The organism is Streptomyces sp. NPDC056479, from assembly GCF_042795335.1.
Classification (GTDB): domain Bacteria; phylum Actinomycetota; class Actinomycetes; order Streptomycetales; family Streptomycetaceae; genus Streptomyces.
Window position 1 is genome coordinate 112289 of sequence record NZ_JBHTRZ010000014.1, and the last position, 57671, is coordinate 169959.

A 57671-nucleotide genomic window follows, 5' to 3' on the forward strand; every position below is an offset into this window, starting at 1 on the left:
GAAACCCGTCCGTCAGTGTGTTGAAGTCCCTCAGGAACGGCCCCGTGGGCGCCGTCGATTCGGTGCTCGCCGCCTCGTCCGCGCCGGCCGCCTCGTCCTCGTTCTCAGCCATACCTCTCCTCCTCGCGCGTCCTGTCCCGACGCGGCCTTTCCGGGCGCGGCGCGTGCCGGCGCGGCCTCTCCTCCGGCTCGACGGCAAGCCACCACAGGTCGCGCGCCTTCGGTTCGGACAGCGGCTTCTCCGGGTCGTTCATCATTCGGCGCAGCAGCCAGTCCAGCCGCCGCTGGTCGTGCTCCTCGGTCGTCAGCGCGGGCAGCAGGGCGGCCAGTCCCGGCCGGGTCCACTCGGTGCCGTCCTTGCGCTCGGCGGAGCGCAGCAGCTCCTCCAGGGCGTCCATCGCCACGTCCTTCGACCGCGCGGTGTTCAGCGCGGTCCACATCAAGTCCGCCATCGGCCGGACGAGTTCGGGCCGGATCGCGGCGAGCGCGAGCGACACCGGCCAGTCACCGCGGTCGCCCCACGGGGAGCCGCTGTCGTCCAGCAGCGAGTCGGGGTCCATCAGCAGTTCGTCCACCGTCGTCAGGGCGAGCCGGACGGCGGCCGCGAGGCCCAGGTCCTGGTACGGCTCGCGCTTGTGGTGGGTCCACTCGGTCATCCGCGCCAGCACCTCGGGCGCGTCAGGCAGCACCAGCAGCCGTACGACGTTGTGGGAGGCGACCGAGACCAGTTCCCCCTCGTCACGGACCCCGATCCGGGCCAGCGCGTCCAGGGTGTCGTCCATCGTGGCCGCGGCGTTGCCGTAGCCCAGTGCCCACGCCGCGGTCCAGCGCTGCGACGGGGTGCCCCGCTTGCTCCAGTCGCCGACCAGCTTGTGCACCGTCTTCCGGTGCGTGTCGTGACCGGCCGCCTGGTCCAGGGTGGTGGCCGCGAAGATCAGCCGGCGGTTGGTGGTGGCCTCGGCGAGCGGCCGTACCAGCTCGGTGTAGCCGTGGTCGAAGTCCCGTACGCACAGCTCCCCGGCGGCGACCGCGGCGCGCATCCACACCTGGGAGCGCGGATCGTCGGCCAGCAGCCGCAGCCAGCGCACCACCGGCGCCCGCACCGGGAAGTGCCGGTCCCACAGCTCGGTCAGCACCGCGGACGGCAGGGCGGAACCCCGGTAGAAGATCAGCCGCGCGGGGACGTCATGGCCGTCCACCTCGACCTTGCCCTGGGTCAGTTCGGCGCGCGACAGCGCCACGTCGGCTTCCGGGTCGTCGCAGAACAGCGGGCGGGCCGGTGTGCTGTCCGGGTCGGACTGCACCGACAGTTCCCAGGTCAGCAGGTGGGCGGCGGCGGCCACGGCGCTGTGCGAGGCCCCGCCGAGCACGGCCAGCGCGATCCGGAACGCCACCGGGTGGAACAGCGTCGCCGTCCCCGAGCGCCCCGCGCCCCGGTCCGCCCGCTCCGGCTCGGCCGGAAGCGCCGTCAGGGCCCGGTCCACCCCGGCGAACCACTCCTGGGCCTGCTCGGCGGCGATGCTGCGGCAGCCGGACAGCAGATCGTCGTGGGAGACGTCCCCCAGGACGTGCCCGGCCAGCAGCGACGCCAGCAACTCGGCCTCGGCGGGGCGCAGATCGTCCAGCCCGACCGCGTCCGTGATGTCGTCGCCGGCCGCGAGATCCTCCGCGCGGGCCAGCAGCTCGTCCAGGGACGTGTCGTCCTCGCGTGCCTCGGAGGTACGTTCCTCCAACCGCTCGCGCAGCCGGGTGGCGAGCAGTTCCTCGGTGGGCGCGGGCGGGCAGAGCATGCCGTACCGCCCGGAGAGGAGCGGGTTCGCGGCCGATCCGACGGTGACCACGATCACCGCGAAGGCATCGCGGCGGGCCAGGGCCGCGGCGAGCTCGTCGAGGTCCATCTCGTCCGGGGGCAGGGCGTCCGGCCGGGACAGGGACAGGGACAGCAGATGGCCGGTGCCGTGCCAGGCCTGGCCGCCCTCGTCGTCGAGCGTCTCGGCCAACTGCCGGATCCCGCCGTCCGAATCGACCCGGCGGATGCGCGCGGCGGGCTCCGCGTCCGTGCCGTTCGCCGCCGAGGTGGTGACCTCGTCGAGGAGGGAGAGCGCCGTGCTCGTGCGCCCCGTGCCGGGCGCGGCACCGAGCACCAGCAGCCGCCGGGCGCGCAGCGCGTTGCGCAGTCGTACGTACCCCTCCGGCGCCACATGCGCCCGGCGCAGCCTGCGCAGCTCCTCCTCGGGGACGGGGCCGCTGCGCATGCCGGCGCCGGGGCGGGCGCCCAGCAGGAGGTTGATGTTGTCGCCGATGTGCGCGCTCTGCAGCCGGGAGTGGGCGAAGCTGATCAGGTCCCGATGGACGTCGAACAGCTGCCGGGTGGCCCGGCGGGTGCGCGCGGCGGCGGCTAGGTTGGTGGGCCCGTCCTCGCCCTGGTCGTCGGCGAGAGGATCACGGGTGCGCTCCTTGAACCGCCCGGCGGCGCGCTCACGCTCCCTCTCCCGTTCCTTCTCCTCGTCCGCCTCCTCGTCCTCGGCGGACTTCTCGTCGTCGGACCTGCCCTCGTCGTCCCGGTCGCGCTTGCGGTGCTCCCGGGCGTTCTTGTCGTCCTTCTTGTCGTCCCTCTTGTCGTCCTTCTTGCCGTCCCCGCCCTTCTTGCCGTCGTCGGACGACCGTCCCGCGCCGGCCTCCTCGGGGGCGTCGTCGGCCGCGCCGCCCGACTGCTCGTCGTCGCTCACCCGGCTCAGCCCTTCCCCTGCTCGGTGACCTGGTTCGTGGACCCGCCCATCTGCACGTTGCCGTGGTAGACGTTGTGCTCGTTATGGAAGGCGTCGCGCCTGACGTTTTGATGAATGCCGACGCGGCCGGGCAGGTGGCCGGACATGTCGACCGCCTCGAACTCGTCCTCGTCGCCGTCGGACTCGTCGTCGCCGGCGGGCAGAGGGGTGTCGGCAGCCGCCGTCGCCGGCCCGGCCCCGGGGATCTCCGGAGCGGGCCGCCCGGGCAGATGGAACCAGGCGGTGACCTCGCCCTCCTTGAGCTCCAGCCGGGCCGGGGCGTAGTGCGCGGGCTCGATGAACTTGCCGCCCCCGCCGACCACCTCCTCGTACAGGGACTGGGAGGTCACCAGCACCAGATCGGCCTTCTCGGCGTCGAGGAGCTCCCGGGCGACGGAGGAGTCGGCCAAGCGGCAGGCCAGGTCGACGGCGCGTCCGCTGATGCCCCGGTCGTCGTGCCGGACCGGGCCGACGTGCATGCCGATGCGCAGCCCGAGGGGCACGGCCAGATCGCGGTTGACGTCCCGCAGCTTCTCGTGCACCTCGACCAGCCACAGGCCGAGCAGCCGGCTCGCCGCGATCCGGCCCGCGACGGACACCAGCACGCCGTCGCCGCGGTCCTCCAGGTGTACGGCGTCCCGCGCGACCTTGGCGTGGGTGAAAGCCGTCTCCAGCACCCGGTAGATCCGGGCGCGCATGCGCGGCTTGTCGACGTCGTCGTACTGGCCGGAACGTCTGGCGTCGACGCTGATCACCAACTCGTAGTGCGCTTCGGTGAGTTCAAGAGCGTCGTCGTGGTTCACCCGTGCCCCCTGCATGTTTTCCGTCTCGCTTGCCGAAGAGGTGGTTCGTGCTGCCGAAGAGGTGGCTGTCCTGCCCGAGGAGCTGGTCCGCGAAGGTGGCGCCGACAGTGTGCGTGGCACCCCTCGGGAGGGGTCCGCACTCTCAGGGTCGGGCCCCGGACGAGGGGCGTCTGTAGCCGTTTACACACGGCGGGGCGTGGGTTTACTCCTGATGACCGTCCGCGAGAAGGGCGAGCAGCGCGGGGTCGAGGATCTCCACCATCCGGTTGCCGGTGCGCACGATGTTCTGGGTGCGCAGCAGCCGCAGCGCCTTGGCGACGGCCTCTCGGGTGGCCCCTATGGTGGCGGCCAGTTCGTCCTGGGCCAGTTGGACGACGGGTCCGGAGGCGGTGGGGGCGCTCGACGGACCCGTATCGGACGGGGCGTAGGGGCCGGCGGGGTCGACTCCCGACAGTTCGATGAGCCGGCCGGCCAGGCGTCGGAGCACGGTGAGCGAGGCGAGCGCGGAACGCTCCTGGTCGGCGCTGCGCAGCCGGAAGGTGAGCTGGCGTATCACCAGTCCGCTGACCCGGGGGTGCAGGGCGAGGAAGCGCCGAAAGGCGTCCCCGGATATGACCTGGGCCTCTATGGGGCCCAGCGCGCGCACGGTGGCGCTGCGCGGATGCTGGTCCAACGCGGCCATCTCGCCGAGCAGTTCACCCGGGCCGCGCAGGCCGAGTATCAGCCGGGTGGCCCCACGGTCGGTCGCCACGGATACGGTCACCCACCCCCTGAGTATGATCACGACGTGACTGGACCGGTCACCCTCCGTGAGCAGATGGGTGTCGGCCGGATAGCGCTTCCGACTGCCGAGAGCCATGACGCTCTCGCGCTCCTGGGGAGTCAGCGTGTGCGCGAACGCCAGCTCAGTTCCGAGCAGCCCCATGGCCGGCCCCCCGCCGCAGTCCGGACGCCTGGATTTTCGATGGGTGTTGATGGTGGCAGGGCGAAGGTAAGGGCCGAGTGGATTGCGCCATACCGGGGGTACTGGCCGGTAGTTGCGGAATGCCAGGTTGGTCGCCCGGTCGCCATGCGCCCCCACCCCATCGCGACCCCCGGCAACCACCACAAGTGGTCTGGGCCACATCCGCACCCCGACGATCGACCGTGAGGTCAGACCAGGTCCTCGAACAAAATGTCGTATGGACAACGGGATTCGGTCAGCGGATGGAGAGTTGGCGAAAACTCTGGTTTGGGCGGTGATGACCTGGTGGGCGCGAGGTGAGGGGATCGTGCGGCGCACGGGAGTGGTGAGGCGGTAAGGGTCCGGGACCTTCACGGCTGTACCGACTGCTGTGTTCACGGCTGTCCTCCGCCGGTCAGCTTTCCGAGGGGGCCGCGAGGGAATGTCGAAAGAACCTGTACGCGCAGGTCGCCCGCCCTGGACCATGACCGACTGAAGACACGGGCGGTTACGGAAGGGCGGGCCGGTGGAGATCCGGTTGCTGGGACCGGTACAGGCGTGGGCGGACGGCTCGGAGGTCGACCTCGGGCGGCCTCGCCAGCGCGTGCTGGCGGTCCTCCTCATGGAGGCCAATCGCGTCGTACCCATCGAGACACTCATCGACCGGGTGTGGGGCGACGATCCGCCGACTTCGGTGCGCAACGTGGTCTACGGCTGCATAGGCCGCCTGAAGGCCGCGCTCCGCGACTGCGACCCGGCGGCGAGGGACGTACGGCTGAACCGGGCCTCAGGGGGCTATGAGCTACGGGTGCCGGACGAGCGAGTGGACCTGTACCGCTTCCGTGACCTGGTCGCCCGCGCCCGTGACGCCGACGACGACCGGGCCGCCGAACTGCTCGCAGAGGCCGTGGAGTTGTGGCGGGGCGAGCCGCTGTCGGGGGTCACGGGGGTGTGGGCGGACACGGCCCGTGCCGGTCTGGTGGGCGAGCGGGTCGACGCCTCGCTGAGGTATCACGAGGTGCAGTTGCGCAGGGCGCGTCACTCGGAGATCCTCCCCCGGCTGCGGGAGCTGGCCGGCGCCCACCCGCTGGACGAGCGGCTGCTCACCGCCCTGTACCGGTGCGGATTACAGGCCGAGGCCCTCCTCCACTACGACGGCGTCCACAAACGGCCGGCCGAGGACCTGGGCGTGGATCCGGCACCGGAACTGCGGTCGCTGCACCGGCCGGCAACTCGCGCACGTCGACCGATCGATCCGGACACACGGTCAGGCCCTCGCCCTGGCCCGCGAGGCAAAACACCGTCGCACCGAGGCCCACGCTCTGCTGGGCCTGTCCCGGTCCCATCGGCAACTGGGCGGGTACGACGAGTCCCGCGGCCATGCCCGTCAAGCACTGGCCCTGGCCCGCGACCACGCGTTCGGAGTGCTGGAGGGCCAGGCACTGACCGCCCTGTCGGCAACGGCGCAGTCGGCGGGGGCCGACGCCGAGGCCGTCGCACTCGGCGATCAGGCCCTGGCCGTCCACCGCCGCACCGGCCACCGCCTCGGCGAGGCCCGCACCTTGCTGATCTTCGGGATGAGGCAACAAGCCTCGGACATCTTCTCGGAGGCCGGCGTGCCCGCGGAGGAGTAGACGCCCGCGGGCCCCGTCCCGGAAGGAACCGGAACGGGGCCCGCGGCTGACGCGCTTGGCGCGGGTGGCTCAGATGAGGCCGAGGGAGCGAACCGCCTCGCGCTCCTCCGCCAGCTCCTGCACGGAGGCGTCGATACGGGTGCGGGAGAACTCGTTGATCTCCAGGCCCTGGACGATCTCGTACTGGCCGTCCTTGGTGGTGACGGGGAAGGAGGAGATGAGCCCCTCCGGCACGCCGTACGAACCGTCGGACGGGATGCCCATGGAGACCCAGTCGCCATCGGCGGTGCCGTTGACCCAGGTGTGGACGTGGTCGATGGCGGCGTTGGCGGCGGAGGCCGCCGAGGAGGCGCCGCGGGCCTCGATGATCGCCGCGCCGCGCTTGGCGACGGTCGGGATGAAGTCCTCGGCGAGCCACTTCTCGTCGTTCACGACCTCGGCGGCGTTCTTGCCGGCGATGGTGGCGTGGAAGATGTCCGGGTACTGGGTGGCGGAGTGGTTGCCCCAGATCGTCAGGCGCTTGATGTCGGCGACCGTGGAGCCCGTCTTCTTCGCGAGCTGGGTCAGCGCGCGGTTGTGGTCGAGGCGGGTCATCGCGGTGAAGCGCTCGGCCGGTACGTCCGGGGCGGCGGCCTGCGCGATCAGCGCGTTGGTGTTGGCCGGGTTGCCGACGACCAGGACCTTGATGTCGTCCGCGGCGTGGTCGTTGATGGCCTTGCCCTGCGGCTTGAAGATGCCGCCGTTGGCGGAGAGCAGGTCGCCGCGCTCCATGCCCTTGGTGCGGGGGCGGGCGCCGACCAGCAGCGCGACGTTGGCACCGTCGAAGGCGACGTTCGGGTCGTCGGTGATCTCAATGCCCTGGAGCAGCGGGAACGCGCAGTCGTCCAGCTCCATCGCCGTGCCCTCGGCGGCCTTCAGCGCGGGGGTGATCTCCAGGAGACGCAGCTTGACCGGCACGTCCGCGCCGAGCAACTGGCCGGAGGCGATGCGGAAGAGGAGGGCGTAACCGATCTGGCCGGCCGCGCCGGTGACGGTGACGTTCACGGGAGTGCGGGTCATGGCGTTCTCCGTATGACAGCTGGCGATGGGGCGTCTCTGCCCCCGGGGTGCGGGACGTAGAGATGATCGATCTCTTGGCGTCGAGAGATCCACCGGTCAGGCTATCGCGCATCCGGGATCTCGTACGTCCGGGTCCCTGTGGCCCGTCCCACAGACCGGCCGTCGGCCGGACAAAAGCGGCGGCCGCCCGGTCCGGGAGAGGGGGACACGAGCGGCCGCCGGGTGGGGGTACCGATGCCGGACTCCCGTGGGGGTACGGTGCGCGTGCCCACTATCCCGGCGCTCATTCCTGTCCCCCGGCATTCTTTTTCCGCTCACGGAAGTCCAGGGGGCGAGGCCCCCTGGACCGGTGCGCGGAGCTTCTGGAACGGCGCCCCTACTGGGTGCACCCTTCCTGCCCGACGGCGAGCGTCGCACAGGCGATCGCCTCGCCCGCGTCCTTCACCGCCACCATCGGGGTGTACGCGATCGTGTCCCCGGCAACGGTGATCATGCCGGTCTGCTTCGCCTTGCCGACCGTCACCGCCACCTCGTCTCCCTGGGTGGCCTGGGTGATCCGTCCCCACGCCGCCCCGCACGCCTCGCTGTAGCGCACCTCGACCACGGCCGTGCCGACGGTCGCGGTCTTCGCGGTCGTCACGAGGTCACCGCTGCACCCCATGCTCTCCGCGTCCTTGCCGGTGCAGGAGTCACCGCTGCACTTCACCCCGGCCGGCAGATCGGTGTCGGTCGAAGCGCTCGGCGAGGGCGACTTGGAGGCGTCCTCGTTCTTCTTCCCGTTGCCGCCGTCGGTGAGGAAGAACACCGCCGCGATCACGACCAGCACGCCGACGACCCCCGCGAGGAACATCGTCAGCCGACGCTTCCCGCCACCGCCGCCGGCAGCCCCGCCCCCCGGACGGGGACCCTGCGGAGGCGGGCCGTACGGACTCGGCGTCCCCGGTGTCCAGGCCGCACCCGACTCCGCCCCGGAAGGGCCGGACACACCGGAGGCCCCGGACCCGCCGGACGCCGCGGACACACCGGAAGCCCCAGCCGCACGAGCCCCCGTCGGCGACGGCCCCCGATATCCCGCGAGCCCCCACGAGTTGCCGCCGGAGGCCTCGCCATCCCGGACGTCACCACCTGAGGACCCCCGCAGCGGAGCGTCCCGGACCACGGAGTCCCGCACGTCCGGCGCCGTCGGCTGCGCCGGCACCGACGGCGGTACGGTCGGTGCGACCCCGGCCGGACCCGCCACCCCGGGGGTGGGAGCCGCCGTGGCGCTCCCGCTCCGGCGCGCGGACTTGCCCGCCTTCGCGCTCCCCTTGGCGTTCGCCGACGGCGCCCCGAACTCGCTCAGCGCCGCGCGCGCCTGGGAGATCCGGATCGCCTCCATGGTCATGTCGTGACGCATCTCCGAACGGCTCCACGCCCGTTCGGCGAGCTCCCACATGGTCGTCAGGTGGACCGGATTGGTGCCGGTGACCTCGGCGAGCGCGACGATGGCGCCCTTGGGCGCGAGCAGCCGCCCGTTCAGGTACCGCTCCCAGGACGTCTTGCTGTATCCCGTGCGGTCGGCCAGCGCCGCGATGCTCAGACCACTGCGGTCCACGAGCCGCCGCAGCTGGCTCGCGAACTCCCTGACCTGCGGATCGAGTTCATCCGCCAAGGCCCTCCAACGAGGCATTGCGTCCCCCTCTTCCCCCCGGATCGTGCTGGTGTTTCTCGCGTTTCCCCCGCGCGTGGTGCCCTCTGCCGAGTCCCCGTTGTGGCTACCCACAGGGATGCGCCCAGTAAGGATCTCAGTTCCCGGGGTGGGGGCGCACGGGAGCATTGGGACCGTGGGCATGCACCGTTGCACGCCCATCGGAGTGCGTCCAGTGTTCCACCGGCTTCCCCCTGCGGCCGACGCAACCCTGGCAGTAAGCCCTTACAGACGGCAGTAAGCCCTTGCAGACAAGCGGGACGCCCCGGACGTCCCGAGCGACCACGCTAGCCCGCTTACTCGACGACTTCCTTGCAAATCCGCGAACTTGTCAACACATCGACACACAGAAAGCACATAAACGATCACTCGCGTCACATGTGCCGTATTCGGGCAAGTCAGACGCGAGGCTCACACCGGGCTCATCCCAGCGCAAGGGCCCCGAGCACCGCCGCCAGCACCAGGGCCACGGCGAGCATGACGGCGACCATCAGCAGCCGGCGCGAGGGCGGCCCGGTCTTCTTGGGCGGCGCGTCCCACCACGGCAGGGTCGGATCGTCCTCGTACTCGTCGCCCGCGTACCCCTCGCCGCCCGCGACGTCCGCCGTGCCCTCCGGCTTCTCCGGCACCGGGACGGTCTTCGGCCAGGCCCGCACGGCCAGTTCCCACCGCACCCCGAAGCGTTCCGCCTCCTCCTTGCCGATCCCCGCGACCCGGCACAGCGCGGCGACCGCCTGCCGGGGCGGGGGCTGGGTGGCGTTGAGGTACCGCTGCCAGGAGGACTTGCTGTACGCGGTGCGCGCGCCCAGGGCGACCAGGCTCAGGCCCGTACGGTCCTTGAGCTGCCGCAACTGCTCCACGAAATGCCGCACCTCCGACGGCAGATCGTCGGGCAGCGGCTGCCAGGCACCCATCGCTCACCTCCGAACCAGACCCGATCGGGTGACGACACGACACGGCGCATTGGTTCCCGACCTGTCCCGACGTAGCGGAACGGTCACTTCCGTGCCACAGCGCACTGACAGGCGTTGAACAGCCCCTTCGCCGTGCCCGAGGGTGGACGCAGACGACGGTCCGTCCTTCCTCGGGGGAGAGGACGGGCCGCCGTCGCGCGCAGGGCCTAGTTCTCCACCGTGAAGTGCAGCGCGTCCTTGAGGAACGGGAGCCTCAGCAACGGGTCCGGCTGTGCCATCAGCGCCAGCAGCACGATCGTGAGGCCCAGTACGCCGTACGTCACGATGTCGGTGAAGCGCGAGCGCACCGCGAGCATGCCGACGCTCGGCAGCAGCCACCGCATCACCGCGCCGATCAGCAGGGCGCCGCCGATCAGCAGGGCGCCGGCCCGGAACACATCGAGCGCGGTGACCAGCAGACCGACACCGACCAGCCCGAGCACGACGAGTACGGGCCACTGCCGGGCGGGCGCCGGCAGATCACCGGACGCCGCGCGGCCGCCGCCCTCGGGGCGGGCCGTGTCCTTGGTGAACAGCGGGAAGCGGCGGGTGGTGCGACGCGGCACGCCCTCCGCGTCCGGGGCGCTCACCGGATCCCGGACCTCGATCTCCTCCGCCTTGTCGGAGCCCGCCTCAGCCGACACTGCGCTCCGCCGCCTCGACCACGTTGACCAGCAACTGCGCCCGGGTCATCGGGCCCACGCCACCGGGGTTCGGGGAGATGAAGCCGGCCACCTCGGCGACACCGGGGTGGACGTCGCCCACGATCTTGCCCTCGGCGTTGCGCGAGACACCGACGTCGAGGACGGCGGCGCCCGGCTTCACGTCCTCGGGGCGGACCAGGTGGGCGGAGCCGGCGGCCGCGACGATGATGTCCGCGCGGCGCAGATGCGACGCCAGGTCGCGGGTGCCGGTGTGGCACTGGGTGACGGTCGCGTTCTCGCTGCGCCGGGTCAGCAGCAGCGGCATCGGACGCCCGATGGTCACGCCACGGCCGACGACCACGACCTCGGCGCCCTTGATCTCGACGCCGTACCGGCGCAGGAGGGTGAGGACACCGTTGGGGGTGCAGGGCAGCGGGGCCGGCTCGTTGAGGACGAGGCGGCCGAGGTTCATCGGATGCAGGCCGTCGGCGTCCTTGTCCGGGTCCATCAGCTCCAGGATGCGGTTCTCGTCGATGCCCTTGGGCAGCGGGAGCTGGATGATGTAGCCGGTGCAGGCCGGGTCCTCGTTCAGCTCGCGGACGACGGCCTCGATCTCCTCCTGGGTCGCCGTGGCCGGCAGCTCCCGCTGGATGGAGGCGATGCCCACCTGGGCGCAGTCGCGGTGCTTGCCGGCGACGTACTTCTGGCTGCCGGGGTCGTCCCCGACCAGGACCGTGCCGAGTCCGGGCGTGACCCCCTTCTCCTTGAGCGCCGCCACGCGGGCGGTCAGGTCGGACTTGATCGCGGCTGCGGTGGCCTTGCCATCGAGAATCTGGGCGGTCATGACTCCATCCTCCTAGATGACGCCCTCCCCGATCCAATCCGGGTCCGGCCGTGGTCTGCGTCACGCCATCTGCGCCCGTATCCGCCCATGATCAGCGATGTTGCACTTGCACAACACATAGGGAATGCGGCTGGACAAGTAAGAGCCGATTAAAGAACGATGTGACTGCAGTGCCGCGGGCAGTACCGGGGGGACAAACCGCATCAGTAGAACTTCCTCCGAACCGTGCCGCGCGTCCCCGCACTCGGACAACGGAGGAAACACCGCCATGAGTTTCGGCGACCCGAACAACCCCTACGGCCCGCCTCCCCAGGGCCAGCCCGGTTACCCGCAGCAGCCCCCGCAGGGCCAGCCCGGCTACGGCTACCCGCAGGGCGCTCCGCAGCAGCCGCCCGCCTACGGCTACCCGCAGGGTCAGCCGGCCTACCCCGGCTACCCGGGCGGGAACATGATGCCGGTGCAGATGCCGGGCCTGATGAAGACGTCCCGCGTCCTGCTCTTCGTCCTCGCCGGCTTCCAGATCCTGTTCGGCCTCATCACCGGCATCGCCGTCGGTGCCGCCCAGGACCTGTCCAACGGCGTCGGCGCGGGTGACGACACCGACAGCCTGGCGGGTCTCGGCTTCCTTGTCGCGGCGCTTCTGCTGGCCCTGGGCGCGCTGTCCATCTTCCTGGGCGTGAAGTTCAAGAACGGCGGCAGCGGCATCCGCGTCACGACGATCGTGTACGCGTCGCTGATGATCCTCGGCGGCATCGTCAACATCGTGAACGGTGCGAACGGCTCCGCCACCTTCGGCGGTCTGATCTCCCTCACCATCGCCGGCATCATCCTCGCCTCGATGGTCAACGGTGCGGCGTCCGCGTGGTTCAACCGCCCGCGCTACTGAGGCACACCGGACCTGCACCGAAAACGCGGTGGCCAGGGATCGGTTCACGCCAATAACAGCCGAGGGCCGTGTCTCACCTGCTTCAGGGGGACACGGCCCGGCTGCGTCGCCCTACTCTGACGTGGGTAGCCGTCAGGCACGGGGAGACGCACCTTGTACAGCATCATCGTGGTACCTCCGCCGACCACGGAGGACGAGAACCATCCCGCCCAGCACAGGCTGGCGCCCGGCGAACGACTCGGCTTCGGGCGATCCGTTTCCGACAACGACCTCGCGATCCCGCACGACGGGGTGTCCCGCAGAGCCGGTGAGATCACCGCGCAGGGCGCCTTCTGGATACTGAGCAACCTCAGCCGGGAGCAGACGTACGTCGTCGAGAACCCGGAAGGCGCGGGCGAGCACATCAAGGTGGGGCCGGGGCGGTTGGACGCGCCGATCCCGTTCGAGTTCTCACGGATCGTGCTGCCCGCGGCCGGCGATCTGCTGACGATCGAGGTGTGGGCGCCGCGCCACGACTACCTCAGCTCCGAGGGCAGCCCGGACGGGGCGACCACCGCCCCGGCCTTCTCGGTGGACCGTACGAAGCGGTACTTCGCGGTCCTCGCCGCCCTGTGCGAACCCCGCCTGCGCGGTGAACCGCACGCCGCGCTGCCCACCGTCGACCAGGTCGTGGACCGGCTGCGCCCCCATTGGCCGGCGGCCTCGCGCACCTCGGTGCAGTGGAACATCGACTACCTCGCCGTGAAACTGCGCCTCAAGCCCGGCCCGGAGACGGCGGACACCGGCCCGCGCCTCAACGGCAAGAAGGAGTCACTGGTGTCGCTGGCGCTCCGGTTCGACCTGGTACGGGAGGACGACCTCGTCGTGCTCAGAGAGCCGGCGCCCGGCCGGGTGGCGCGGTGACCGAGCCCTACGCCGTGCCGGTGCCCAGGGGGTACCGGGTGGGCGGGTGGGAGGTGCGGGAGCCGATCGCCACGGGGGCGTTCGGGAGCGTGTACGAGGCCAGACGCGCCGGGGACGACGAGGCACAGCCGAGGACGGCGGCCCTGAAGTTCCTGCCCACCGGAACCGGAACCCCCCGCCAGCTCACCCATCTGCGCGAACTCGTCGAGCGCGAGGTCGAGTTGCACCGCCGGCTGAAGCAGCCGCGGCTGATCCGGATGTACGACACCCTCACCGTCGACGACCCGGCGCGCCCCGCCCTCGACGGCGCCACCGTCCTCGTACTGGAGAAGGCGGAGGGCTCCCTGTCCACCCTGCTCGCGGCGGACCCGCGCCCCGAGGCGGGTCCGGCGCTGCTCGCGCAGATCTGCGAGGGTCTTGCGCAGCTGCATCACGCGGGCTGGGTGCACGGCGACCTCAAACCCGCCAATGTGCTGCTGATGGCGGACGGTTCGGCCCGGCTCGCCGACTTCAACATGGCGGCGGAGCTGGAGGGCACGCACGCGTACACGCCCGCGTTCTCGACGCCCGACTACACGCCGCCCGAGCTGCTGTGGTCGGAGATCGGCGAGCGGGGCCGCCGGATCCGCCCCTCGGCGGACGTGTGGGCCTTCGGCGTCCTGGCCCACCTGCTGCTGGCCGGCTCCTTCCCGCTGCCGGGCGCCACCCCGTCGACCCGCCGCGACGCGGCCGCCGCCTATGCGCGCGGCACCGACGACCTGCGGCTGTCGCCCGAACTGCCGGACGTCTGGCGGGAGATCGTCCGGGACTGTCTGACCCGCACGCACGAGGACCGCGTCGGCACCCAGGACCTGCTGCGCCGGGTGGAGGCCGCGGCCGGTACGACCCGCTCACCGCGCCTGCCGCGGGCGCTCCTCCCCCGCCGCCGCTCCCGCCGTACGACGATGCTGGCCGCCGTGAGCGCTGTGGTGGCGGTGTCCGCCCTCGGGTACGGCATCAGCACCTGGGCCGGGGAGGGTACCGACGGCGGCGGGACCCCGGGCGGCCAGAACACGAAGGTCACGACCGCCAACTACGGCGCCGCCGAACTACGTACCGACAAGGGCATCCCGGTGGCCTACCGGCGCGTCATCGTCGACTCGGCCCACGACTGCGTCCAGCCCGAGGTCACGCCCGCGCTGATCGCCGCCCTGTTGAAGGCGGAGAGCAACTTCGACCCGGACCTGTCCGACCCCTCCGTCGGCAAGGAGGGCGAGTACGGCATCGCCCGCTGGACGCCGAGTCTGCTGCGCTGGTGGATCCGCGCGGACGGCGTCCCCGCGGAGGAGACCCCCAAGCCGCCCCTCACACCGGCCGAGTCCATCCCGGCGGTGGGCCGCTACCTCTGCTACATGGAGCCCCTCCTGCGTCCGACCGGCCTGTCCGGCGACCGCCAGGTCCTGCTGGCGGCCGCCTACCGCACCTCGACCAAGGTCGTGAACAACACGGGCGGGGTTCCCCCGAAGTACCGCGACTACGCCACCCGCGTCGCCCACTACCTCAAGGAGTACACGCCGCCCGGCAAGAAGTGACCCTGAGACCTCTGAGGTACCGCTCGCGCGGAGTCGGCGTCACGGTGGCAAGTGTCCGATCTGCGGCTTCCGGTCTCCTCGGGGGAGGGCCGGAAGCCGCAGCTTGGTTATTGCGGTGATCTCCGGCGCGGATAGAGGGAAGATACACACACCGGCGCAAGACGCACGGTTCACAACTCCACAAGGAGGCTTCCCACTTGAGACCGACCCGTATCGCCCTCTCCCTCGTCGTCACCGCCCTGGCCCCGGCACTTCTGCTCGCCACCCCGGCTCTCGCCGCCGCGTCGGCACCGTCGTCCGCCACCGCTGTGGCGACTGACTCCGACATGTCCGACGACGATGTCCGCGTCGCGATCATGCGGATCATCGGCGACCCGAACACCGGCAAGGCCGTCTACGCCGCCGCGCAGAAGGCCATGGACGGCACGATCGAGGATCAGCGGTACTTCCTGGAGACGGGCCGCTGGATAGCCCAGGCCGAGGACGACCGCGTCGCGATCGCCCGCATCCTCGCCACCGCCGACCCGAAGAGCGACAAGGCGGTCATCAGGGAGGCCAACGAAGCCCTCGACGCCAACACTCCGGAGGCTCTGCGGGCCTTCCTGGAGACCGGTTACCGCCTCGCCCGCGCCGAGGACGACCGCGTCCGCATCGCCCGCATCCTGGCCAACCCGACCATCAGCGACGCGCTGCGCGCGGCGGCGGCGGAGGCCATCGACGGGACGCCGGAGGAGCTCCGGTACTTCCTGGAGGTCGGGCAGTACGAGGTCGACTAGAGGGACTTGACGAAGAGGGCCCAGGCGCGGGTGGGGAACACCAGCGCGGGGCCCTCCGGGGTTTTGGAGTCGCGGACGGGGATGATGCCGGGGAGGTTGTCGGCGACCTCGACGCACTCACCGCCGGTCCCGCTGCTGTAGCTGCTCTTGCGCCACTGCACGGACCTAGAGTCGGCGTTGCTGTTGGGCTTCATTCCTGTAGTCCTCCGCTGCTGCCTCGATCATGGCCAGGGACGCCTCTGGCGGCAGAGCGGCGGCCCTGAGCAGATCGTACGACTCGCGGTAATCCATCACGAGGGCCGGATAGTCGATGACTTGGCCACTGTGCAGACCTTCGGTGTACACAAGCGGCGGCGCGTCGAAGAAGGTCATGATCCGCGTCAGTCCCATCATGAACGGGTGAGCCGCAGCGGTTTCCGGGACGATCTGCACAATGGACCGTGTGCCCCTGACCACCTCGGCGATGTGGTCCAGCAGTTCGCCCATCCCCGCAGGCGGCAGCACCCGTCGCCGGATGACCGACTCGTCGAGAACCGCCCAGAGCTTCGGCGGCGACTCCCCCGCGAAGAGCCTCGCTCGGTCCAGACGAGCACTCACGACCGCCTCGACCTCGGCGTCTGACGCTCGCGGCATCGCCGACCGACCAATCGCCGCGGCGTACGCCCCGGTCTGCAACAGCCCAGGCACCAGAATGGGAGCCCAGTCCTCAATGGTCCGCGCCAGCTGCTCCAGTTCGGCGACGTCCGCAAAGTGCTCGGCGATTCCGGCTTTCCGCGCCTTGGCGGCGTCTTCACACCGCCGCTGGAAAAACCCGTCCGTCCCCAGCCGCTCATCCACATGCTTGGCGAGATCGTCCGGCATCCGCCGCTCACCTCGCTCGATCTGACTCAGGAACGAGATCCCCCGGAAACTCCCCTCGGCCAACTGCTCCAGCGTCAGCCCCGCCGCCTCCCTCTTGAAGCGCAACTCGGCCCCGTAGAAGCAGGGAACGCTAACCGAAGCGTCGGGATCCTTGCGTGCGGGCACAACTCACCACCACTGTTTGCCGGTTACCGTGCGCAATCCAAACCCCTTTGACGGTACGCAACTCCCCGTCACTCTGTGAGCGATTCACTACGGAACGCACACGGAGGCCTCCCCCCATGCCCGACCCCCACCTCGAAGAACTCCGCAACGCGCTGGAAGCGAACGGCATCACGCTCCCCTCCCTCGGCGTCGATCTGCCGTCCCTCACCGCGCTGCCCGCACGTCCCCTCATCGCGCTCGGGAACTGCAATCTCGCCACGGTCCAAGCGCTGGCCGCCGCCCTCCGCAGGGCGGCCGAACGATGATCGAACCGCTCGTTCTCGAACTGCTCGCCCTCCCCAAGGCCGTACCGGAGGTACGCCGAGCCGTCCGCGACCACCTCGGCGCGCCCTGCCCCCAAGTCCAGCTCTGTGTAAGCGAGTTACTGAGCAATGTGATCACCCACATCGGCGAGGGCACCCCGGTCACCGTCCGCCTGTTCCTCACCCCGGACGGCCGCACCCGCCTGGAGGTGACCGACCCCCTGCCCTACTCATGGCTCGTCCTGCGCAACCCGGCCCTCGACGAGGAGTCCGGACGCGGTCTGCTGCTCCTCGAAGCCATCGCCCTCCGCTGGGGCGTCGAGCAGAACGCCCACGGCAAGACCGTCTGGTGCGAGCCTCCGGTTCCGGGACCCTAGGTCCAGAAGACGGTTCCCCGCTCGCCGCTCACCGCCAGGACCGAAGAGTCCGGAGAGAACGCCACGGCGAAGACCGGGCCGTTGCATCCCGGGAGCGGCTCGCCAACGGGTGCCAGGGTGTCCCGTTCCCACAACTGGACGAAGCCGTCGTCGCCGCCGGCGACAGCGAGGAGACGACCGTCCGGGGAGAACGCCACGGCGAAGACCGGGCCGGTGCGTGGGAGGGGATCGCCCACCGGCTTGCCGCTGTGTGGATCCCACAGCCGCAAGGCGTCCGGTCCACCGGTGGCGAGCAGACCGCCGTCGGGAGAGAACGCCACCCAGTAGGTTCCGTCCCCATTGCGGGTCAGGAGCTCACTGCTCGCCGGTCGGGTTGCCGCGTCCCACAGCCGCACCGCGCCGGGGCCGCCCATGGCAAGGAGGCGACCGTCCGGCGAGAACGCCACCGAATTGACCGCCTCGTAGTGACTGAGACGTTCGCCGACCGGGGTGTGCGTGGCCTGGTCCGCCAGCCGCACACCGTGTCTGTCGCCGCTGGCCAGCAGGGCGCCGTCCGGCGAGAAGGCCAGGGCGTGGACGGTGCCGTTGTGGGGGATTGGGTCGCCGACCGGCGTGCGGGTGCAGGCGTCCCATAGCTGGACCATGCCGTCGGCGCCGCTTGCCAGGAGCCGACCGTCCGGAGAGAACGCCAACGACGAGACGGTGCCGCTGTGTCCGGTCATCGGGTCTGCGATCGGGCGACGGGTGGCCAGGTCCCACAGCAGCACGCCTTCGGCACCGCCGGTCGCGAACAAGGCACCGTCCGGAGCGAACGCCACGGCTCGCACCAAGAAGTACGTGTCGTCGAGCAACCCGATACTCGCCGCGGATCCACGGTGCATCGCGCCCACCACCATCCGCGCGGCGAGCGAGGAGGGCGCCGCCGCGGGGCGTGCCGGTCGGCTGCCGGTCGCCCGCCGCCAGAGCCGAACCCTGCCGTTCTTGCTGCCGGCGGCGAGTCGACGGCCGTCCGCGGAGAACGTCACCGAGACGACTGCGGAGTCGTCAGCGGAGTAGTCCGCGATGAGAGGGTCGCCGATCGGAGTGTGGGTTCCCGGGTCCCACAGCCGCACGGTGCCGTCGTCGACACCGACCGCGAGGTGTCCGTGTGGAGAGAACGCCACCGAGAAGACCGGGCTCTTGTGCTCCAGGGGCTCGCCGACCGTCTCACCGGTCGCCACGTCCCACAGCCATACGGTGTGGTCACTGCCGCCGACGGCGAGGAGACGTCCGTCCGGGGAGAAGGCGACCGAGGAGACCGTGCCTTCGCGTCCGACGAGGGGTTCTCCGACCATGGCGAAGGTCGATGCGTCCCACAGCCTCACAATGCCATCGTTACCGCCGGTGGCGAGCAGGCGACCGCCCGGGTTGAACTCGATCGAGGACACCGCGTCGTGATGCGCGTCGAAGACTTCACCGACGGATTCTCGGGTGGCCGCGGCCCACTGGCGCATGGTGCCGTCGGCTCCCCCTGTGAGGAGATGGCGCCCGTTGGGCGAGAACGCCATGCAGCGGACCGCGCTCGCATGCGTGAGCGGTTCACCGACCAGGGTGCGAGTGGCCGGGTCCCACTGGTGCACGGAACGCTTGTCGTCACCGACGGCCAACAGGCTTCCGTCCGGCGAGAAGGCCAGCGAGAGGACCGAGGTGTAGGAGCCGGGTGCGGGGAGGGGGTCACCGACGGGGAGGAGCTTGGCCGAATCCCACAGCCGTACGCTCCCGGAAAAGCCACTGTTCCCGCCCACTGCGATCAGGCCGCTGACCGGGGAGAACGCCACGGAACAGACCCGGGCGTGCGTGGCGAAGGGCATGCCCATCGGCACGTACCGAACGTCCCCGATGGGCGCGTCATAGTACGGATCTTCGGCGGTTTCGCGGGGCTGGACGATGAAAAGCCGCTCGGTGTTCACAGGCGGCGGAGCGGATTCGGGCTCGGGCTCGATCTCGGGCTCGATCTCGGGGGCCGGACTGCTCTCGTGATCCAGCTGCGGCGGTTCGACCGGCGGCAACGGTTCCCGGGTCTGCCGGGCCGGTTCGGGTCGGGCGCGTCTGGGCCGTAGCGCGATCAGACGCTTGCCGTTCGAACGCCATGGCGCCAGAGCGTCGAGATTGTGACTTGGCGCGGGACACTCCTGCCCGTACTGGTCCCAGGACATCAGAGTCCGCACGAGCAGCATCAACCGGTCGATGCCGATGTGTCTGCCTCTGAACGCGTCGCTCAGCGTCGCCTTGGGCAGCGATTTGCCGAACAGGTCCAGGGCACGCTCATCGATGAGGCGGTAGGACTTCTCCCCCCGGTCCGCGCGCAGCTCTCGCAGCGCCCGTCCCTGCGCCTCCAATGCCTTGTCGTACGCGTTCTCGTCGTGCTGTCCGCTCTGGCGCTCATCCATGGTGCCGGGCCCCCCTCATACTGTGCTGGGCAGGGTAGAGGGACCGCGGCCGAACGGCACCGAACTTCGGCGAACAGACCTGAACCGGGCCTCGGACGGAGGCGGTTCGGCCGAACGCTGATCTCGAATGACTTCGTTCGACCAGCTCAAGCCATGGCACCGTGCGGGTCCACAGTCGATGCATGACGAACGCCCAGAACCAGCAGTCCGCCAACGGACCCGCATCCGAACCGCCGTTCCTGTCCCTTCACACCGCCGTCGTCCTGCTCGCCGCGCTGGCGATCGGTCTCGCCATCGGCGTCCTGACAGCGTTCACCGGCGTGCCCGGTGCGGCCGCAGTCATCGCCGGACTGACCACGACCGGCGCGAGCATCCCCGTCCTGCGCTCCCTCATCCGTTGACCGTCATAACGGCGGGGTGCCACCGCCCGTACGTGAGTGCACCACGTACGGGCGGACGTCGTGAGCGGTAGCCTTTCGTCAACTTGCGTGACGCGAGAGCACGTTGCGAGAAGGCAGCACATCGGGGGAACCCATGTCAGACGAACGGCCGACGCCGCCGCGCCCTCCGGCGTCCGAGGGCGCCGCATTGCAGCAGGCCGGGGCGCGCCCGCTGCGGTCCGCGGACCCGACGCGCATCGGCCCCTACCTTCCCCTCGGCCTCCTCGGCAGCGGCGGCATGGGCCACGTCTACGTCGCCCGCCCCGCCGACAACGCCCCCGGCCTCGTCGCCGTCAAGGTGATCCGTCCCGAGTACGCCGAAGACCCCCGGTTCCGGCGGCGCTTCGAGCGGGAGGCCGCCGTGCACGCCCGGGTGCACACGCCCCGGACGCCGGACCTGCTCGGCACCGGGTTCGACGACTCGCTGCTGTGGATGGCGACGCAGTACCTCCCCGGTCTGAACCTCGCCGAGGCGGTGCGCGAGTGCGGCAGGCTGGAGCGTGCCGGGGTGTGGCGGCTGGTCGCGGAGATGGGGCAGGCGCTGTCGGCGCTCGCCGCCGCCGACGTCGTACACCGGGATCTCAAGCCGTCCAATGTGATCCTGTCCCAGCAGGGCACGCATGTCATCGACTTCGGCATCGCCCAGGCCGCCGACGGCAGCGCGATCACCTCGAGCGGCAGCCGGGTCGGCACGCCCGCCTTCATGGCGCCCGAGTATCTGCGCGAGGGCCGCTGCGACACCGCGTCCGACGTCTTCTCGCTCGCCGGGAGCCTGATCTACGCCGCCACCGGACACGCCCCGTTCGGGGACGGTACGGGCGTCGATGTGATGCACCGGGTCGCCTTCGAGGAGCCCAAGCAGGAGATCATGGCCGAACTCTCGGCCGTGGACCCCGCGTTGGCCGCCCTGATGTCCGCCTGCCTCGCCAAGGATCCCGCCGGCCGCCCCCTCCCGCGGCAACTCATCGAGGCCGCCATGGCCGCCGGATACGCCCACGGCCACCCGGCCTCCTGGCACGAGCCGCTGGCCGCCCGGCTGCTCGCCCGGCGGCAGGCCTGCGAGGAGCTGGAGCGGGGCTCCGTCCACGAGACCGTCCAATTGCGTACGCCGGTGCAGCCGCCGGCCTTCCCGGGCCCCGGCCCCGTGTCCGGATCGCCTACGCCGCCCTGGCAGCACGCCACCCCTACACAGACGCCGGCCCCCGAGAACGGCGCCAGGCGGAGCAGACGCAGGGTCTACCTCGCCGTCGCCGCGGGTCTCGCCGTGTGCGCGGTCGCAGCGGGGGCGTTCGCCCTCACCCGCGCGCCCCTCGACGAGACGGCGTCGGCCAGACCGGGGGCGGCCGAAAGCGCCCTCCCCGGCCCCGCACGGAACTCCTCCCCCCTCCCCACCTCCTCCGCCTCGCCCTCCGGCAAGAAGAAGGAGTCGGAGAAGGCGGAGCCTGGGGAATCGGACGTCACGGCGTCCGAGAGCTCCAACGCGACCTCCGACGGCGGCACGGGCGGAACCCGGCCCACCCCCGCCGACGACGCCTCCACCCCGTCCGACGGCGGGACCACCCCGACCGCCACCCCCACCCCGACGGCACCCGAAACGCCCGCCACCCCGCCCTGGATCTCCCAGTGCACGTACTACTCCGGCACCGAGCTCACCGTGCAGGGCAACAAGGGCCAGCGCGTGGTCCAGGTGCAATGCATGCTCACCAAGCGCGGCTACAGCGTCGGCTCGTCGGGCGTGGACGGTGAGTTCGGCACCGCCACGCTGGCCGCCGTGAAGCAGTTCCAGGGGGCCAAGGGCCTTGAGGTGGACGGCGAGGTGGGGCCCAACACCTGGGCGGCGCTGCGCAGTTCGACATGACACAGGGCCCGCCGTCCGAGGCACGGCGGGCCCTGCGACCTGTACGGCTCAGTGGAAGAAGTGCCGCGTCCCGGTGAAGTACATCGTGACGCCCGCCTTCTTCGCGGCCTCGACCACCTGCTCGTCGCGGACCGAACCGCCCGGCTGGACCACGGCCTTGACGCCGGCCTCGGTGAGGATCTCCAGGCCGTCGGGGAAGGGGAAGAAGGCGTCGGAGGCGGCGTAGGAACCCTGCGCGCGCTCGGCGCCGGCCCGCTCCACGGCCAGCTTCGCGGAGTCGACGCGGTTGACCTGGCCCATGCCGACGCCGACCGAGGCGCCGTCCTTGGCGAGGAGGATCGCGTTGGACTTCACGGCCCGGCAGGCCTTCCACGCGAAGGCGAGCTCGGCCAGCTCCGTGGCGGAGAGCGCCTCGCCCGTCGCCAGGGTCCAGTTCGCCGGGTCGTCGCCGTCGGCCTGGAGGCGGTCGGTGACCTGGAGGAGGGCGCCGCCGTCGATGGGCTTGACCTCGACGGGGTTGCCGGGGCCCTCGGGGCAGCGCAGCACGCGGATGTTCTTCTTCTTGGCGAGGGCTTCGAGGGCGCCGTCCTCGTAGTCGGGCGCGACGATGACCTCGGTGAAGATCTCGGCGACCTGCTCCGCCATCTCCTTGCTGACCGGACGGTTGACCGCGATCACGCCGCCGAACGCCGACAGCGGGTCACAGGCGTGCGCCTTGCGGTGCGCCTCGGCGACGTCCGTGCCGACCGCGATGCCGCACGGGTTGGCGTGCTTGATGATCGCGACGCAGGGCTCGGTGTGGTCGTACGCGGCACGGCGGGCGGCGTCCGTGTCCGTGTAGTTGTTGTACGACATCTCCTTGCCGTGCAGCTGCTCGGCCTTGGCGAGACCGCCGCCGTTGCCGTCCACGTACAGGGCGGCCGGCTGGTGCGGGTTCTCGCCGTAGCGGAGGGTGTTCTCGCGCTCCCAGGTGGCGCCGAGGAAGTCGGGGAACTGAGAGTCGTCGACGGGGGCGTAGGAGGAGGCGAACCAGCTCGCGACGGCCACGTCGTACGCCGCCGTGTGCTGGAAGGCCTCGGCCGCGAGCCGCTTGCGGGTGGTGATGTCGAAGCCGCCGTCGCGGACGGCCGCGAGGACGTCGGCGTAACGGTCCGGGCTGGTGACGACCGCCACGGACGGGTGGTTCTTGGCGGCGGCGCGCACCATCGACGGACCGCCGATGTCGATCTGCTCGACGCACTCGTCGGGCGTGGCACCGGAGGCGACGGTCTCGCGGAACGGGTAGAGGTTGACGACGACCAGGTCGAACGGCTCGACGCCCAGCTCGGCGAGCTGCTCGCGGTGGCTGTCCAGGCGCAGGTCGGCGAGGATGCCGGCATGCACGCGCGGGTGCAGGGTCTTGACGCGGCCGTCCAGGCACTCGGGGAAGCCGGTGAGCTCCTCGACCTTGGTGACCGGGACGCCGGCCGCGGCGATCTTCGCGGCCGTGGAGCCGGTGGAGACGAGTTCGACGCCCCCCTCGTGCAGGCCGCGCGCGAGGTCTTCCAGACCGGTCTTGTCGTAGACGCTGACGAGCGCCCGTCGAATGGCCCGCTTGTTGCTCTCGGCGGTCACTGGATAACTACCTTTCGTCCCTCAATGCGATAGCCGTTGCGGGCGATCCGCCCCACGACCTCGACGAGCAGCCTTCGCTCGACTTCCTTGATGCGCTCGTGCAGAGCACTCTCGTCGTCCTCGTCCCGGACCTCGACCACGCCCTGCGCGATGATCGGCCCGGTGTCGACGCCGTCGTCGACGAAGTGGACGGTGCAGCCGGTGACCCTGGCGCCGTACGCGAGCGCGTCGCGGACGCCGTGGGCGCCGGGAAAACTGGGGAGCAGGGCCGGGTGGGTGTTCACGAACCGGCCGCCGAAGCGCGCGAGGAACTCCTTGCCCACGATCTTCATGAACCCGGCGGAGATCACGATGTCGGGCTCATGGGCGGAGACGGCCTCGGCGAGGGCGGCGTCCCACTCCTCACGGCCGGCGTGGTCCTTGACCCTGCACACGAAGGTCGGCAGCCCGGCGCGCTCGGCCCGCGCCAGCCCCTCGATGTTCTCGCGGTCGGCCCCTACGGCCACGATCTCGGCGCCGTACGCCTCGGGACCGACGGCGGCGATCTCGTCGAGGAGCGCCTGCAGGTTGGTGCCGGATCCGGAGACCAGCACGACGAGGCGCTTGGCCACGGGCTTGGCGGCCACGGTGGGGCCCTTTCTCGGGGGTGCGTTCTTCGTGCGGACGACGCTTTGTATATTCATACGAATGCATCACGCCCCGGAATACGGGGAAGTCTACGAAGCGGCCGACCGTCAGCAACGATACCGGCACTCCCGAGAGCCCCCACGGGACGGGGGCGTGGCCGGAAGGTAGCGTCTGGGGGGAGCTGGCCCGGGAACGCGCTTGTGGTGCTGCGCGTTCAGCAAATGACAGCTCATGTCGGATCAGTCGTTCACCAAGGGGAAGACGCTCACTTGATGCCGGACCGCAGCTTGCGACTCCTCACGCTCCCCCCGCAGTCCTTGCAGGGAGGGGAGCACAGCGGCGTGCTGCTGCGGGAGCGCCCCACCTCGCCGCCGGACGCCCCTTCGGGCGGGCAGCAGGGCGACCAGCAGGGCAGCGGCGGCCAGGGGCAGGACGACAACCCCTTCGCGCCGCCGCCGGAGGGCACCCCGGACCGCCCGTGGCAGCCCCGGCGCCCGTCGGGCGAGGACGACTCACAGGACTCCGACGAGGGCGGTGACCGCTCACCCTGGGGCAACCAGTGGAGCGACCGCCAGCCGGGCCGTTCCAACGGCGGCTTCGGCGACAACCGCCCCCGTGGCGGCCAGGACGGCTCCGGATCCGGCGGCCCCGGCACAGGCATGCGCTGGGATCCGACCGACCCCACCCAGCGCCGCGCTCGCTACGCCCTGCTGTCCGGTATGTGGGCCTTCTTCTTCGCACTGTTCAGCTGGCCGTACCTGGCCCTGCTGCTCGGCGCGCTGTCCCTCTACTGGGGCATCAGCGCCCTGCGCGCCAAGCCCCGCACCCCCGACCCGGACAACCCGGCCCCCCAGACCTCCGGCCGCCCCCAGACGACGGCGGCGGTGAGCGGTCTGGTCACGGCGTCCCTCGCCATCGCGGTGGTCGCGGCCGGGTTCGCGGCGCAGGTGGTGTACAGCGAGTACTACACCTGCCGAAGCGACGCACTGACCAACGAGGCGAAGCAGGCGTGCAGTGACCATCTGCCGAAGGAGCTGCGGGGGATTCTGGGCGCGGGGAGCTGAGGCGGGCGGGTTCGACGGGCGGGTCTGACGGGGCCTCCTCAGGGCGCCTTCGGCGAGTCCGGTGCCTGCGCTGGGTCCGGGGGCGTCTGGGTGGTCGGGGTCTCGGGTACGGGGGCCGGCGACTCGGGCCCGGCTGACGGCTCCTGGGTGTTGCGGGGCCCGTGCTCGGCTGACGACTGCTGCGGGGTGTCCGGTGATTCGAGCTCGGTCGGCGGCTGCTGCGCGTCCCGTGGATTCGGTACGTCAGGTTCCTCCTGTGTGTCCGGCGGCTCCGGCACCTCCTGCCAGGACGTCGGCGGGGGCTCCGGTGGCGGGTCGCCGGGCGAGAAGCCGTCCGGCTCGAAGGTCGTGTCGTGGTCGTACGTCCCGTACGGGAAGTCCTGTTCGTCGGCCTGGCTCGGATCGGCCTGATTCCGTGTCGACGCCTTGACCGGCATGTCCTTGCCGTGGGCCGGAAGCCGCGTCTTCGAGTCCGTCGGCTTTCCTTCGCCCTCCCCCGGCTCCTCGGACCCCACCGGCTCCGCCACCCGAGGCTTGCCGATCACCCTCCCCTGCGACGCGCTCACCGACTCCGCGCGGCCCGGCCCCACCCGGCGACCCCGCGTCTCGCTCCCCGAGCCCGCCCGGTGCCGCTGCCCCACCCAGCACCGACAGCCCCGCACCACCACCGCCACCGGCACCGCCACCACCGCGACCCACACCAGCGTCGCCGCGCCCGTCTGCCACCACACCGGCCCGAACCGCGCGAGCACCCCGACCCCCAGCGGCCCACCCGACAGCATGGACAGCACGGCGACGACGACCCCGCAGAACCCGGCGGCCAGCGCGGCGGTCCCGGCCGTCAGCCCGGGCGACCAGGCCACTTCGGGCGCAGGCCCGCTCCCGGAGGAGGCAGCCGCCGCCCCCTGGCCGCTTCCGTACCGCGCCTCGTCCCCCTCCCCCCATCTCGCCACGAACCACCCGACCACCACCCCGGCCAGCACCGGCACCACTCCGATCCCCCACCACAACGGCCCGTCAACCCCCGCCTCCGGCACTGCCTCCAGCAGGGGGAACGGTGGCAGCGACGGCGCCGATGCAGAGGTGAGCGGCCCCACCACATGCCCCGTCCCGAGCACGAACCCCGGGCCGAGGGCATAAGCCGCCGCCCACACCGCCGCGTTCGGCACCAACGACGCGCACAGCATCAGCACCGAGAGCCGACCCGACCAGCCGGCCGTCAGATCGAGGAACGACCCCTGCACCGCCGCGCCGTGCCACACCAGCGCCCCGCCCACCAGAACCGCCCCGCCTCCGGCGAGCGCCGCCGCACCGGCCCCCGCCGCCCGAGCCGCGGTACCGGCCCGGGCGCGGCCCTCCGCCCCGGGCACCAGCCGCCGTACCCGCGCTGGCAGCACGACCAGCAGACCGTCCACCACCTCGGGACGCCGTTCGCACGCCGACCACACCCCCGCCCCCGCCGCGGCCATCGCGACCAGCGGCACCCGCACCACCGTCCACATCCACGCCGGCCGCAGCTCGCCCCCCGCCGAGTACACCGCGGCCGCGAAGCCGACCCCGAGGTACCCGAGCACGACGCCCGCCCACGCCGTACCCACTGACACCAGCGGCACCTCCTCGCCGCCGTCCGCCGCCGCGTCCCGTGCCGCCCGGTGCACCAGCCACACCGGCAGCGCGAGCAGCAGCAGCGGGGTGACACCGACCGGCGCGGGGACGCCGGAGAGCGTGTCCATACGGACCAGTTCGGCGCCGTGTGCCAGCAGCCACAGCACGGCGGCGATCCGCAGCGCGCCGCCCGGCCCGCTGTCCGGATACGGCGAGCTGATCCACAGCACGATCACCAGCACGGCGAACATGCCGAGCCCCAGCCCCGCCGCCACCGCGCCACTGAAGAGACTGGCGCCCAGACCGGGCGTTCGACGGCGCATGCGCGTGAGCAGGGGCATTCGGCGAGCGGTCATCTCGATCACGCTCGCCATGCTCCCAACGACACGCGCTTTTCCGTCGTAACGGGCGAACCCCCGATGTGTCGCCCAATATATGTTTATGTACTTTTTCGGACAAAGGGGTGGCTGATGGCACAGACCCCCGCACCCCCGCTCCCCCCGCCGAAGGAGCGCCGACGCCTGCGTGAGGCCGGTTCATTGACGCAGGCTCAGGTCGCGGCACGAGTGGGGGTCAGCCGCGAGACGGTACGCGCGTGGGAGGACGGCCGCACGACACCGAGCGGCCGGCGGCGGGAGGCGTACGCGCAACTGCTTACGTGCCTGGCCGAGGAGACGGAGGGTCAGAAACACGCGGAGGAGCCCGAGGTGATGACAGATCAGCCCGTGGTCGACAGCGTCGGCGGCGCCGCCGTACCCGAGGGCCGGCTCACCCCGGCCCAGGCCTTCGACGCGCTCTACGCCTTCTGCGCGCCCTCCCTCGTACGGCAGACCTATCTGCTCACCGGGCGCCGCGAACTCGCGCGTGAGTCGGTCGAGCGGGCCTTCCAGTCCGCCTGGCAGCGCTGGCCGGAGGTGGCCCGCGACCGGGATCCGGCGGGCTGGGTGCGGGCGACGGCGTACGACTTCGCGCTCTCCCCCTGGCACCGGTTCCGCCCCCGCTACCGGCACCCCGAACCGCCGCCCTCCGACGCGTTCGACCGCGCCCTGCTGGGCGTGCTCCTCCAACTCCCGCCACCGCAGCGCCGCACGCTCGTCCTCTACGACGGTGTCGGCCTGGACCTGCCCGAGACGGCGGCCGAGACGGAGGCGAGCACACCGGCCACCGCCAAGCGCCTCCTGCACGCCCGCACCGCCGTCGCCACCCGCCTCCCGGACCTGTCCGACCCCACGGAACTGCACGACCGTCTCGCCGAACTGGCCGCCGTCGAGCGCTTGCGCGCGGCCAGGCCGACGACGGTGCGCGACGGCAGCGAACGCCGGGCACGCTTCTGGACGCGGGCGGCGATCGCGTTCACGGTGGCCCTCATCGGAACGACGGCGCTGACCCTGCGCACGGCCCCGACGCAGTACGAGCCGCCGGTGCCACCGGGGTCCACGGTGCGGGGAGTGCCGCCCAGGATGGCGCCGGGACCGCTGTCGGAGTGGGAGCGGGAGCTGCGCAGGAAGCTGCGGGAGGAGTGGCCGCAGGGACCTCGGCGATTGGCGCCACAGCCGCTCTGACGCGCGCGTGGCGGCGAGAACGCGGGCAGGCCCGCCCCCATACCGGGAACGGGCCCACCAACGATCGGCCGAGTGCCGTTACTGCCTTCAGCCGCCCAGGATCTCGCGCGCGAGCTTCGCGGTCTCGGTCGGCGTCTTGCCGACCTTGACGCCCGCGGCCTCCAGGGCCTCCTTCTTCGCCTGGGCGGTGCCGGACGAACCGGAGACGATGGCGCCGGCGTGGCCCATGGTCTTGCCCTCGGGCGCGGTGAAGCCCGCGACGTAGCCGACGACCGGCTTGGTCACGTTCTTCGCGATGAAGTCCGCGGCCCGCTCCTCGGCGTCGCCACCGATCTCGCCGATCATGACGATCAGGTCGGTGTCGGGGTCGGCCTCGAACGCGGCGAGCGCGTCGATGTGCGTGGTGCCGATGATCGGGTCGCCACCGATGCCGACGGCGGTCGAGAAGCCGATGTCACGCAGCTCGTACATCATCTGGTACGTCAGCGTGCCGGACTTCGAGACCAGGCCGATACGGCCCGGCTTGGTGATGTCGCCCGGGATGATGCCGACGTTCGACTGGCCCGGGGTGATGATGCCGGGGCAGTTCGGGCCGATGATCCGGGTCTTGTTGCCCTTCTTGCCGGCGTACGCCCAGAAGGACGCCGTGTCGTGCACGGCGATGCCCTCGGTGATCACGACGGCCAGCGGGATCTCGGCGTCGATGGCCTCGACGACCGCGTCCTTGGTGAACTTCTCCGGCACGAAGATGACGGAGACGTTGGCGCCGGTGGCCTCGATGGCCTCCTTGACGGTCCCGAAGACGGGTACCTCGGTGCCGTCGAAGTCCACGGTCTGACCCGCCTTGCGCGGGTTCACGCCGCCCACGACCTCGGTGCCGTCACCGAGCATGAGCTTGGTGTGCTTCATGCCCGTGGCGCCGGTCATGCCCTGGACGATGACCTTGCTGTCCTTGTTGAGCCAGATAGCCATGGTGTTTGGTGTCCTCGTCCTGAGTGCTTACTTGGCGGCGTGAGCCAGTTCGGCGGCCTTGTCGGCCGCGCCGTCCATGGTGTCGACGCGCTGGACCAGCGGGTGGTTGGCGTCGGTGAGGATCTGTCGGCCGAGCTCGGCGTTGTTGCCGTCGAGGCGGACGACGAGCGGCTTGGTGACGTTCTCGCCGCGGTCCTCGAGGAGCTTGAGGGCCTGGACGATGCCGTTGGCGACCTCGTCGCACGCGGTGATGCCACCGAAGACGTTGACGAAGACGGACTTGACGTCCGGGTCGCCGAGGATGATCTCGAGGCCGTTGGCCATGACCTGGGCGGAGGCGCCACCGCCGATGTCCAGGAAGTTGGCCGGCTTGACGTTGCCGTGGTTCTCACCGGCGTACGCGACGACGTCGAGGGTGCTCATGACGAGACCCGCGCCGTTGCCGATGATGCCGACCTCGCCGTCGAGCTTGACGTAGTTGAGGTTCTTCTCCTTGGCGGCGGCCTCGAGCGGGTTGGCCGCGTCCTTGTCGTGCAGCTCCTCGTACTCGGGGTGGCGGAACTCGGCGTTCTCGTCGAGCGACACCTTGCCGTCGAGGGCGATGACGTCACCGGAGGCGACCTTCGCGAGCGGGTTGACCTCGACGAGGAGGGCGTCCGACTTGATGAAGGTGTCCCACAGCGTGATCAGGACGTTGACGACCTTGTCCGCGACCTCGGCCGGGAAGTTGGCGGCCTCGACGATCTCGCGGGCCTTGGCCTCGTCCACGCCGTCGATGGCGTCGATCGCGATCTTGGCGACGGCCTCCGGGCGGGTGGCCGCCACCTCCTCGATCTCCATGCCGCCCTCGACGGAGGCGATGGAGAGGAAGGTGCGGTTGGCACGGTCGAGGAGGAAGGAGACGTAGTACTCCTCCAGGATCTCCGGGGCCGTCTCGGCGATCATCACCTTGTGGACCGTGTGGCCCTTGATGTCCATGCCGAGGATGTCCGTCGCGCGGGCGACGGCCTCGTCCGCGGTGGCGGCGAGCTTCACGCCACCGGCCTTGCCACGGCCGCCGACCTTCACCTGGGCCTTGACGACGGACTTGCCACCAAGACGCTCGGTGGCTGCGCGGGCCGCCTCAGGCGTGTCGATGACTTCACCGGCCAGCACCGGTACATCGTGCTTGGCGAAGAGGTCCCTCGCCTGGTACTCGAACAGGTCCACGCGCTTCCGTCCCTATCAGTGATCTCGCGGTTCGTTGGATGCGTGGGCGTGCCGCGAAGGGCAACGTGACGTCCGCTGTCACAAGGGAGGCGCACACGGTGTCCGAGCGCGCGGCATGTCCGTCTCGCAGGTTATCGCTGGTTGCGGAGGGCCCCTAAATCGAGGGTCACACCTGAGCGGTGATACCTGTCACATGATGCCGCGATCAGCGCAGATCACTGGCACGGCGTGCCGAATGTGAGGTGTCGCGAGGGTGCCGGGGAGCGGCCCGGGCAGGACCTCACCGGGTTGGGGTTGACCCGGTGAGGTCCCTTGAACAGCCCGAAGGGGCACGAATGGGCCGCCCCTGTGGGCCATGGGCCGGTGATCCCCACCCCAATGGGGATCACCCGGCCCGTCCGCGGGGTTCCGGCCGGATGGGCCGACGGCTTTCGGCCGTCCGGGGCCGTCTGCCCCGCGGAGTCGTCGGTCGCCAGAGGGGGCGCCCCCTGGCGGCTGGTGTGTCGCACTCGGCGACGTGGGGGTGGGGTCAGATGCGGTACGCGCCGCCCGGGAGGTTCTGGTGCAGGCCCTGCGCGTAACCCGGGGTGATCGACCGGGCGACGTCCTGCACGCCGGTGACGGCGTTGCCGCCCAGCGGACCGGCCGAGTCCTGGACCGTGCCGGTCAGGCCGTCGGCGAAGGGCGCGACCTGCCCGGCCACCCCGTGTGCGAAGGGGTCGACCTGGCCGACGACACCGCCCGCGAAGGGCCGGACGTCGTCCGTGACGCCGTACCCCAGGTTCATGGCGCTGCCTCCGACGCCGTCCACGACCGGCCGGACGGTGTCCGCGACCGTGTCGACGACCGGCTGCACCGCACCGGTGACCCCGTAAGCGAACGGCGGTACCTGCTCGCCGACGCCCTCGGCGAAGGGGACGGCCTGCCCCGCCACTCCGTGCACCAGAGGGTCGACCTCGCCGACGACACCGCCCGCGAACGGCTGGACGTCGCCGGCCACGCCGTACGCCAGCCCGCCCGCGTCCGCGACGGCCTGCCCGGCGACCGGGACGACCCCGTGCGCGGCGGTGTCCGCGACGGGCGGCAGGACGCTGCCGGTGACGTCCGCGCCGACCTGGCCGACCAGGCCGGTGGCGTACGGCGGTACATCGGCGGCGACCCCGTGCACGACCGGCCGCACGTCGGAGACGGCGCCGACGGCGATGGGCCGGACCTCGGCCACGGTGCCGTGGGCGAGGTGCTGCACGTCGCCGACCGCGCCATGGGCCACGGGCCGCACCCCCTGGACGGCACCGGTGGCGACCGGCCGGACGCCCGCGACGGCCTCGCCCGCCACCGGCCGGACGTCGGCGACGACGCCGTACGCCAGTGCGGTCGCGGTACCGACCGTGTGCCCTGCGGTCCGGGCGACACCGGCCACGGCACCGTGGGCGACCGGGACCACGCCGTCCACCGCCCGGCCGACGACGGGCTGAACGCCGGCGACCGCGTCAGCGGCCACCGGCTGGACACCGTCCACCGCGTGCCCGGCGACGGGAGTCACCCCGGCCACGGTGCCGGTGGCGACGGGGACGACACCGGCGACCGCGTGCCCTGCGGCCGGGACGACACCGCGGACGGCGCCGTGGGCGACCGGGACGACACCGTGCACGGCCTCGGTGGCGACCGGCGGGACGACCGCGTCGGCGGTCTGCTCGACGACCGGGGTGACCGTGCCGGGGACGGTGGCGACGGTGCCGACGACGCGCTGCTCGACGCCGCCGACCGTGCCGGTGACATGGCTCGGGACGGCGGAGACGGAGGCTTCGGCGGCCGCCGTGACGGTGCCGACCCGGCCCGAGACGGTGGAGGAGGCGAACGTCGCCGTGCCCGCGACCTCGCCGTCGGCATGGGCGACGGCTGCCTGCGCGACCTCGCCCGCACCCGCCGCGGTACGCCCCGCGCCGGCGACTGCGTACTGCGCCTTCGTCCGTGCGACACCCTCGACGCCCTGCGCCTGCGCACGGGCCGCCGCCTGGGTGCCCTGCAGCTTGGTCTGCGTGGCGGCGAGCGCCTGCTCCAGCTCGGGGGCGAAGGCGGCGAGGGGGCCGAAGAGGTAGTCGATGGTGCCGGGGTGGTGCGGGGTGTGCGGCGCGCGAGGGGTGTGCGGCGCGTGCGTGGGGTGCTGAGACGCCTCGCTGACCTCGGCGACGGCGGCGGAGACACCGGCGCCGGCCTGCGCGGCGACCTGGGCCGCGGCCTTGTCCGAGCGCGCGGCCTTGGCGCCCTGGATGGCCTGGGCCGCGCCCTTCGCCTTGGTGGCGGAGGGGACGGCGACATTGGCGTCGACGTAACGACGGGCCTGGTCGGCGGTGTTCGCGGGCGTCGTCCCGGCGGTACCGGCGGTGTCGGCGACCTTGTGGGTGGCGCCGTCGGTGACGCCCTCTGTCACGCCGGAGACGGTGTCCGTCACACCGGAGACGACTCCGTCGACGGTGTCGGTGACGCCGCCGAGGAGGCCGGGGGCGTCGGTGCTGTCGGCCGCGTCGGTCACGTCGGTGGCCTTGTCGGGTACGGAGAGGGTGGAGGCGGGCAGTTCGTCCGCGCTGGCGGCGGTCGAACCGAGCGCCCACGCGCCGGTGACACCGGCGGCTATCACGATCGAACGGCGGATGTTCTTGTTCATGCGTGCGTCGGATCCCTAGATCTTGGGGTTCCGAAGGTCCTCGGAGATCGCGGCTGCGATGAGCTCCGGGACTTCGGACGGTTGAGGACATTCCGGCGCCGTTTCCGGTCGCGGTCCGTGAAGTCGGGGACCAGCTGGACCAGGTTCGGCTCCGGCGGCTTCCGTCCGGGGGTGTCCGGGGATATCCGGGGTGTCCGGTGGATATGGAATCCAGGGACATCCGGAACCGGGGAGTGTCCGGACGGACGGGGCGGGAGGCGTGGCCTACGGCCTACGCACCCAAGCGCCTACGCGGGGGAAACCGGAATGTCCCGGTGCCTGTCCTTGACTTCGTCCGCATCCACACGAGCGGCGGCGCCCGGCACCAGCCCCAACGACACCCGCCGGCTCAACGAGACCGCCTGCGCGTCCCCGTGCCTCGGCGTACCGCTGTCGCCCGCCGCGTGGCTGCCCAGCACACCGCCCGGGTGGTCGGCCGGCGCCTGGTGCGCGGGCGCGTGACCGGAGGGCGACGTGAGGTGCGTGTCACCGACTGCCGCGGCGTGGGGCACGGCGACATCGACGACGAAACGGGGCCCGTAGGCGGCGGTCGTCTCCTTGCCACTACGTCCCTTGCCCGTACGCCCCTTGTCGCCACGACCGTCGACCGGCGCGGGGGCGCCCGACCCCGGCTGCGGCGTCCCGGTGACGGGAGCGGGCAGCGTCTGGTCGGGCAGCGCGGGCAACTCTGCGCCCGGAAGGTCCGGGAGCCCGGGAACCGCTGGGAACTCCCACCCCGGCCAGCCCGGCCACGTCGGCGCCTCGGGCGCCGTCGGCAGTGCGGGCAACGCCGCGAGCGGCGGCACCTTCGCCTGCACCTCGGCCAGCCCCGCGACGACATCCGCGGTCACCGTGCGCACGACATCGCCGACCGGCTGCACGAGTTGGGTGCCGACGGTGTGGGTGACGCGGTGGGTGCCGGTGGCGGCTTGCGGTGCCTGGTCCTGGGGTGCCTGGTCCTGGGGTTCGTGAGCCGGGGGTTGCTGGACCTTGGGTGCCCGCACCTGCGGGGCCGGGTCCTGAGCCGGCTTGCCGGGCGGAACCGTCGACTCGTGGTGCACGCCGGGCTCGGCGACCGCGGGTGCGGGTGCGGGTGCTTTGAGGAGCCGCTCGACCGCGCCGCCCTCGGCGGACGACCGGGGTCCGGCCGACAAAGTGGTGTCCGACGCGGACGAAACGGCCGACGCGGACGACGCCCCGACCGACACCCCGTCCGCCGCATACGCCCGCTCCCCGCAAAGGAAGCCGAGCGCGAACAAACCGCCCACCACCAGCACCAGTTGCAGCGCACGCCGCCCGGCCGCTGCGCGCAGAACGCGCACGGCGGCACCCGGCAAGGTGGCTGACCAGGTCAAGGCGGGGTGGTCCTCCCGTGCGGCGGAACGAAGTACACGTGACGCGACGAGTCGGCTGGACGCGATACGGACGGGCGGCGCAACGGCGCACCGCTCACGAGACGCCGATCCTTGCACGCCCCTCCTGCGGTCGCGCAAGCCCCCCGCTACCGATGGGTACGCATGTCCGTTTTGCTGGCTGAAGTCGGTCGTCAACAGGTCGACAAATCACCGGTAATTCCCCGCCGGCTCCTCCGCACACGGTGTCCCGCGTCCGCCGCCCTCATACGGTGTCCGGCACCGGAATCGGCCGCTTCTCGATGGCCGCCGCCATCACCTCGGGGAACAGATCGGGCGTACACGCGAAGGCCGGTGCCCCCAGTGCGCCGAGCGCGGCCGCGTGGTCCCGGTCGTAGGCCGGCGCCCCCTCGTCCGACAGCGCGAGCAGCGCCACGAACTGCACCCCAGACGCCTTCATCGCGGCCACCCGCTTGAGCATCTCCTTCCGTATCCCTCCCTCGTACAGGTCGCTGATCAGCACGACCACCGTCTCCGCGGGCCGGGTGATCTGCGACTGGCAGTACGCGAGCGCCCGGTTGATGTCCGTGCCGCCGCCGAGTTGCGTGCCGAAGAGCACGTCGACCGGGTCGTCGAGCTGGTCGGTGAGGTCGACGACGGAGGTGTCGAAGACGACGAGCCGCGTGCTGATGGACCGCATGGACGCGAGCACGGCCCCGAACACCGACGCGTACACCACGGACGCCGCCATCGACCCCGACTGGTCGATGCAGAGGATGACCTCTTTCTTCACGGACCGCGACGCCCGCCCGTACCCGATGAGCCGCTCCGGCACGATCGTCCGGTACTGCGGCAGGTAGTGCTTGAGGTTGGCCGCGATCGTGCGGTTCCAGTCGATGTCGTGGTGGCGGGGCCGGTTGATACGGGCACTGCGGTCGAGAGCACCGGTGAGGGTGGCCCGGGTACGGGTGGCCAGCCGCTTCTCCAGGTCCTCGACGACCTTGCGCACGACCGCCCGTGCCGTCTCCTTGGTGGTCTCCGGCATCGCCCGGTTGAGCGAGAGCAGCGTGCCGACGAGGTGCACGTCCGCCTCCACCGCCTCCAGCATCTCCGGTTCCAGCAGCAGCGCGGACAGTCCGAGCCGGTCGATGGCGTCCCGCTGCATGACCTGTACGACGGAGGACGGGAAGTACGTCCGGATGTCCCCGAGCCAGCGCGCCACGGACGGCGCCGACGCCCCGAGCCCCGCCGAACGGTCCTTCCCCGACTGTGCCTTGTCTCCCTTCCCGTAGAGCGCGCTCAACGCCCCGTCCATCGCGGCGTCCTTCCCGGACAGCGCGCACCCGGTGCCGTCGGCGTCGTCCCCGCCGAGCACCATCCGCCACCGTCGCAACCGCTCCCGGGCCGGATCCGTCGTCTCGGTCGTCATCGGCACACTCCCTCACGAGGCCGCTCCCAGAGCGGGATCACCGGCACGGTCGTCGTCATCGGCCGGCCCTGCGCCACACCCCCGCGCACTCGCCGCACTACTCCCACCGCGACGACCCGCCCCGTCGTCTCCCGCACTCCGTCAGTCGTCATCCCGTCGCCCCCACAAGGTCGTTGTCCGCAAGGCCGTTGTGAGCGACCCCTTCCGCTCCCACCCCGCCCCGCCCTTCGTCCAGCCCCAACAGCAGCCGCACCACAGGCAACACGGCATCCGCCCGCTCGACATCGAGCTCGGCCGCGAAACCGGGTATCCCGGCACCGCCGCCCCCCGCGCTCGCCCGCTCCCCGGGCCCACGCCGCACGAGTTCACCGAGGGTCCGGCGCACCCCCGTCTCATACGCCGAGAAGGTCCGTCGCAGCAGCGGCAGCACATCCGTGAATGCCTCCGCCGACACCCCCGTCAGCCATGCGTCGACCAGTCCGAGCAGCCGCTCGTCGTGCACGAGCAGCATCCCGCCGCCCGAACCACCACCGACGAACCCCTCGATCCACGAGGCCGCATCCGCCGGCGGCGTCCCCGGCGACAAGGCCAGTCCCATCAACCGCGCCGCCGTGTCCTGCGCCAACTCCCCGTCGTCCAGCAACAACCGCACGGCCCGCCCTCGGATGACGCCGGGCACGGTGTCCCGCCCGGACAGCACCCGAAGCACCACGTGCCAGCGCTTGCGCAGATCGCCGTGCCCGACAGCGGGTGCGCTGCCCGGGGTGCCATGCCCTGCGGACGTGCCCGCGCCGGAAACAGCGTGCTCTGCCGGCATGTCCGCACGCGGGGCCGCGCGCTCAGAAGGGCTGTCTTCGTCCAGGGGCCCGCGCCCTTGAGGGGCGCCCCCGCCCACCTCAACCTCGCCCCCACCCTGAGCACCCGGCCCCGGACCCACCGCATCGCCCAGCAACCCCACCGCGCCATGCACCGCGTCCACATGGCGCCGCATCTCCTCGGCCGCGTCCGCGTCCAGTGCGGCGCAGGCCGGGGGCAGACCGACGAAGATGCGCTCGGCGAGCCCCGCGGCGACCTCCGCGAGCGCCTCGGTGTCCGTGCCGCGCACATCGCCGTACCGCAGGGAGCGGACCAGCGCGGGCAGAGCCTGGGCGAGGTGGCCGACGTCGGCGTCGAGGGCGGCCCGGTCGGCGAGGATCCGCATCACCGTGGGCAACGCGTCCGGCAGTTCGGCCAGAAGGCACTGCTCGGCCAGGGCCGTGACGTCGGCGAGACCCTGCGCCGTGACGGCGTCCGCCTCCGCCTTGGCGGTCGCCGCCGCGTACACGGTGGTCCCCCACACACCGGCCTCGGCGACCCGCACGGCCAGCTCGGGCTCCCACCGCAGCCGCCACGTCTCCCGGAACGTCCCCGTACTCCCCCGCGACGCAACCGGCTCGCCCCACTCCACGCCGAGCAGCCGCAGCCGATGCAGCAGCCTGCTGCGCTCGGCGTCGTACTCCTTGCGCAGGTCGAGCTCCAACTCCCGCTCCAGCGCCTCCGGCTTGAGCCGCAACCGGCGCTGGATCCGGTCCAGGTCCCGCTGCAACGGCACCGCCGGCGCCGACGACGGCACCTCCCCCAGCACGTCCCCCACGACGAGCCGGTCCTGTATCAGCGCCAACGGCACGTCCGAGCCGTCGCACATCACCGCCCGCGCCGCGTCGGTCGTCTCGCTCAGCCCCGGCAACGGGCGCCCGCGCATCGCCGCGAGCGTCTCCGCCAGCCGCACCGCCTCGATGACATGCGCCGAGGACACGATCCGGTCCTCGTCCCGCAGAAGCCCGGCCACCTTGGTCAGCCACCGCTCGACGGGCCGGTCCGGCGCGCTGAACAGGTGTCCGTACCACCCCGGCGAGTCGATCCCCGCTCCGTACCCGCTGACCCGGGCCAACCGGCGATAGGTCCACGGCACCCAGGTCATGTCGGCCTTGACCTTGGGCAGCCCCTTCAGCAGTGCCTTGTCCGCGCCCACGGTGCTCTTCTGCCGCAGCGCGGGCACATGCCACGCCCCGCACACGACCGCCACGTCGTCCCCGAACTCCCGCTGCGCGGCCCGCAACTGGAGCCGCATATGGGCCTCCCGCACGAGATCCCGCTCGTGCCCCCCGCTCCCATACGCCTCCCGCAACGCCCCCATGGCCTCTTCGAGCCCGAGGAACGGCGCGAACGCGTCCCCGTCCCCCATCCCCCGGTGCTCGACGACGTCCTCCCACCACCGCTCGGGATCGTCGTAACCGGCGACGTCTGCGAGCACGGCGAGAGGGTCGAGCCGGACATCCGCGCGACCATCGCCCGCATCGCCGGGATCGGCCTCGTCGGAGTCGGCCGTACGGTCGCTCGCGGGGCCCGAACCGTCGCCGCCCTCGGTCCCGGGCAGGGCGTCCCCGCCCGGCTCGTCCGCCCTGCCCTCGCCCGCATCGAGCGCGGTCTCGTCCTGCTTCCCCCAAGCCAAGGTGTGCGTGGCCGGCAGGTCGATGAAGCGGGCCGTGACCTGATGCTCCACGGCCCAGCGGATCGCGACCCACTCCGGGGAGAACTCGGCCAGCGGCCAGAAGGCCGAGCGGCCGGGCTCGTCCACGGCGTGGGCGAGGAGGGCGACGGGCGGTCGCATGGCCTCGTCACCGGCGAGCGGGATCAGGACGTCGGCCTCCGGCGGCCCTTCGATCAGTACGGTCCGAGGCCGAGCCACGTCCAACGCCGCCCGCACGGCCCGCGCCGACCCGGGCCCGTGGTGCCGCACGCCGAGCAGCAGCGGTCCTGAAGGCCTCACCGCCCGGGCGGGTGCGGCCACGGTTTCCGGCCCCTCCGCAGGCGCATCGCCCACCCGGTGGGCGCCCGCCTCCAGGTCCCCGCTCCCCGTCCTGTCCACGCCCGTCACACCGTCCACCGTCCCCTCGATCCCGACCGTCCGATGCCGCCGCCGATCACGCCGCCGCCCTCGCCCCGCGGCCCACGCACCACGTCACCGCTCACAGCACGCTCCCCCTCTCCTCCGCAGCCACCTCACGACGCCGCCGACGCCGCCCTCCTGGCCGACCCGCGACCAGGAGGGGCTCACCACCGATCACCGTCCCGGCCTCAGCCGTCCGTCACGGACCGCCACCGGGCCTCACCTGTCCCGCACTCGGAGTCATGGCGCCTCGGCCACGGAGCCGCCGGACTTCGATCCACCGCTCGGGCGGCCCCACCCCAGGTCGTCCTCGTCGTTCACGCGCTCACCTCCCGGCACGCCCGGTAGAAGTCCGTCCAGCCGTCCCGTTCACGCACGACCGCCTCCAGGTACTCCTGCCAGACGACGCGGTCGGCCGCCGGGTCGCGGACGATGGCGCCGAGGATGCCCGCGGCGACGTCGGCGGGACGCAGCACTCCGTCTCCGAAGTGGGCGGACAGGGCGAGGCCGCTGGTGACGACGGAGATCGCCTCCGCCGTCGACAGCGTGCCGCTCGGCGACTTCAGCTTCGTGCGGCCGTCCGACGTCACCCCGTCGCGCAGCTCGCGGAAGACGGTGACGACCCGGCGGATCTCGTCGATGCCCTCCGGCACGGCCGGCAGGTCGAGCGACCGGCCGATCTGGTCGACGCGGCGGGAGACGATGTCCACCTCGGCCTCGACGCTCTCCGGCAGCGGCAGCACGACCGTGTTGAAGCGGCGGCGCAGGGCGCTGGAGAGGTCGTTGACGCCACGGTCGCGGTCGTTGGCCGTGGCGATCAGGTTGAAGCCGCGGACCGCCTGCACCTCCTGCCCCAACTCCGGTATCGGCAGCGTCTTCTCCGACAGGATCGTGATCAGTGTGTCCTGCACATCGGCCGGGATGCGGGTCAGTTCCTCGACGCGTGCGGTCATCCCCTCCGCCATGGCCCGCATCACGGGGCTGGGCACGAGGGCGTCACGGCTCGGCCCGTGCGCGAGCAGCTGCGCGTAGTTCCAGCCGTACCGGATCGCCTCCTCCGGTGTGCCGGCCGTGCCCTGCACCAGCAGCGTCGAATCGCCGCTGACCGCCGCGGCCAGGTGCTCGGAGACCCACGTCTTCGCGGTGCCGGGCACGCCCAGCAGGAGCAGGGCACGATCGGTGGCCAGCGTGGTGACGGCGACCTCGACGATGCGGCGCGGGCCCACGTACTTGGGTGTGATCACTGTGCCGTCCGGCAGGGTGCCGCCGAGCAGATACGTGGCGACGGCCCACGGCGACAGCTTCCAGCGGGCCGGTCGCGGGCGGTCGTCCTGCGCCGCCAGCACGGCGAGTTCATGGGCGAAGGCGTCCTCGGCATGCGGTCGCAACGCCTCGGCCGGTTCGGTCTCCCCCGCTTCGACGGACGTCGGTTCTACGGACACAGGCATGGCAAAGTCCCCCTCCAGCTCGGCCGGTTCAGCCGCTTCGGATCTGGCACCCACGTTGCACCACGCCACTGACAACGCGTTCCGACCTGCGAAAACGCGCTCACGAAACCGTGGGCGAGACCGCCGCCCCGACCGATTGTCAGTGGTGGGATCTACCTTCGGTGGCATGACTCAGCAGGGGGTGCGCTGGACCGCGGACCAGGTGCTGGCGCTGGCGCCTGACGCCGCGTCACGCAAAGCGGGTAGCAAACTCGGCGCGGCGGGGCCGTGGTCCGAGGCGGGGAGTGCCGACGAAGGGACGGTGTGGGGGCTGTGCAAGGGCAGTGGCAGCAAGCCGTATCAGACGGTCATCGATATCGCGGACGCCTCGGGGCCCGCGTACAAGTGCAGTTGCCCGAGCCGGAAGTTCCCGTGCAAACACGCGCTCGGCCTGCTGCTGCTCTGGGCCGGCGGGGACGGTGCGGTGCCGCGGGGGCTGCCGCCGGACTGGGCGGAGCAGTGGATAGAGGGGAGAAGGCAGCGCGCCGAGGAGAAGCGGACGGCGGGCGCCGCCGGTTCCGCTACGGCGTCCGCTGACCCGGAGGCGGCGCGGCGCAGGGCGGAGCGCCGGGCCGTGCGGGTCACCGCGGGGGCGACGGAGCTGGAGCAGCGTCTGGCGGATCTGCTGCGCGGCGGCCTGGCCGGGGCGGAACAGACGGGGTACGGGCTGTGGGAGGAGACGGCCGCCCGCATGGTCGACGCCCAGGCCCCCGGGCTGGCCGCGCGGGTGCGGGAGTTGGGGGCGATCCCGGCATCCGGCCCGGGCTGGCCGGTGCGCCTGCTGGAGGAGTGCGCCCTGATCCACCTCCTCGACCAGGGCTGGCTGCGCCGCGAGGGACTGCCCGACGGCCTGGCGGACACGGTCCGCTCCCGCATCGGCCTGCCCTCCTCGGCGGACGGACCACCCGTGCGGGACCGCTGGCTGGTTCTGGCCCAGTACGACACGGCCGACGTGAAATTGACGACGCGCCGGATATGGCTGCATGGCGCCGACTCGGGCCGCACCGCGCTGCTCCTCTCTTATGGCGCCGCCGGCCGTGCCCCGGAGCTGACGCTCCCGGTGGGGCTGGCGCTGGAGGCGGAGGTGGCGTCGTACCCGGGCGCCGGTCAGCTGCGAGCCGCGCTGGGCGAGCAGTTCGCACCGCCCGCACCCGCGGCGATACGGCCGCCGGGCGTGACGACGGCCGAGGCGACCGCCCGTTATGGCGAGGCGCTCGGCGCCGATCCATGGCTGGACTCCGTCCCGGTGACCTTGGACAGGGTCATACCGACCCCGGACGGCGACTCATGGCAGCTCGCGGACGCCGACATGGACACGGCGCTGCCGCTCACCCCGGCCGCCCGCGCCCGTCCGGGCCTGTGGCGCCTGGTCGCGCTGTCGGGCGGGGCGCCGGTCAAGGTGTTCGGCGAGTGCGGCCACCGCGGCTTCACCCCGCTGACGGCCTGGCCGGAGGGGACGGGAGAGGCCGTACAGCTGTGCTGAGCGGTGTGCCCCGCCACCATGGCGCAACCACGACACCCACCGAGAACTCCACGGCACCCCGCACTAAGGCAGAGAGGAATGACCCCATGAACAGTCCCTCCGTTCCCGCGGATTCGGCGTCGAGCGCCTGGGAGGAGCTCGTCACTGCGGCGCTGCTCGGGACGGACCGGCGTACGCCCCCGGGCGGCACGCCGGGCCGGGAGGCACCGGTGGCTCTGCTGGACGCGGCGGCCATGGAGACCGTACGGCGACGGGCCGGACTGCGGCCGGCTCGGGCGGCGCAGCGTCCGCAGCGGGCCCCGGAGGATCCGCGCCCGGCGCTGCCCCCGGCGGCGGCCCGAAGGCTGTCGATGCTGCTGTCCGACCGCCCGGGCGTGTCCGGCGGCGGCCGCAGAGGCACGGCACCCGACCTCGTGGAACTGCTGCCCGAGTGGCTGGCGACGGCGAACAACCGGGGTTTCGGGCCACGCCCCGAGGTACTGCCCGCTCTGCTGGACGCCGCGCGGGGGCGTACGGATCTGCGCCCGGCGGCGCTGACGTTCGCGGGCCCGCGTGCGGTGTGGCTCGCCCGGCTCAACCCGGACTGGCGGTTCGCGCTGCGCGCGACCCCGGGCGGAGGCGCGGCGCTGCCTCATCTTCAGGACGCGGCGAAGGTCCAACAGCTCTGGCAGGAAGGACTGTTCGCGGAGCGGGTCGCCCTGCTCTCCGCGATACGCGCGCGTGAGCCCGACGCCGCCCGCGAGCTGCTGACCACGACGTGGGCGACGGAGCGCGCCGAGGACCGGCTGATGTTCCTCGACTCACTGCGGACGGGACTCGGCCCGCAGGACGAGCCGTTCCTGGAGCAGGCGCTGTCCGACCGGAGCCGCAATGTCCGGTCGACGGCCGCGGAGCTGCTGTCGGCGCTGCCGGGCTCGGCACTCGCCGCGCGGATGGCGGTGCGGGCGGGAGCCTGCGTGGCGGTGGATCACACGGGGGAGGCGCCGGTGATCGGCGTCGAGGCGCCGCACGAATGCGACGCGGGCATGGAGCGCGACGGCGTGCTGGCCAAAGCTCCGGTGGGGCGGGGTGAACGGTCGTGGTGGTTCGGCCAGTTGGTGGAGGCCGCGCCGCTGAGCGCCTGGCCGGGGCGGCTGGGACGTCGTACGCCCCGGGAGATCGTGGCGCTGCCGGTGACGGACGACTGGCAGGCCGAGCTGCACGCGGCCTGGTGCCGCGCGGCGGTACGGCAGCGGGATGCCGAGTGGGCGAGGGCGCTGCTCGGGTCGCCGTCCGCTCCGGAGGCCGGCGGTCCGGGGGCGGTGTCCCTGGCCGAGCGCGCGAAGCTGCTCGGCACGCTGGGCTCGGCCGAGCGGGCCGAGTGGGTCGCCGGGTTCATCGCGACGCACGGTCTGTCGGAGGCGTTTCAGCTGCTCGGGGTGTGTGCGGTGCCTTGGTCCGCGCCACTCGGGCGGGCGGTGGTCGACGCGCTCAACATCGCGCGGGACGCGGGGAGTTATCCATGGAGCTTCAGCGGAGTGATGGGCCTGGCCGAGCGCTGCCTCGACCCGGCGGAGGCGAGCCGCCTGGACGGTCTGCTGGCGGTACCGGACGAGCCGGAGGACGCGTCGCCGGGGGCCGGGGGGTACTGGGCGGAGGCGTTCCAGCGGCTGGTCACGACGTTGCGGTTGCGCGGGGCCATGATCAAGGAGCTGGAACCACCCGGTCCGTCCGGCACTTGAGGGCGAGGCCGTTCAGGCCGAACGGAGGCCCGGAGCCGCCGGCCGACGGATTCCCGGGCCGACCCGCACCCCGCTACGGCTTACGCCCCCGCCGGCTGCCGCACGTTCGCCCGGACCCAGTCCACGATCGACTGCGTCGTCGCCCCGGGCGTGAAGATCGCCGCGACGCCCTTCTCCTTCAGCGGGGGAATGTCGTCCTCGGGGATGATCCCGCCGCCGAAGACGAGGATGTCCTCCGCGTCACGCTCCTTGAGCAGATCGATCACGGCGGCGAAGAGGGTGTTGTGGGCGCCGGAGAGGATGGACAGCCCGATCGCGTCGGCGTCCTCCTGGATCGCGGTGCCGACGACCTGCTCAGGGGTCTGGTGAAGCCCGGTGTAGATGACTTCCATACCGGCGTCGCGCAGCGCCCGCGCGATCACCTTGGCCCCGCGATCGTGGCCGTCGAGTCCCGGCTTGGCCACCACCACGCGGATCGGACCGGCTGCCACACCCATCACTGCCTCCATGAAGCGACTACATCCATCCGTACCGACAAGCATCGCTCATATATGAGTTATGCCACACAGGCCGCACATGTCATACATGGTGCGCGTATCGGACTTTTCCGCTGCTCACCGCACCGGACGTACCTCCACGGCACGGACGCCCCGGGCCACGCCGCCCGAGGAAGTGAACGAACGTTATCGCCAGCATCCCGCAACCGGCAGTTTCGCGGTGCAGACCGAGGGGGAAATCACACGGTGGGACACGTTCGCCGCGCACCGTTCCACATCTCTGCGGCACACGGGCCGCAGCAGCCTGCGGTACACGCGTCGCAGCGGGACCACGCGCAACGGGAGCCGCAACGAGGTCGCCGCACCACCGCGCCGCAGGCCGCGCGGCATGGCGGTGCGGCACATCGACGGTGGTACGAAGGGCACGTAGGGCAGGTAAGGCACGACAGCGGGGAAGCCTCGTCGCCACACCGGCAGGAAGCCCCGTCAGGTCATCGGCGCACCACGGCCACCGAGGCCGCTGCGCGCAGCGCGCGCCTCGCTTGCCCCACGCGCCTTCCTCATGCCCCGTCGGTCACCTCCGCCGCGACTTCCCACGAGGGCACACGGGGGCCGGAGCCGTCCTCCAGCGTGCCGCAAGGAGGTCGGCCATGAAGGTCACCGGGGCAGTATTCCCGTTTCTCCCGCTCTACCGGCATCTGCTCCCGAGCAGGCTCGCCGGCCTCTCCCTGGCCCTGCTGAAGGCGACCGCTCTGGAGATCGCGATCCTCGCCGGGCATCTGCTGCTGTACCCCTCCGGCATCACGCAGGAGCGCCGGACCACCCCCAGCCTTCCCACACCCGACACCGCCCAGCTGCCCACGGGGGCGAAGCCCCCCGTCGTCCTGCTGCACGGCTTCATTGACAACCGCTCCGTCTTCGTCCTGCTGCGCCGCAGCCTCGCCCAGCACGGCAGACACCAGGTCGAGTCGCTCAACTACTCCCCCCTGACCTGCGACATCCGCACCGCCGCCGAGCTGCTCGGCCGGCATATAGAGGGGATCTGCGAGCGCACCGGCAGCGAGCAGGTCGACATCGTCGGACACAGCCTCGGCGGGCTGATAGCGCGCTACTACGTGCAGCGCCTCGGCGGCGACCACCGAGTCCGTACGCTCGTCACGCTGGGCACGCCGCACTCCGGCACCCGTGTTGTCCCGCTGGCCAACGCGCACCCCATCGTGCGCCAGATGCGCCCGGGCTCACCGATCCTCGAGGAACTGACCCGCCCCGCACCCGGCTGCCGCACGCACTTCGTGAGCTTCTGGAGCGACCTCGACCACCTGATGGACCCGCTGGAGACGGCCTGTATCGACCACCCGGACCTGATGGCGCAGAACGTCCGCGTCAGCGGCGTCGGTCACCTCGCCCTGCCGGTGCACCCCGCGGTGGCCACCGGGATACGGCAGGCCCTCGACACCGCACGGACGACAGCCGAGGCCGCGGCCCACCCCAACGGCCTCACGGTGGCGTAACGACAGTCGTCCAGCATCGAACAATCTTCGAACACAAGGCCAAACTCGCGCCCACAGTCCGCCAAAACACGGCCGAATGCCCGTTTCCTGCGCGCGCGAAACCTGCCGAAGATTGTCGTGCCCGCGTACTGCCGGGTACAGTCGCCGCACTGCTCTGGCAGCCCCTGTTGTCGAGGCGAGAGAGAAGTTGGTGAACGATCGTCACCCGTCGGGGACCATGACGTCTCCGACTCCGGCTTCCGACGCCGCCTCGGGGCACTACGCGTCGTACGGCACCCAGGAAGCCCACTACGGTGACGCCACTTACGGCGCCTACGACGCCAACGGATTCGCCACCGCCGGTCACGCCGCTCCGACCTTCGACGCCGACCCGCTGTTCGGCAGCCTTCCGGGCGAGAGCACGGGCGCGTACGACGCCACCCAGTGGTCCACCGGCAGCCACCACACCGCGCACTACGACGCCTACGCGGCCCAGCACCAGGCCGCCTACGACACCGGCGCGTACGACACCGCGGCCTGGACGAACGACCACGAGCGGCTCGCCTTCGTCCCGCAGCAGGCCAACGGCCATGACGTCTCGGGCCAGTGGGACGCGAACGCCTGGCTCCAGCCCGACCAGTCCGGCGCCCCGGCCAACCAGACCCAGCACTGGGAATGGGGCACGACGGCCTTCGACACGGGGGCGTACGACGCCACCCAGTGGAACTCCGACGGCACCGCGGCGCAGGCGGCCGACGACTACGAGCAGTCAGCAGAATCCTTCGACCAGCAGGCGACGGCGCACTTCGACCAGATCGAGCACGGCGCCCCCACGGCCTACGAAGACCACTCGGCGTACGAAGATCCCGCGTCCTACGACGGGCACCCGCCGTACGACCACACCTCGTACGACGACCCGGCCGAGCACGAAGCCGAGTTGAGCGCCACGGGCGAACTCCCCGCCGTGGCCCCGCTCCTCGACGACCAGGAGGAGTCCGCTCCGGTCCCCTCCCCGCGCGCCGCCTCCCGCAGCGGGGCGCGCTCCCGTCGCCGTACGCCCCCCAAGCGCTCCGCACTGCTGACGGTCGCCGTGCCCTCGGCGTGCGTGATGGGCGTCGCGGGCATCGCCGCCGCCTCCGTCGGCACGCTGACCGACGACAAGGACGCGTCCACGCTGGCCTCGGAGGGCGAGGCCGTGAGGCCGTCCACGGCGAACAACAAGCTGGACACCCAGTTGGAGAGCCTCTCCGCCGGCGCCGACGACTTCGCCGACCGGGCCAGCCGCACCCAGGAGCGCATCGACCTCAAGGCCCAGCAGGCGGCCGAGAAGCGGAAGGCCGCCGAGGAGGCCGCCCGCAAGGAGCGACTGCGCCCGAAGTTCGCGGTCCCGGTCGCACAGCACGGCCTCAGCGCCTACTTCGGCCAGTCCGGCATCAACTGGATGTCCGTGCACACCGGCATCGACTTCCCGGTCTCCTACGGCACGACGGTGACGGCCGCGACCGACGGCACCGTCCGCACGCAGTGGAACAGCGCCTACGGCAACATGATGATCGTGACAGCGAAGGACGGCACGGAGACGTGGTACTGCCACCTCTCCACCTACCGCGTCGCCTCCGGTACGACCGTCAAGGCCGGCGACCCGATCGCGTACTCCGGCAACTCCGGCAACTCGACCGGCCCGCACCTGCACTTCGAGGTCCGCCCCGGCGGCGGCTCGGCGATAGACCCGCTGTCCTGGCTGCGCAGCCACGGGGTCGACCCGACGTAAGCGACGCCACGGCCCGCTCCACGCCCCCGCCCTTCAGCGGGGGCGCACTTGTCGGTGCCGGAGCTTCGCCGGCGGTGCTAGAGCTTCTCCACGGGCGCGTATCGCAGCAGCAACCGCTTGGGCTTGTCCCCGAAGTCGATCGTCGCCTCGGCGTTCGCACCCGTGCCCTTCACGGCCATCACCGTGCCGAGCCCGAACTGGTCGTGTGTGACGCGGTCACCGACCGCCAGCTGGACGACCGGCTTCTCCGAGGTACGGCGCGTGGCGAAGCCGGAGGCGCCCGAGGCCGAGGAACGCGAGCGGGACGAGGACAGCGACGCGGCGACCCCGGACACGGGACCGGAGGAGACCGGCGCGGTCGCCCCGGTGCGCTTCCAGTCCACGTGCTGTGCCGGGATCTCCTCCAGGAAGCGGGACGGCGGGTTGTACGACGGCTGCCCCCACGCGCTCCGCATCGACGAGCGCGTCAGATAGAGCCGCTCACGCGCGCGCGTGATGCCGACGTAGGCGAGCCGCCGCTCCTCCTCCAGCTCCTTGGTCTGGCCGAGGGCGCGCATGTGCGGGAAGACGCCGTCCTCCATGCCGGTGAGGAAGACGACCGGGAACTCAAGGCCCTTGGCGGTGTGCAGGGTCATCAGGGTGATGACGCCCGAGCCGTCCTCCTGCTCGTCCGGAATCTGGTCGGAGTCGGCGACGAGCGCGACCCGCTCCAGGAATGCCGCCAGTCCGGCGGAGGCCTCGCCCTCGCCCGACTCCTGCTCGAATTCCAGGGCGACGGCCGCGAGTTCCTGAAGGTTCTCGATGCGGGTCTCGTCCTGGGGATCGGTGGACGCCTGCAACTCGGCGAGATAGCCGGTCCGTTCCAGGACCGCCTCCAGGACGGTCGCCGGCCCCGCGCCGGACTCGACGATCGTACGGAGCTCCTCCATCAGCGTGTTGAACCGCTTGACGGCGTTGGTCGACCGCGCGGCCATCCCGTACGCCTCGTCGACACGCTTCAGCGCCTGTGGGAAGCTGATCTTCTCCCGCTGCGAAAGGGCGTCGATCATCGCCTCGGCGCGCTCACCGATGCCGCGCTTGGGCACGTTCAGGATCCGCCGCAGCGGTACGGAGTCCTCGGGGTTGGCCAGCACCCGCAGGTAGGCGAGGACGTCCCGGACCTCCTTGCGCTCGTAGAAGCGCACACCGCCGACGACCTTGTAGGGCAGCCCGACGCGGATGAAGACTTCCTCGAAGACACGGGACTGGGCGTTCGTACGGTAGAAGACGGCGACATCGCCGGCCTTCGCGTCGCCCGCGTCCGTCAGTCGGTCTATCTCCTCGGCGACGAACTGCGCCTCGTCGTGCTCGGTGTCCGCGACATAGCCGGTGATGCGCGCGCCCGCGCCCGCGTTGGTCCACAGGTTCTTCGGGCGACGGGACTCGTTGCGCTCGATGACCGCGTTGGCGGCGGTCAGGATCGTCTGCGTGGAGCGGTAGTTCTGCTCCAGCAGGATCGTCGTCGCATCCGGGTAGTCCTCCTCGAACTGGAGGATGTTGCGGATGGTGGCGCCCCGGAACGCATAGATGGACTGGTCTGCGTCACCCACCACGCACAGCTCGGCGGGCGCGAGGTCGTCCTCGCCGGGCGGCACGTCGACGGGGTGCTCGCTGGTCCCGACGAGCTCGCGCACCAGCGCGTACTGCGCGTGGTTGGTGTCCTGGTACTCGTCCACCAGCACATGGCGGAACCGCCGGCGATAGTGCTCGGCGACATCCGGGAAGGCACGCAGCAGATTGACCGTCGTCATGATCAGGTCGTCGAAGTCGAGGGCGTTGGCCTCCCGCAACCGCGACTGGTACATCGCATAGGCCTGAGCGAGGGTCTTCTCGAAGCCGTCCGTCGCCTGGGCGGCGAAGTCCTCCTCGTCGATCAGCTCGTTCTTCAGGTTGCTGATCTTGGCGCTGAAGGACTTGGGCGGGTACCGCTTGGGATCGAGGTCCAGATCACGGCTCACGAGCGCCATCAGCCGCTTGCTGTCGGCGGCGTCGTAGATCGAGAACGAGGACGTGAACCCGAGCTTCTTGCTCTCCCTGCGCAGGATGCGCACGCACGCACTGTGGAAGGTCATCACCCACATCGCGTTCGCACGCGGGCCGACGAGCTGCTCGACGCGCTCCTTCATCTCGCCGGCGGCCTTGTTGGTGAAGGTGATCGCGAGGATCTGCCCCGGATGCACGCTCCGCTCGGCCAGCAGATGGGCGATGCGATGGGTGAGCACACGCGTCTTGCCGGAGCCGGCCCCGGCCACGATGAGCAGCGGGGTGCCGGAGTGGACGACGGCGGCGCGCTGGTTCTCGTTCAGCCCCTCCAGCAGTGCCGCGGCGTCGATGGCCGGGCGCGGGGCGCCGTCGCGGTAGTAGGCGTCCCGGTCCGGTGGCACGTCGAACTTCCCACCGAACAGATCGTCCGGAACCGGCTCCGGAGCGTGATCGCCCTCGGGCGGTGGTGGCGGCTCTTCCTCGTGGGCCCGTGGGGCCTGGAGGTCCGCCAGGAAGCTGTCGTCAAAGAGGCTGCTCATCGCTCTCCGAGTCTAGGCCGCCCCACTGACAGCCCGCCGCCGCCCCGAGAACATCACACGTTCCGATTCCCGACGATCTTCCGTTCCCACCCACCCGAGAGCCCTCTCACCCCCCGCGACCAGCCCCTCACAACCTGCGATCACCCAGACAGAACGGCCGATTAACCCGACAAAAGCCACTAACCAGCCCACTCCTCGGAGAAGCGCACAAACAGTCACACACTCCCCGAATCAAGCACCTTCAGTCCCGCCCTGACTCAAGGTCACGAAAATGTATCGGGCATATCGAACATCAACCTTCACAGGCGCCACACGAGTTGGCTACCGTGCCGGACAGGCCGTACGACCCCCACCGGCGAACGACGCCGGGCCGCACGGCCTCCGCCGAGTCCGGCGCGTCTCACGGCGCGCGGAGCCGGGGACCCACCGAACTTGGGGTGAATCGGCCCGACTTCCCATCCGGGAGCGGCCGTAGGGCAACCCTTCCGAACCACCCGCCCGAACCCGACAGCTAACTCGGTAGGCGGAGCATGGAAGGAGTCGCCTCCCTTGGCGTCGCACCGCAAGTCGCGTCCCGCTGGTACGCGCGTAGCAGGCATACGGACCCCCGCCCTCGCCACGGCGGCCCTCACCTCCGTCGCCCTGCTGTCCCAGACGGCCAACGCGAGCCCCTCGACGGACGACAAGCCCAGCCTCGAAGAGGTCGAGAAGAAGGTCGACGACCTCTACCGCCAGGCGGAGTCGGCGACCGAGAAGTACAACGCGGCCAAGGAGAAGACCGCGAAACAGCGCAAGCGCGTCGACACCCTCCTCGACGACGTCGCCCAGCGCACCCAGAAGCTCAACGAGGCACGCGAGGAACTCGGCCGCTCCGCCGCCGCGCAGTACCGCACCGGCGCCTCGGCCCCCGACACGGCGACCTTCCTCCTCGCGGACACCCCGCAGGACTACTTCGACCAGAGCCAGCTGATGGGCCGCATGACGGACCGTCAGAAGGAGTCGGTCGACGAGTACGTCACGCAGCAGTCGGCGACGATGGAGAAGCGCAAGGAGGCCACTGAGAGCCTCGAGACGCTCACCGAGTCGCAGAGCGACCTCCAGAACGCGAAGACCACCGTCCAGCAGAAGCTCTCCGACGCACGCGAACTCCTCTCGAAGCTGACGGCGGAGGAGAAGGCCCGCCTCGCCGCGATCGAGAAGCGCAAGCAGGAGGAGGCCGCGCGCAAGGCGGCCGAGCTGGCCCGCCAGCAGGCGGAGGCCGAGCGCCAGCGCCAGGAAGCCGAGCAACAACAGCAGCAGGAGAACACCGAGCAGCCCCCGGCCGACTCGGGCACCTCGGACTCGTCCTCCTCGGACAGCTCCTACGCCACCAAGGCCGAGAAGACCTTGGCCTTCGCCCGCTCCCAGATCGGCAAGCCGTACGTCTGGGGCGCCACCGGCCCCGACTCCTACGACTGCTCCGGCCTCACCCAGGCCGCCTGGAAGGCCGCCGGCGTGGACATCCCCCGCGTCACCTACGACCAGGTCAACGCCGGCACCACGGTCCCCCTCTCCAGCGCCCAGCCCGGCGACCTGATCTTCTTCTACGACGACGTCACCCACGTGGGCGTCTACATAGGCAACGGCATGATGATCCACGCCCCGAAGCCCGGCGCCTACGTCCGCGAGGAGTCGATCTACTACGACGGAGAGTCGTCGATCCACAGCGTGGTCCGCCCCGCCTGACCCGGCCCCTCTCCCCACCACGCGCGCGCGGGCCACTCATAAGGCCACGCGCGCGTGCTTCGTCAGTCGCACCGAAACGCACCCGCACCCGCGTACGGCGGCAAGGGGCTGTGCCGGGGGGTGTCCGCCCGCAGCGGCAGGCGTCAAGAAACAGCACCTCCTGACGCCCAGCAACCGCCGGACCGAGGACGGACACCCCCCGGCACGGCCCCGACCCAGAGCGCACCCGCAGGCGCCAGGCGCACCCCCACTCGCCGAAGCGGGCCGCCGCAGGCATCAACGCACACCCAACCCCCCGCGCGCCCCACCCCCAACCCCCACCCCGCTCCATAGCATCGCCCCATGCCCGCCAGCACCACCCCCACCTCCCCCCTCCACACCTGGTGGTCGCAGCGACCCCCCACCGCCGGCGCCGCCGTCATGGCCACCGGCATCATCTCGGTGGCCCTCCACCAGACCGGCTACGAAACCCTCTCCCGCATCGCCCTGGCCCTGGCCTGCGCAGCCTGGCTCGCCCTCGCCGGCGACTTCACCGCCCGGCTCCTCTGGGACCGCCCGGGGTGGCTCAAGGAGGCGGCCACCCCCGCCGCCCTGACCGCCATCGCCGCGACAACAGTCCTCGGCACCCGCTTCACCGCTCTCGGCTGGGAAACCCTCGCCGAAGCCCTCATGGCCCTCGCCGCACTGCTCTGGCCCGGCCTCCTCATCACGGTGGCCCGCCACTGGCGCCGCCACATGCCCGGCTCGGTCTTCCTGGGCTGCGTCGCCACCCAGGGCCTGGCCGTCCTCGGCGCGACACTGGCCGCGGCCGAGAGAACGTCATGGCTGGCCCACACCGCGCTCGTCCTGTTCTGGGTGGGCCTCGCGCTCTACATCCTCGCCCTGCCCCGCTTCGACCCGCGCCAGATCGCCCAAGGCGCCGGCGACCACTGGGTGGCGGGCGGCGCCCTGGCCATCTCCGCACTCGCCGGCTCGAAACTCCTCGCCGCCGACGGCCCCGACCTGTACCTCTGGAACACCGACGACGCCGGCGTCCTGCGCACGGTGACCGCGGCCGTGCTCGTATTCGACTTCGCCTGGTACGCCGTCCTGCTGATCGGCGAGTTCGCATGGCCACGGCCGCGCTACGACGTACGCCGCTGGGCCACCGTGTTCCCGATGGGAATGACGGCGGCGGCGACCCTCTCCGTCGCCTCCGCCGAGGACGTCCCCTGGCTGGAGACCCCCGGCGAGGTACTCCTCTGGATCGCGGTGGCGGCGTGGCTGGCGGTCACCGCGGGCGCGGCGCGGGCCTACATCGGCTCGAGAACCCCCGGGGCCCCCGCCAGCGGCGTCACGTCCACAACACGGCGATGAAGACGTTCGCCGTGGTCAAGAGCCCGACCACACCGAACAGACTCTTGTCCACCGTCTCCTCGTCCCGCTTCACATAGACGAGCCCGAGGATCACTATCAGCAGCGCCAGCTTCACGCCGATCTTGATGTTGTTGACGGGCTGGTCGTCCGCCTGATTGAGGCCGACGAGGATCACACCGGTGACCAGCATGGTCAGCGCGCCGTGCAGCATCGCGGGGACGAACCGGGCGGTGCCCTGTCCCATCGCCTTCATCTGGGTGAAGAAACCACCGAGCAGCGCGGCGATACCGATGATGTGCAGACCGACGAAGAGATGGATGAGTACGTCCATGGAGCCGGAGCCCAACCACCACGAAAAACCCACCCGACACCGCCCTGCGCCCTACCCAGCCCTCGCATATATGCGCGCCATAGCACCCCGCCACCCCTCCGCAACCCCGAATCGCCACATCGGTCAGCACTCAGCGTGAACCAGACGCCCCCATCCCGGGATCACGCTCACTTACGGTCACCGACGGTCCGCTCTCAGCACTTCCGCACAACGCGTCACCGACCCGGCACAGCGAGGTTTAGCGTCCTCCACCAGGTGACCGGCTCCCCACCGCCGCCCGGGCCAGGGGCGGCAGTCGGCCACCACCGCCGAAAAAGTCCGGCGGCGGCCCGCTCCCCCTGTGCAGGCCGCCGCCGGATGCGTAACCCGCCCCGGGCGGTCGTACGTCCGCTCCCCCCAGGCGCACGTACACCCCGCCGCTCCTCCGGGGCGGGCGACGCCCACCGTCCGCCGTCCCAGGCGGGCGTAGGGGACGAGGCGGTCGTACGAAAGGACGTGCAGTCCACGTGGCAGCGCACCGAAAGCCCCGCCGCCGCACGGTCGGCGGCATCGGCGGCATCGGCGGCAATACCGCCCGCACGGCATGGACGATCGCCTTGGCGGGCGCGGCGACGGCGACGGGTTTCGACGGGACCGGACACGCCGAGCCGCAGCTGACACCGGCGCAGGTGAAGGCGAAGGTGGACAAGCTGTACCAGGAGGCGGAGGTCGCCACCGAGAAGTACAACGGGGCGAAGGAGAAGGCGGACGCGGCCGAGCAGCGGATCAGGACGCTTCAGGACGAGGCCGCCCGCAAGACGGACACGCTCAACTCGGCACGTGACGCGCTCGGTTCGATGGCCGCGGCGCAGTACCGCGCCAGCGGCGTCGACCCCGCGCTCCAGCTCGCGCTCTCCGAGGACCCCGACCGCTATCTCGCCGGCGCCGAGTTCGCGGACCGCGCCGGCCACCGTCAGGCGGCGTCCGTCGCCGACGTCCGCAGACAGCTGCGCGAGATCGAGCAGCTGCGCGGCGCCGCCCACATCGAACTGACCTCGCTGAAGTCCCGCCAGGCCGAGCTGAAACGCCACAAGGAGACGCTCACCGGCAAGCTGGACGAGGCCAAGGAACTGCTCGCCCGGCTGACCGCCCAGGAGCGTGCCCACCTCCAGCAGAGCGGCACGGACCGCGCCGCCCGTTCCGCGACAGGCGCCCGCGACGCCCTCACCGCCCTCGGCCCGGCCACCGCGGGGGCACCCAACTCCCGTGCGGCGTCCGCCATTTCCTACGTCTACGCCAAGCTCGGCAGTCCCTATGTCTGGGGCGCGACCGGCCCGGACGCCTTCGACTGCTCAGGCCTCACCCAGGCCGCGTACCGCTCGGCCGGCATCTCCCTGCCCCGTACGACGTACGCCCAGATCGACGCGGGCCGCCGCGTCTCCCGGTCCGAACTCCTCCCGGGCGACCTGGTGTTCTTCTACTCGAGCATCAGCCACGTGGGCCTCTACATCGGCAACGGCCAGATGATCCACGCCCCGAACCCGTCGGCCCCGGTGCGCGTGGCCCCACTCGACGAGATGCCCTTCGCAGGGGCCACCCGGGTGGCTTGAGCGAGCGTGGGGCCCCGCCGGACCGGGGCCCGCCCTCACACCAGACGCCGTGCCGTCGCCCACCGAGTCAGCTCATGCCGATTCGACAACTGGAGCTTCCTCAGCACCGCCGACACATGCGACTCGACCGTCTTCACGGAGATGAACAGCTGCTTGGCGATCTCCTTGTACGCGTATCCCCGCGCGATCAGCCGCAGCACCTCCCGCTCGCGCTGGGTGAGCCGGTCGAGGTCCTCGTCGACCGGCGGCGCGTCCGTCGACGCGAACGCGTCCAGTACGAACCCGGCGAGGCGCGGCGAGAACACCGCGTCGCCGTCCTGGACCCGGAAGATGGAGTCGACCAGGTCCGTGCCGGTGATCGTCTTCGTCACGTATCCGCGCGCACCGCCCCGGATCACCCCGATCACGTCCTCCGCCGCGTCCGAGACGGACAGCGCGAGGAAGCGGACGGGCTGCTCGGCGTCCGCCATCAACGGGGCGCAGCGGCGCAGGACTTCGACGCCACCGCCACCGGGGAGGTGCACGTCGAGGAGGACGACCTCGGGTCGGGTCGCGGTGATGACCGTGACCGCCTGGTCGACGTCCGCGGCCTCGCCGACGACCTCGACGCCGGTCTGCTCGGTGCGGCCGATCTCGGCCTGGACTCCCGTACGGAACATGCGGTGGTCGTCGACGAGGACCACGCGCACATGCCGCTCGCCCGCGCTCCCGCCGGTCGACTCCACGGGTTCGTTCGCCTCGGTCGGGTCGCTCATGACGTCTTCTCCGCCCTCTCCATCTCCAGCTCGACCTCCGTGCCGCCGCTCGGTACCGCCCGGAGCCGGGCCGTACCGCCGTTGCGCTCCATGCGGCCGATGATCGATTCTCTAACGCCCATACGGTCGGCGGGTATCGAGTCGAGGTCGAAGCCCGGACCGCGGTCCCGGACGGACACGAAGACGGTCTTTCCCTCGACCTCGGCGTAGACCTGCACGGCGCCGCCCTCGCCACCGTACTTCGCGGCGTTCACCATCGCCTCGCGCGCGGCCTGCATCTGTGCGGCGATCCTCTCGTCGAGCGGGCAGTCGCCGACGACCACGACCTCTATGGGGACGCCGTGCTTGTCCTCCACCTCGGCGGCATTGCGTCGCACCGCGTCGGCGAGGTTGGCGGGTTCGTCGGCTTCGTCCTTGCCGGTGCCCTCGGGCTTGTAGAGCCAGGTGCGCAGGTCGCGCTCCTGGGCGCGGGCGAGGCGGCGGACCTCGTTCGCGTTCTCCGCGTTGCGCTGGATCAGGGTCAGGGTGTGCAGCACCGAGTCGTGGACGTGGGCGGCGACCTCGGCGCGCTCCTGGGCGCGGATGCGCATCAGACGTTCCTCGGAGAGGTCCTGGGTCATCCGGACCAGGTACGGCCCCGCGAGGAGCGTTATGCCGACGAGGACAGCCAGGGCGGCCTGCAGGACGGAGCCGAGGTGGGCGGCGGAGCCCTGGAGGACGAAGATCCCGGAGACGCCGGCCGTGACCAGGACGACGCCGCCCGCGGCACGCAGCAGACTGAGGGTGCGCCGACGCCGCCCGACCTCCATCCAGCGGGCCCGGCGGGCGTTGTCCGCCTGGCGCCAGACCAGGGCGACGCCCGCGCCGACGAGGACGGCGGGCAGCAGATAGGCCTTGGCGCCGTTGCCCAGGTCCACGCTGCCGACGAAGACCATGGCCACCGCGACCATGAGGAGCAGCGCGACGATCTGCCCCTTGTCCGGCTTCCGGGCGACGAGTCTGCGGCGGCCGTCGGCCGCGGTCTCGGTGGTGAAGGGAGGCGGCCGCTGTGCGTCGACACCGCCGACGCCGAGCGGCACGAAGAACCAGAACGCGGCATACAGCAGCGCGCCGAGGCCGTCCGCCATGAACAGGCCGACGAAGACGAGCCGCACCCAGATGACGGGCAGGCCGAGATGCCCGGCCAGCCCCCGCGCCACGCCCCCGAGCCAGCGTCCGTCACTGCTGCGGTAGAGCTTGCGCGGCGGCCGCGGTTCGACAAGTGGCGCTGCTGCGGCTTCCGGCATGCCATCGATGTTCACACGCCCGGCCGACCAGGGCATCAGGGTCGACCCCCTAGACTCCCCTGATCTTCGGAGGCCGCCGTCTCGCACACATCCCCCGCACCCGCCTCAGGGCCGATATCAGGGTCCGACCAGGGTCATTCCGACTCCCATCTCGCCGACCCGACCGTCACCATGGACCCATGACCGATCACCAGCACGCCGCGGACTCCGTGCCCGAGCCGGACGCCGTGCCCACCGCGGGCACCCCGTCCGGCCCGGCACCCGCGAGCGCCGCGGGTGAGGAACCCCGCGCGCACGCGAGCGCGGAGACAGAGGCGTCCGAGGAAGCGGGCGTCCTCGACCCGCCGCACAGGTTCCGGCGCGACAGGGGGAACAAGATGCTGGCCGGCGTGTGCGCCGGGCTCGGACGGCAGTGCGACATGGACCCGGTGATCTTCCGGATCACCCTCGCCGTGCTCTCCGCGACCGGTGGCATCGGCCTGATCTTCTACGGTTTCGCCTGGCTCTTCGTCCCGTACTCCGACGAGGACGAGAACGAGGTGCGCAAGCTGCTGACCGGCCGAGTCGACGGCCAGGCGCTGACGGCCGTGCTGTTCGCGCTGGTCGGCTGCGGCGTCTTCCTGACACTCCTGAGGAACGGCGGGGTGCT

At 71.6% G+C, this 57671-nt stretch carries 46 protein-coding genes, 2 pseudogenes and 1 riboswitch (2 of these 49 running past the window's edge); of the genes and pseudogenes, 21 read left to right on the plus strand and 27 right to left on the minus strand.

Features of this window, described 5'->3' with window-relative positions:
• From ACFQ6S_RS41350 to ACFQ6S_RS41365, 4 genes are all read right to left on the minus strand, one after another.
• Positions 1–112: the start of a hypothetical protein gene (locus tag ACFQ6S_RS41350; RefSeq protein ID WP_383421004.1), read on the minus strand. 1589 nt of this gene lie to the left of the window's left edge; only the first 112 of its 1701 coding nucleotides appear in the window; its start codon is at positions 110–112; its stop codon lies beyond the left edge, outside the window.
• Entirely contained in the window at positions 105–2729 is a 2625-nt protein-coding gene (locus ACFQ6S_RS41355) for a hypothetical protein (protein WP_383421007.1), read from the minus strand. The genes ACFQ6S_RS41350 and ACFQ6S_RS41355 overlap by 8 nt, the downstream gene beginning before the upstream one ends.
• A gap of 5 nt (positions 2730–2734) precedes the next feature.
• Positions 2735–3571 (minus strand): hypothetical protein, encoded by an 837-nt coding sequence (locus ACFQ6S_RS41360; protein WP_383421010.1) that lies wholly within the window; start codon positions 3569–3571, stop codon positions 2735–2737.
• Between the two features lie 202 nt (positions 3572–3773).
• On the minus strand, positions 3774–4496 hold the full coding sequence (locus ACFQ6S_RS41365; protein WP_383421013.1) for a Crp/Fnr family transcriptional regulator: 723 nt from the start codon (positions 4494–4496) through the stop codon (positions 3774–3776).
• A gap of 544 nt (positions 4497–5040) precedes the next feature.
• Here ACFQ6S_RS41365 and ACFQ6S_RS41370 point away from each other — a divergent pair.
• The 3 genes and pseudogenes from ACFQ6S_RS41370 to ACFQ6S_RS41380 all read left to right on the plus strand — a co-directional run.
• A pseudogene (locus ACFQ6S_RS41370) lies at positions 5041–5679 on the plus strand (BTAD domain-containing putative transcriptional regulator); the annotation flags it as partial.
• 160 nt (positions 5680–5839) lie between these two features.
• Positions 5840–5914, plus strand: a pseudogene (locus ACFQ6S_RS41375) (hypothetical protein); the annotation flags it as partial.
• A 24-nt stretch (positions 5915–5938) separates the two neighbouring features.
• Positions 5939–6148, plus strand: a complete 210-nt coding sequence (locus ACFQ6S_RS41380) for a hypothetical protein (RefSeq protein ID WP_383421016.1) — start codon at positions 5939–5941, stop codon at positions 6146–6148.
• A gap of 69 nt (positions 6149–6217) precedes the next feature.
• Here the strand turns inward: ACFQ6S_RS41380 and ACFQ6S_RS41385 are convergent, their stop codons facing one another.
• From ACFQ6S_RS41385 to ACFQ6S_RS41405, 5 genes are all read right to left on the minus strand, one after another.
• The gene (locus ACFQ6S_RS41385) at positions 6218–7207 is read right to left on the minus strand and encodes a malate dehydrogenase (protein ID WP_383421019.1); all 990 of its coding nucleotides are present in this window, start codon (positions 7205–7207) and stop codon (positions 6218–6220) included.
• A gap of 376 nt (positions 7208–7583) precedes the next feature.
• Positions 7584–8876 (minus strand): DUF2690 domain-containing protein, encoded by a 1293-nt coding sequence (locus ACFQ6S_RS41390; RefSeq protein WP_383421022.1) that lies wholly within the window; start codon positions 8874–8876, stop codon positions 7584–7586.
• Between the two features lie 440 nt (positions 8877–9316).
• Positions 9317–9808 (minus strand): helix-turn-helix domain-containing protein, encoded by a 492-nt coding sequence (locus tag ACFQ6S_RS41395; protein ID WP_383421025.1) that lies wholly within the window; start codon positions 9806–9808, stop codon positions 9317–9319.
• 206 nt (positions 9809–10014) lie between these two features.
• The gene (locus tag ACFQ6S_RS41400; RefSeq protein WP_383421028.1) at positions 10015–10491 is read right to left on the minus strand and encodes a DUF3017 domain-containing protein; all 477 of its coding nucleotides are present in this window, start codon (positions 10489–10491) and stop codon (positions 10015–10017) included.
• Positions 10481–11335: a bifunctional methylenetetrahydrofolate dehydrogenase/methenyltetrahydrofolate cyclohydrolase gene (locus ACFQ6S_RS41405; RefSeq protein WP_383421031.1), complete on the minus strand. Its 855-nt coding sequence runs from the start codon at positions 11333–11335 to the stop codon at positions 10481–10483. Before ACFQ6S_RS41405 ends, ACFQ6S_RS41400 begins: the two co-directional genes overlap by 11 nt.
• 268 nt (positions 11336–11603) lie before the next feature.
• Here ACFQ6S_RS41405 and ACFQ6S_RS41410 point away from each other — a divergent pair, with 268 nt between their 5' ends.
• The 4 genes from ACFQ6S_RS41410 (at position 11604) to ACFQ6S_RS41425 (ending at position 15471) form a co-directional block, all read left to right on the plus strand.
• On the plus strand, positions 11604–12221 hold the full coding sequence (locus ACFQ6S_RS41410; RefSeq protein WP_383421033.1) for a hypothetical protein: 618 nt from the start codon (positions 11604–11606) through the stop codon (positions 12219–12221).
• A gap of 153 nt (positions 12222–12374) precedes the next feature.
• Complete coding sequence (locus tag ACFQ6S_RS41415) at positions 12375–13124, plus strand: FHA domain-containing protein (protein ID WP_383421036.1); 750 nt, start codon at positions 12375–12377, stop codon at positions 13122–13124.
• Positions 13121–14695 carry a protein kinase gene (locus ACFQ6S_RS41420; RefSeq protein WP_383421039.1) on the plus strand — a complete coding sequence of 525 codons (1575 nt, stop codon included), beginning with the start codon at positions 13121–13123 and terminating at the stop codon, positions 14693–14695. Before ACFQ6S_RS41415 ends, ACFQ6S_RS41420 begins: the two co-directional genes overlap by 4 nt.
• Before the next feature lie 197 nt (positions 14696–14892).
• Complete coding sequence (locus ACFQ6S_RS41425) at positions 14893–15471, plus strand: ALF repeat-containing protein (protein WP_383421042.1); 579 nt, start codon at positions 14893–14895, stop codon at positions 15469–15471.
• On the opposite strand, the gene ACFQ6S_RS41430 is transcribed toward ACFQ6S_RS41425, so the two are convergent.
• Positions 15468–15665 carry a DUF397 domain-containing protein gene (locus ACFQ6S_RS41430; protein ID WP_383421044.1) on the minus strand — a complete coding sequence of 66 codons (198 nt, stop codon included), beginning with the start codon at positions 15663–15665 and terminating at the stop codon, positions 15468–15470. The two genes, ACFQ6S_RS41425 and ACFQ6S_RS41430, sit on opposite strands and share 4 nt — an antisense overlap.
• Entirely contained in the window at positions 15637–16497 is an 861-nt protein-coding gene (locus ACFQ6S_RS41435) for a Scr1 family TA system antitoxin-like transcriptional regulator (protein WP_383421047.1), read from the minus strand. Before ACFQ6S_RS41435 ends, ACFQ6S_RS41430 begins: the two co-directional genes overlap by 29 nt.
• Positions 16498–16613: 116 nt before the next feature.
• Between ACFQ6S_RS41435 and ACFQ6S_RS41440 the strand changes: the two genes are divergently transcribed.
• A complete protein-coding gene (locus ACFQ6S_RS41440) occupies positions 16614–16802 on the plus strand; it encodes a hypothetical protein (RefSeq protein WP_383421050.1) in 189 nt (62 codons plus the stop codon).
• A complete protein-coding gene (locus ACFQ6S_RS41445; RefSeq protein WP_383421053.1) occupies positions 16799–17176 on the plus strand; it encodes an ATP-binding protein in 378 nt (125 codons plus the stop codon). The genes ACFQ6S_RS41440 and ACFQ6S_RS41445 overlap by 4 nt, the downstream gene beginning before the upstream one ends.
• On the opposite strand, the gene ACFQ6S_RS41450 is transcribed toward ACFQ6S_RS41445, so the two are convergent.
• Complete coding sequence (locus tag ACFQ6S_RS41450) at positions 17173–19605, minus strand: WD40 repeat domain-containing protein (RefSeq protein WP_383421056.1); 2433 nt, start codon at positions 19603–19605, stop codon at positions 17173–17175. The two genes, ACFQ6S_RS41445 and ACFQ6S_RS41450, sit on opposite strands and share 4 nt — an antisense overlap.
• 182 nt (positions 19606–19787) lie before the next feature.
• On the opposite strand from ACFQ6S_RS41450, the gene ACFQ6S_RS41455 reads away from it, so the two are divergent.
• Together ACFQ6S_RS41455 and ACFQ6S_RS41460 are read left to right on the plus strand one after the other, a co-directional pair.
• Positions 19788–20006, plus strand: a complete 219-nt coding sequence (locus tag ACFQ6S_RS41455; RefSeq protein WP_383421059.1) for a hypothetical protein — start codon at positions 19788–19790, stop codon at positions 20004–20006.
• A gap of 133 nt (positions 20007–20139) precedes the next feature.
• On the plus strand, positions 20140–21903 hold the full coding sequence (locus ACFQ6S_RS41460) for a protein kinase (protein ID WP_383421062.1): 1764 nt from the start codon (positions 20140–20142) through the stop codon (positions 21901–21903).
• A 48-nt stretch (positions 21904–21951) separates the two neighbouring features.
• Here ACFQ6S_RS41460 and purH read toward each other — a convergent pair whose 3' ends face one another.
• Together purH and purN are read right to left on the minus strand one after the other, a co-directional pair.
• The gene (purH, locus tag ACFQ6S_RS41465; RefSeq protein ID WP_383421065.1) at positions 21952–23517 is read right to left on the minus strand and encodes a bifunctional phosphoribosylaminoimidazolecarboxamide formyltransferase/IMP cyclohydrolase; all 1566 of its coding nucleotides are present in this window, start codon (positions 23515–23517) and stop codon (positions 21952–21954) included.
• Positions 23514–24143, minus strand: a complete 630-nt coding sequence (purN, locus tag ACFQ6S_RS41470) for a phosphoribosylglycinamide formyltransferase (protein ID WP_383421068.1) — start codon at positions 24141–24143, stop codon at positions 23514–23516. Before purN ends, purH begins: the two co-directional genes overlap by 4 nt.
• 273 nt (positions 24144–24416) lie before the next feature.
• Between purN and ACFQ6S_RS41475 the strand changes: the two genes are divergently transcribed.
• Positions 24417–25208: a hypothetical protein gene (locus ACFQ6S_RS41475; protein WP_383421071.1), complete on the plus strand. Its 792-nt coding sequence runs from the start codon at positions 24417–24419 to the stop codon at positions 25206–25208.
• Positions 25209–25246: 38 nt separating this feature from the next.
• On the opposite strand, the gene ACFQ6S_RS41480 is transcribed toward ACFQ6S_RS41475, so the two are convergent.
• Positions 25247–27187, minus strand: a complete 1941-nt coding sequence (locus ACFQ6S_RS41480; protein ID WP_383421074.1) for a DUF6350 family protein — start codon at positions 27185–27187, stop codon at positions 25247–25249.
• A gap of 96 nt (positions 27188–27283) precedes the next feature.
• Here ACFQ6S_RS41480 and ACFQ6S_RS41485 point away from each other — a divergent pair, with 96 nt between their 5' ends.
• The gene (locus ACFQ6S_RS41485) at positions 27284–28375 is read left to right on the plus strand and encodes a helix-turn-helix domain-containing protein (protein ID WP_383421077.1); all 1092 of its coding nucleotides are present in this window, start codon (positions 27284–27286) and stop codon (positions 28373–28375) included.
• Between the two features lie 87 nt (positions 28376–28462).
• On the opposite strand, the gene sucD is transcribed toward ACFQ6S_RS41485, so the two are convergent.
• The 7 genes from sucD to ACFQ6S_RS41520 all read right to left on the minus strand — a co-directional run bounded on the left by sucD (position 28463) and on the right by ACFQ6S_RS41520 (position 40418).
• The gene (sucD, locus tag ACFQ6S_RS41490; RefSeq protein ID WP_383421080.1) at positions 28463–29347 is read right to left on the minus strand and encodes a succinate--CoA ligase subunit alpha; all 885 of its coding nucleotides are present in this window, start codon (positions 29345–29347) and stop codon (positions 28463–28465) included.
• Between the two features lie 27 nt (positions 29348–29374).
• Positions 29375–30556: an ADP-forming succinate--CoA ligase subunit beta gene (gene sucC, locus ACFQ6S_RS41495; protein WP_383421083.1), complete on the minus strand. Its 1182-nt coding sequence runs from the start codon at positions 30554–30556 to the stop codon at positions 29375–29377.
• A gap of 529 nt (positions 30557–31085) precedes the next feature.
• Positions 31086–33221 carry a hypothetical protein gene (locus ACFQ6S_RS41500; protein ID WP_383421086.1) on the minus strand — a complete coding sequence of 712 codons (2136 nt, stop codon included), beginning with the start codon at positions 33219–33221 and terminating at the stop codon, positions 31086–31088.
• 287 nt (positions 33222–33508) lie between these two features.
• On the minus strand, positions 33509–34615 hold the full coding sequence (locus ACFQ6S_RS41505; RefSeq protein ID WP_383421089.1) for a hypothetical protein: 1107 nt from the start codon (positions 34613–34615) through the stop codon (positions 33509–33511).
• A 262-nt stretch (positions 34616–34877) separates the two neighbouring features.
• Positions 34878–36041, minus strand: a complete 1164-nt coding sequence (locus tag ACFQ6S_RS41510) for a VWA domain-containing protein (RefSeq protein ID WP_383421092.1) — start codon at positions 36039–36041, stop codon at positions 34878–34880.
• Positions 36042–36189: 148 nt separating this feature from the next.
• Positions 36190–38871: a DUF5682 family protein gene (locus ACFQ6S_RS41515; RefSeq protein ID WP_383421163.1), complete on the minus strand. Its 2682-nt coding sequence runs from the start codon at positions 38869–38871 to the stop codon at positions 36190–36192.
• Positions 38872–39287: 416 nt separating this feature from the next.
• Positions 39288–40418 (minus strand): AAA family ATPase, encoded by a 1131-nt coding sequence (locus ACFQ6S_RS41520; RefSeq protein WP_383421095.1) that lies wholly within the window; start codon positions 40416–40418, stop codon positions 39288–39290.
• Between the two features lie 166 nt (positions 40419–40584).
• Here ACFQ6S_RS41520 and ACFQ6S_RS41525 point away from each other — a divergent pair, with 166 nt between their 5' ends.
• Together ACFQ6S_RS41525 and ACFQ6S_RS41530 are read left to right on the plus strand one after the other, a co-directional pair.
• Positions 40585–41940, plus strand: a complete 1356-nt coding sequence (locus ACFQ6S_RS41525) for an SWIM zinc finger family protein (protein WP_383421098.1) — start codon at positions 40585–40587, stop codon at positions 41938–41940.
• 86 nt (positions 41941–42026) lie between these two features.
• Positions 42027–43661 (plus strand): DUF5691 domain-containing protein, encoded by a 1635-nt coding sequence (locus ACFQ6S_RS41530; protein WP_383421101.1) that lies wholly within the window; start codon positions 42027–42029, stop codon positions 43659–43661.
• Positions 43662–43741: 80 nt separating this feature from the next.
• Here ACFQ6S_RS41530 and ACFQ6S_RS41535 read toward each other — a convergent pair whose 3' ends face one another.
• Positions 43742–44158 (minus strand): cobalamin B12-binding domain-containing protein, encoded by a 417-nt coding sequence (locus ACFQ6S_RS41535; RefSeq protein WP_383421104.1) that lies wholly within the window; start codon positions 44156–44158, stop codon positions 43742–43744.
• 650 nt (positions 44159–44808) lie between these two features.
• Between ACFQ6S_RS41535 and ACFQ6S_RS41540 the strand changes: the two genes are divergently transcribed.
• Together ACFQ6S_RS41540 and ACFQ6S_RS41545 are read left to right on the plus strand one after the other, a co-directional pair.
• On the plus strand, positions 44809–45669 hold the full coding sequence (locus ACFQ6S_RS41540) for an esterase/lipase family protein (RefSeq protein WP_383421107.1): 861 nt from the start codon (positions 44809–44811) through the stop codon (positions 45667–45669).
• A 217-nt stretch (positions 45670–45886) separates the two neighbouring features.
• On the plus strand, positions 45887–47419 hold the full coding sequence (locus tag ACFQ6S_RS41545) for a M23 family metallopeptidase (protein WP_383421110.1): 1533 nt from the start codon (positions 45887–45889) through the stop codon (positions 47417–47419).
• 77 nt (positions 47420–47496) lie between these two features.
• On the opposite strand, the gene pcrA is transcribed toward ACFQ6S_RS41545, so the two are convergent.
• Complete coding sequence (gene pcrA, locus ACFQ6S_RS41550; protein WP_383421113.1) at positions 47497–49980, minus strand: DNA helicase PcrA; 2484 nt, start codon at positions 49978–49980, stop codon at positions 47497–47499.
• Between the two features lie 372 nt (positions 49981–50352).
• A riboswitch (cyclic di-AMP (ydaO/yuaA leader) is annotated at positions 50353–50521 on the plus strand.
• A gap of 8 nt (positions 50522–50529) precedes the next feature.
• On the opposite strand from pcrA, the gene ACFQ6S_RS41555 reads away from it, so the two are divergent.
• Together ACFQ6S_RS41555 and ACFQ6S_RS41560 are read left to right on the plus strand one after the other, a co-directional pair.
• Complete coding sequence (locus tag ACFQ6S_RS41555; protein ID WP_383421116.1) at positions 50530–51705, plus strand: NlpC/P60 family protein; 1176 nt, start codon at positions 50530–50532, stop codon at positions 51703–51705.
• Positions 51706–52047: 342 nt separating this feature from the next.
• Complete coding sequence (locus ACFQ6S_RS41560) at positions 52048–53061, plus strand: tellurite resistance/C4-dicarboxylate transporter family protein (protein WP_383421119.1); 1014 nt, start codon at positions 52048–52050, stop codon at positions 53059–53061.
• On the opposite strand, the gene ACFQ6S_RS41565 is transcribed toward ACFQ6S_RS41560, so the two are convergent.
• A complete protein-coding gene (locus ACFQ6S_RS41565; protein ID WP_383421122.1) occupies positions 53039–53392 on the minus strand; it encodes a hypothetical protein in 354 nt (117 codons plus the stop codon). The two genes, ACFQ6S_RS41560 and ACFQ6S_RS41565, sit on opposite strands and share 23 nt — an antisense overlap.
• 506 nt (positions 53393–53898) lie before the next feature.
• Here ACFQ6S_RS41565 and ACFQ6S_RS41570 point away from each other — a divergent pair.
• Complete coding sequence (locus tag ACFQ6S_RS41570; protein WP_383421125.1) at positions 53899–54981, plus strand: NlpC/P60 family protein; 1083 nt, start codon at positions 53899–53901, stop codon at positions 54979–54981.
• Between the two features lie 35 nt (positions 54982–55016).
• Here ACFQ6S_RS41570 and ACFQ6S_RS41575 read toward each other — a convergent pair whose 3' ends face one another.
• Both ACFQ6S_RS41575 and ACFQ6S_RS41580 read right to left on the minus strand, forming a co-directional pair.
• Complete coding sequence (locus ACFQ6S_RS41575) at positions 55017–55736, minus strand: LuxR C-terminal-related transcriptional regulator (protein WP_383237463.1); 720 nt, start codon at positions 55734–55736, stop codon at positions 55017–55019.
• Positions 55733–57058 (minus strand): PspC domain-containing protein, encoded by a 1326-nt coding sequence (locus ACFQ6S_RS41580; protein ID WP_383421128.1) that lies wholly within the window; start codon positions 57056–57058, stop codon positions 55733–55735. Before ACFQ6S_RS41580 ends, ACFQ6S_RS41575 begins: the two co-directional genes overlap by 4 nt.
• Positions 57059–57201: 143 nt before the next feature.
• On the opposite strand from ACFQ6S_RS41580, the gene ACFQ6S_RS41585 reads away from it, so the two are divergent.
• A protein-coding gene (locus tag ACFQ6S_RS41585) for a PspC domain-containing protein (protein ID WP_383421131.1) crosses the window boundary here: on the plus strand, positions 57202–57671 show its 5' end (the start). The gene runs 964 nt beyond the window's last position; 470 of the gene's 1434 nt are visible here — the first part of the coding sequence; the start codon lies at positions 57202–57204; the stop codon falls past the right edge of the window.

What these genes read in the sequence shown, in the direction of transcription:
- ACFQ6S_RS41500 (WP_383421086.1), bottom strand. Translation starts at nt 33,221, where the DNA reads ATGAACAAGAACATCCGCCGTTCGATCGTGATAGCCGCCGGTGTCACC.
- ACFQ6S_RS41405 (WP_383421031.1), bottom strand. Translation starts at nt 11,335, where the DNA reads ATGACCGCCCAGATTCTCGATGGCAAGGCCACCGCAGCCGCGATCAAG.
- ACFQ6S_RS41450 (WP_383421056.1), bottom strand. Translation starts at nt 19,605, where the DNA reads ATGGATGAGCGCCAGAGCGGACAGCACGACGAGAACGCGTACGACAAG.
- ACFQ6S_RS41530 (WP_383421101.1), top strand. Translation starts at nt 42,027, where the DNA reads ATGAACAGTCCCTCCGTTCCCGCGGATTCGGCGTCGAGCGCCTGGGAG.
- ACFQ6S_RS41565 (WP_383421122.1), bottom strand. Translation starts at nt 53,392, where the DNA reads ATGGACGTACTCATCCATCTCTTCGTCGGTCTGCACATCATCGGTATC.
- ACFQ6S_RS41410 (WP_383421033.1), top strand. Translation starts at nt 11,604, where the DNA reads ATGAGTTTCGGCGACCCGAACAACCCCTACGGCCCGCCTCCCCAGGGC.
- ACFQ6S_RS41535 (WP_383421104.1), bottom strand. Translation starts at nt 44,158, where the DNA reads ATGGGTGTGGCAGCCGGTCCGATCCGCGTGGTGGTGGCCAAGCCGGGA.
- ACFQ6S_RS41525 (WP_383421098.1), top strand. Translation starts at nt 40,585, where the DNA reads ATGACTCAGCAGGGGGTGCGCTGGACCGCGGACCAGGTGCTGGCGCTG.
- ACFQ6S_RS41455 (WP_383421059.1), top strand. Translation starts at nt 19,788, where the DNA reads ATGACGAACGCCCAGAACCAGCAGTCCGCCAACGGACCCGCATCCGAA.
- ACFQ6S_RS41485 (WP_383421077.1), top strand. Translation starts at nt 27,284, where the DNA reads ATGGCACAGACCCCCGCACCCCCGCTCCCCCCGCCGAAGGAGCGCCGA.
- ACFQ6S_RS41580 (WP_383421128.1), bottom strand. Translation starts at nt 57,058, where the DNA reads ATGCCCTGGTCGGCCGGGCGTGTGAACATCGATGGCATGCCGGAAGCC.
- ACFQ6S_RS41475 (WP_383421071.1), top strand. Translation starts at nt 24,417, where the DNA reads ATGCCGGACCGCAGCTTGCGACTCCTCACGCTCCCCCCGCAGTCCTTG.
- ACFQ6S_RS41560 (WP_383421119.1), top strand. Translation starts at nt 52,048, where the DNA reads ATGCCCGCCAGCACCACCCCCACCTCCCCCCTCCACACCTGGTGGTCG.
- ACFQ6S_RS41460 (WP_383421062.1), top strand. Translation starts at nt 20,140, where the DNA reads ATGTCAGACGAACGGCCGACGCCGCCGCGCCCTCCGGCGTCCGAGGGC.
- ACFQ6S_RS41440 (WP_383421050.1), top strand. Translation starts at nt 16,614, where the DNA reads ATGCCCGACCCCCACCTCGAAGAACTCCGCAACGCGCTGGAAGCGAAC.
- ACFQ6S_RS41520 (WP_383421095.1), bottom strand. Translation starts at nt 40,418, where the DNA reads ATGCCTGTGTCCGTAGAACCGACGTCCGTCGAAGCGGGGGAGACCGAA.
- ACFQ6S_RS41395 (WP_383421025.1), bottom strand. Translation starts at nt 9,808, where the DNA reads ATGGGTGCCTGGCAGCCGCTGCCCGACGATCTGCCGTCGGAGGTGCGG.
- pcrA (WP_383421113.1), bottom strand. Translation starts at nt 49,980, where the DNA reads ATGAGCAGCCTCTTTGACGACAGCTTCCTGGCGGACCTCCAGGCCCCA.
- ACFQ6S_RS41545 (WP_383421110.1), top strand. Translation starts at nt 45,887, where the DNA reads ATGACGTCTCCGACTCCGGCTTCCGACGCCGCCTCGGGGCACTACGCG.
- ACFQ6S_RS41480 (WP_383421074.1), bottom strand. Translation starts at nt 27,187, where the DNA reads ATGGCGAGCGTGATCGAGATGACCGCTCGCCGAATGCCCCTGCTCACG.
- ACFQ6S_RS41510 (WP_383421092.1), bottom strand. Translation starts at nt 36,041, where the DNA reads ATGACGACCGAGACGACGGATCCGGCCCGGGAGCGGTTGCGACGGTGG.
- ACFQ6S_RS41430 (WP_383421044.1), bottom strand. Translation starts at nt 15,665, where the DNA reads ATGAAGCCCAACAGCAACGCCGACTCTAGGTCCGTGCAGTGGCGCAAG.
- ACFQ6S_RS41445 (WP_383421053.1), top strand. Translation starts at nt 16,799, where the DNA reads ATGATCGAACCGCTCGTTCTCGAACTGCTCGCCCTCCCCAAGGCCGTA.
- ACFQ6S_RS41385 (WP_383421019.1), bottom strand. Translation starts at nt 7,207, where the DNA reads ATGACCCGCACTCCCGTGAACGTCACCGTCACCGGCGCGGCCGGCCAG.
- ACFQ6S_RS41575 (WP_383237463.1), bottom strand. Translation starts at nt 55,736, where the DNA reads ATGAGCGACCCGACCGAGGCGAACGAACCCGTGGAGTCGACCGGCGGG.
- ACFQ6S_RS41365 (WP_383421013.1), bottom strand. Translation starts at nt 4,496, where the DNA reads ATGGGGCTGCTCGGAACTGAGCTGGCGTTCGCGCACACGCTGACTCCC.
- ACFQ6S_RS41390 (WP_383421022.1), bottom strand. Translation starts at nt 8,876, where the DNA reads ATGCCTCGTTGGAGGGCCTTGGCGGATGAACTCGATCCGCAGGTCAGG.
- sucD (WP_383421080.1), bottom strand. Translation starts at nt 29,347, where the DNA reads ATGGCTATCTGGCTCAACAAGGACAGCAAGGTCATCGTCCAGGGCATG.
- ACFQ6S_RS41540 (WP_383421107.1), top strand. Translation starts at nt 44,809, where the DNA reads ATGAAGGTCACCGGGGCAGTATTCCCGTTTCTCCCGCTCTACCGGCAT.